The organism is Pandoraea iniqua (assembly GCF_902459685.1).
Classification (GTDB): domain Bacteria; phylum Pseudomonadota; class Gammaproteobacteria; order Burkholderiales; family Burkholderiaceae; genus Pandoraea; species Pandoraea iniqua.
This window is the reverse complement of record NZ_CABPSF010000004.1, coordinates 401198-449131: the sequence shown is the minus strand read 5'-3', so window position 1 is coordinate 449131 and position 47934 is coordinate 401198. Positions and strand designations below refer to the sequence as shown.

Annotated in this window: 44 protein-coding genes and 2 tRNA genes (1 of these 46 running past the window's edge); 16 read left to right on the top strand and 30 right to left on the bottom strand. The window is 63.4% G+C overall.

The window, feature by feature from the left end:
- The 5 genes from PIN31009_RS17715 to PIN31009_RS17695 all read right to left on the bottom strand — a co-directional run bounded on the left by PIN31009_RS17715 (position 1) and on the right by PIN31009_RS17695 (position 4787).
- Positions 1-73: transfer RNA gene (locus PIN31009_RS17715), tRNA-Glu, on the bottom strand.
- 174 nt (positions 74-247) lie between these two features.
- Positions 248-323 (bottom strand) — tRNA-Ala (locus PIN31009_RS17710).
- 215 nt (positions 324-538) lie between these two features.
- Entirely contained in the window at positions 539-2686 is a 2148-nt protein-coding gene (pnp, locus tag PIN31009_RS17705; RefSeq protein ID WP_058378143.1) for a polyribonucleotide nucleotidyltransferase, read from the bottom strand.
- 305 nt (positions 2687-2991) lie between these two features.
- Positions 2992-3261, bottom strand: coding sequence for a 30S ribosomal protein S15 (rpsO, locus tag PIN31009_RS17700; RefSeq protein ID WP_058378142.1), 270 nt, complete (start codon positions 3259-3261; stop codon positions 2992-2994).
- A 251-nt stretch (positions 3262-3512) separates the two neighbouring features.
- Positions 3513-4787: a branched-chain amino acid ABC transporter substrate-binding protein gene (locus tag PIN31009_RS17695; RefSeq protein WP_087687020.1), complete on the bottom strand. Its 1275-nt coding sequence runs from the start codon at positions 4785-4787 to the stop codon at positions 3513-3515.
- Between the two features lie 142 nt (positions 4788-4929).
- On the opposite strand from PIN31009_RS17695, the gene PIN31009_RS17690 reads away from it, so the two are divergent.
- The gene (locus PIN31009_RS17690; protein ID WP_150791139.1) at positions 4930-5445 is read left to right on the top strand and encodes a hypothetical protein; all 516 of its coding nucleotides are present in this window, start codon (positions 4930-4932) and stop codon (positions 5443-5445) included.
- Between the two features lie 9 nt (positions 5446-5454).
- On the opposite strand, the gene PIN31009_RS17685 is transcribed toward PIN31009_RS17690, so the two are convergent.
- The 8 genes from PIN31009_RS17685 to PIN31009_RS17650 form a co-directional block, all read right to left on the bottom strand.
- Positions 5455-6534, bottom strand: coding sequence for a MerR family transcriptional regulator (locus PIN31009_RS17685; protein WP_150791138.1), 1080 nt, complete (start codon positions 6532-6534; stop codon positions 5455-5457).
- 224 nt (positions 6535-6758) lie between these two features.
- Positions 6759-8303, bottom strand: coding sequence for a 2-isopropylmalate synthase (locus tag PIN31009_RS17680; protein ID WP_150684533.1), 1545 nt, complete (start codon positions 8301-8303; stop codon positions 6759-6761).
- A 215-nt stretch (positions 8304-8518) separates the two neighbouring features.
- Entirely contained in the window at positions 8519-9004 is a 486-nt protein-coding gene (gene lysM, locus PIN31009_RS17675; protein WP_150684534.1) for a peptidoglycan-binding protein LysM, read from the bottom strand.
- Between the two features lie 221 nt (positions 9005-9225).
- Complete coding sequence (locus PIN31009_RS17670; RefSeq protein WP_150684535.1) at positions 9226-10104, bottom strand: CDP-alcohol phosphatidyltransferase family protein; 879 nt, start codon at positions 10102-10104, stop codon at positions 9226-9228.
- Between the two features lie 181 nt (positions 10105-10285).
- Complete coding sequence (locus PIN31009_RS17665; protein WP_058378135.1) at positions 10286-10921, bottom strand: phosphatidylserine decarboxylase; 636 nt, start codon at positions 10919-10921, stop codon at positions 10286-10288.
- A gap of 222 nt (positions 10922-11143) precedes the next feature.
- Complete coding sequence (gene ilvC, locus PIN31009_RS17660) at positions 11144-12160, bottom strand: ketol-acid reductoisomerase (RefSeq protein ID WP_058378134.1); 1017 nt, start codon at positions 12158-12160, stop codon at positions 11144-11146.
- A gap of 79 nt (positions 12161-12239) precedes the next feature.
- Positions 12240-12731, bottom strand: coding sequence for an acetolactate synthase small subunit (gene ilvN, locus PIN31009_RS17655; protein WP_023595471.1), 492 nt, complete (start codon positions 12729-12731; stop codon positions 12240-12242).
- 87 nt (positions 12732-12818) lie between these two features.
- On the bottom strand, positions 12819-14588 hold the full coding sequence (locus PIN31009_RS17650; protein WP_058378133.1) for an acetolactate synthase 3 catalytic subunit: 1770 nt from the start codon (positions 14586-14588) through the stop codon (positions 12819-12821).
- Between the two features lie 447 nt (positions 14589-15035).
- Here PIN31009_RS17650 and PIN31009_RS17645 point away from each other — a divergent pair, with 447 nt between their 5' ends.
- The 11 genes from PIN31009_RS17645 to PIN31009_RS17595 all read left to right on the top strand — a co-directional run bounded on the left by PIN31009_RS17645 (position 15036) and on the right by PIN31009_RS17595 (position 23626).
- Positions 15036-15608, top strand: a complete 573-nt coding sequence (locus tag PIN31009_RS17645; RefSeq protein WP_150684536.1) for an RNA polymerase sigma factor — start codon at positions 15036-15038, stop codon at positions 15606-15608.
- A complete protein-coding gene (locus PIN31009_RS17640; RefSeq protein WP_150684537.1) occupies positions 15605-16036 on the top strand; it encodes a DUF3619 family protein in 432 nt (143 codons plus the stop codon). The genes PIN31009_RS17645 and PIN31009_RS17640 overlap by 4 nt, the downstream gene beginning before the upstream one ends.
- Before the next feature lie 22 nt (positions 16037-16058).
- Entirely contained in the window at positions 16059-16931 is an 873-nt protein-coding gene (locus PIN31009_RS17635) for a DUF3106 domain-containing protein (RefSeq protein ID WP_174997250.1), read from the top strand.
- 206 nt (positions 16932-17137) lie between these two features.
- Positions 17138-17752 carry an RDD family protein gene (locus tag PIN31009_RS17630; protein WP_150791136.1) on the top strand — a complete coding sequence of 205 codons (615 nt, stop codon included), beginning with the start codon at positions 17138-17140 and terminating at the stop codon, positions 17750-17752.
- A complete protein-coding gene (locus PIN31009_RS17625) occupies positions 17749-18771 on the top strand; it encodes an esterase/lipase family protein (protein ID WP_150791135.1) in 1023 nt (340 codons plus the stop codon). Before PIN31009_RS17630 ends, PIN31009_RS17625 begins: the two co-directional genes overlap by 4 nt.
- 117 nt (positions 18772-18888) lie before the next feature.
- The gene (locus PIN31009_RS17620; protein WP_425495495.1) at positions 18889-19845 is read left to right on the top strand and encodes a UDP-2,3-diacylglucosamine diphosphatase; all 957 of its coding nucleotides are present in this window, start codon (positions 18889-18891) and stop codon (positions 19843-19845) included.
- Positions 19846-19966: 121 nt separating this feature from the next.
- On the top strand, positions 19967-21004 hold the full coding sequence (locus PIN31009_RS17615; RefSeq protein WP_150684541.1) for a glycosyltransferase family 4 protein: 1038 nt from the start codon (positions 19967-19969) through the stop codon (positions 21002-21004).
- 38 nt (positions 21005-21042) lie between these two features.
- Positions 21043-21477 (top strand): diacylglycerol kinase, encoded by a 435-nt coding sequence (locus tag PIN31009_RS17610; RefSeq protein WP_150684542.1) that lies wholly within the window; start codon positions 21043-21045, stop codon positions 21475-21477.
- A 141-nt stretch (positions 21478-21618) separates the two neighbouring features.
- A complete protein-coding gene (locus PIN31009_RS17605) occupies positions 21619-22287 on the top strand; it encodes a TetR/AcrR family transcriptional regulator (protein WP_058378125.1) in 669 nt (222 codons plus the stop codon).
- A 3-nt stretch (positions 22288-22290) separates the two neighbouring features.
- On the top strand, positions 22291-22887 hold the full coding sequence (locus PIN31009_RS17600) for an LOG family protein (RefSeq protein ID WP_058378124.1): 597 nt from the start codon (positions 22291-22293) through the stop codon (positions 22885-22887).
- A 211-nt stretch (positions 22888-23098) separates the two neighbouring features.
- The gene (locus PIN31009_RS17595) at positions 23099-23626 is read left to right on the top strand and encodes a DUF2062 domain-containing protein (protein WP_150791134.1); all 528 of its coding nucleotides are present in this window, start codon (positions 23099-23101) and stop codon (positions 23624-23626) included.
- 45 nt (positions 23627-23671) lie between these two features.
- Here PIN31009_RS17595 and PIN31009_RS17590 read toward each other — a convergent pair whose 3' ends face one another.
- Both PIN31009_RS17590 and PIN31009_RS17585 read right to left on the bottom strand, forming a co-directional pair.
- Positions 23672-24298, bottom strand: a complete 627-nt coding sequence (locus tag PIN31009_RS17590; protein ID WP_246185729.1) for a DUF924 family protein — start codon at positions 24296-24298, stop codon at positions 23672-23674.
- Positions 24299-24341: 43 nt separating this feature from the next.
- On the bottom strand, positions 24342-25073 hold the full coding sequence (locus PIN31009_RS17585) for an alanyl-tRNA editing protein (protein WP_150791133.1): 732 nt from the start codon (positions 25071-25073) through the stop codon (positions 24342-24344).
- A 251-nt stretch (positions 25074-25324) separates the two neighbouring features.
- Here PIN31009_RS17585 and PIN31009_RS17580 point away from each other — a divergent pair, with 251 nt between their 5' ends.
- Both PIN31009_RS17580 and PIN31009_RS17575 read left to right on the top strand, forming a co-directional pair.
- Positions 25325-25768, top strand: coding sequence for a tetratricopeptide repeat protein (locus PIN31009_RS17580; protein WP_150791132.1), 444 nt, complete (start codon positions 25325-25327; stop codon positions 25766-25768).
- 25 nt (positions 25769-25793) lie between these two features.
- Positions 25794-26576, top strand: coding sequence for a hypothetical protein (locus PIN31009_RS17575; protein ID WP_150791131.1), 783 nt, complete (start codon positions 25794-25796; stop codon positions 26574-26576).
- Between the two features lie 33 nt (positions 26577-26609).
- Here the strand turns inward: PIN31009_RS17575 and PIN31009_RS17570 are convergent, their stop codons facing one another.
- From PIN31009_RS17570 to trxA, 14 genes are all read right to left on the bottom strand, one after another.
- Positions 26610-27056, bottom strand: a complete 447-nt coding sequence (locus PIN31009_RS17570) for a group II truncated hemoglobin (protein WP_150791130.1) — start codon at positions 27054-27056, stop codon at positions 26610-26612.
- A 35-nt stretch (positions 27057-27091) separates the two neighbouring features.
- Positions 27092-29641 (bottom strand): ABC transporter permease, encoded by a 2550-nt coding sequence (locus tag PIN31009_RS17565; protein WP_246185728.1) that lies wholly within the window; start codon positions 29639-29641, stop codon positions 27092-27094.
- Positions 29628-30224 carry a DUF4126 domain-containing protein gene (locus PIN31009_RS17560; RefSeq protein ID WP_058378117.1) on the bottom strand — a complete coding sequence of 199 codons (597 nt, stop codon included), beginning with the start codon at positions 30222-30224 and terminating at the stop codon, positions 29628-29630. Before PIN31009_RS17560 ends, PIN31009_RS17565 begins: the two co-directional genes overlap by 14 nt.
- A gap of 285 nt (positions 30225-30509) precedes the next feature.
- Positions 30510-30827, bottom strand: a complete 318-nt coding sequence (sugE, locus tag PIN31009_RS17555) for a quaternary ammonium compound efflux SMR transporter SugE (RefSeq protein ID WP_150791129.1) — start codon at positions 30825-30827, stop codon at positions 30510-30512.
- A 211-nt stretch (positions 30828-31038) separates the two neighbouring features.
- Complete coding sequence (kdpE, locus tag PIN31009_RS17550) at positions 31039-31749, bottom strand: two-component system response regulator KdpE (protein WP_087687006.1); 711 nt, start codon at positions 31747-31749, stop codon at positions 31039-31041.
- Positions 31742-34597, bottom strand: coding sequence for a sensor histidine kinase (locus PIN31009_RS17545; protein WP_150791154.1), 2856 nt, complete (start codon positions 34595-34597; stop codon positions 31742-31744). Before PIN31009_RS17545 ends, kdpE begins: the two co-directional genes overlap by 8 nt.
- Positions 34598-34814: 217 nt before the next feature.
- Positions 34815-35399: a potassium-transporting ATPase subunit KdpC gene (kdpC, locus tag PIN31009_RS17540; RefSeq protein ID WP_150791128.1), complete on the bottom strand. Its 585-nt coding sequence runs from the start codon at positions 35397-35399 to the stop codon at positions 34815-34817.
- A 54-nt stretch (positions 35400-35453) separates the two neighbouring features.
- The gene (gene kdpB / locus PIN31009_RS17535; protein WP_150791127.1) at positions 35454-37580 is read right to left on the bottom strand and encodes a potassium-transporting ATPase subunit KdpB; all 2127 of its coding nucleotides are present in this window, start codon (positions 37578-37580) and stop codon (positions 35454-35456) included.
- Positions 37581-37608: 28 nt separating this feature from the next.
- Positions 37609-39414 carry a potassium-transporting ATPase subunit KdpA gene (kdpA, locus tag PIN31009_RS17530; RefSeq protein WP_150684550.1) on the bottom strand — a complete coding sequence of 602 codons (1806 nt, stop codon included), beginning with the start codon at positions 39412-39414 and terminating at the stop codon, positions 37609-37611.
- The gene (gene kdpF, locus PIN31009_RS17525) at positions 39411-39503 is read right to left on the bottom strand and encodes a K(+)-transporting ATPase subunit F (protein ID WP_064675054.1); all 93 of its coding nucleotides are present in this window, start codon (positions 39501-39503) and stop codon (positions 39411-39413) included. The genes kdpA and kdpF overlap by 4 nt, the downstream gene beginning before the upstream one ends.
- 331 nt (positions 39504-39834) lie before the next feature.
- Entirely contained in the window at positions 39835-40809 is a 975-nt protein-coding gene (locus PIN31009_RS17520; protein ID WP_150791126.1) for an amino acid ABC transporter substrate-binding protein, read from the bottom strand.
- A gap of 99 nt (positions 40810-40908) precedes the next feature.
- On the bottom strand, positions 40909-42030 hold the full coding sequence (locus PIN31009_RS17515; RefSeq protein ID WP_174997248.1) for an amino acid ABC transporter substrate-binding protein: 1122 nt from the start codon (positions 42028-42030) through the stop codon (positions 40909-40911).
- Between the two features lie 112 nt (positions 42031-42142).
- On the bottom strand, positions 42143-42730 hold the full coding sequence (locus PIN31009_RS17510; protein WP_150684553.1) for a P-loop nucleotide/nucleoside kinase family protein: 588 nt from the start codon (positions 42728-42730) through the stop codon (positions 42143-42145).
- Positions 42731-42776: 46 nt separating this feature from the next.
- Positions 42777-43628: a thioredoxin gene (trxA, locus tag PIN31009_RS17505; protein WP_150791153.1), complete on the bottom strand. Its 852-nt coding sequence runs from the start codon at positions 43626-43628 to the stop codon at positions 42777-42779.
- A 265-nt stretch (positions 43629-43893) separates the two neighbouring features.
- On the opposite strand from trxA, the gene PIN31009_RS17500 reads away from it, so the two are divergent.
- On the top strand, positions 43894-46491 hold the full coding sequence (locus PIN31009_RS17500) for a cation:proton antiporter domain-containing protein (RefSeq protein ID WP_150791124.1): 2598 nt from the start codon (positions 43894-43896) through the stop codon (positions 46489-46491).
- Between the two features lie 83 nt (positions 46492-46574).
- On the opposite strand, the gene PIN31009_RS17495 is transcribed toward PIN31009_RS17500, so the two are convergent.
- Positions 46575-47492, bottom strand: coding sequence for a pirin family protein (locus tag PIN31009_RS17495; protein ID WP_150791123.1), 918 nt, complete (start codon positions 47490-47492; stop codon positions 46575-46577).
- 163 nt (positions 47493-47655) lie between these two features.
- Between PIN31009_RS17495 and greB the strand changes: the two genes are divergently transcribed.
- A protein-coding gene (gene greB / locus PIN31009_RS17490) for a transcription elongation factor GreB (RefSeq protein ID WP_058378107.1) crosses the window boundary here: on the top strand, positions 47656-47934 show its 5' end (the start). Its footprint extends 282 nt past the window's final position; the window shows 279 of its 561 coding nt (coding positions 1-279); its start codon is at positions 47656-47658; its stop codon lies off the right edge, out of view.

The following is a 47934-nucleotide window of genomic DNA, read 5'->3' as shown; positions in this document are numbered from 1 at the left end:
CGTCCCCTAGGGGATTCGAACCCCTGTACTCACCGTGAAAGGGTGATGTCCTAGGCCTCTAGACGAAGGGGACAAAATCGTCAAAACTTTGTCTGTTTCGCGCTTGCTTCTTGTTACTGCATTTCGCGAAGAACGCTATTCTAAACAACATTTCTTCGCTTGTGAAGCTTTATTTTCAAGTTTTTTGCATCGTTTTTGCAAGAATCTTGCTCTTTCGACGCGCCTGAAAATCAAGCTTCGGAATCCGTGGTGGAGGTAAGCGGGATCGAACCGCTGACCTCTTGCATGCCATGCAAGCGCTCTCCCAGCTGAGCTATACCCCCCGAACAGAGAAATGAGATTCTAATGACAAACCCATTTTCTGTAAATACCCCTCTCGCACTTTTTCCGCATTATTTTGCCGATTCGTGCGAAAAATGAAAAACGGCGACTCCGCAGAGTCGCCGCTCTCATTCAGCGCGGCAGCGTGCAAGCACGCCACCTCACCGAAACCACCAAAAAGCCGGGTTGATTTACTCAACAACCGGCCTCTCGTGGCTTATCCCTCGTGCTTGGTCACAACCGCTGCGCCAACGCGCTCTTCTTCGGTCAGTGCCTTGTGCGACAGACGCAGACGGCCCTTGTCGTCCTGTTGAATCACCTTCACACGCACCGACTGGCCTTCCTTCAGGTAGTCGTTGATGTTGTTGATGCGCTCGTTCAGGATTTCCGAGATGTGCAGCAGACCATCCTTGCCCGGCAGCACCGAGACGATCGCGCCGAACTCGAGCAGCTTGAGCACGGTGCCGTCGTAGACCTGACCCACTTCCACTTCCACGGTGATCAGCTCGATGCGGCGCTTGGCTTCAGCAATACCTTCAGCGCTCGGGCTGGCGATGGTGACCACGCCGTCGTCCGAGATGTCGATGCTGGTGCCCGTTTCTTCGGTCAGCGCGCGAATCACCGAACCACCCTTACCGATCACGTCACGGATCTTTTCCGGATTGATCTTGATGGTGACCATGCGCGGTGCGAATTCCGACAGCTCCGTACGCACGCCCGACTGGGCTTCGGTCATCTTTTCGAGAATATGCAGACGGCCTTCCTTGGCTTGCGCCAGTGCGACCTGCATGATTTCCTTCGTGATGCCCTGGATCTTGATGTCCATCTGGAGTGCGGTCACGCCGTTCGACGTACCTGCCACCTTGAAGTCCATGTCGCCGAGGTGATCTTCGTCGCCGAGAATGTCGGTCAGCACAGCAAACTTGTTGCCGTCGAGGATCAGGCCCATGGCGATACCGGCGACCGGCGAGGTCAGCGGCACACCGGCGTCCATCATGGCGAGGCTACCGCCGCACACCGATGCCATCGACGACGAACCGTTCGACTCGGTAATTTCCGACACCACACGCACGGTGTAGCCGAAATCGTCAGCGCCCGGCAGGCAAGCCACCAGAGCACGCTTGGCCAGACGGCCGTGACCGATTTCGCGACGCTTGGGCGAACCCACGCGACCCGTTTCGCCCGTCGAGAACGGCGGGAAGTTGTAGTGCAGCATGAAGCGGTCACGGTACTCGCCTTGCAGCGCGTCGATGATCTGCTCGTCGCTCTTGGTGCCCAGCGTGGCCACCACGAGTGCCTGCGTTTCGCCACGCGTGAACAGTGCCGAACCGTGCGCACGCGGCAGCACGCCGGTGCGAATCGAGATCGGACGCACGGTGCGCGTGTCGCGGCCGTCGATACGCGGCTCGCCTGCCAGAATCTGGCTACGCACGATCTTGGCTTCCAGATCGAACAGGATGTTGCCGACTTCGATCGCGTCCGGCGCCGCTTCGCCCTTGGCAGCAGCGGCTTCGCCCAGCTTGGCCAGCACATCGCTCGTCACGGTACGCAGTTCTTGCGTACGTGCTTGCTTTTCACGCGTTTGGTAAGCGGCGCGCAGCGAGGCGTCAGCCAGCTCGGTCACTTGTGCGATCAGGGCTTCGTTCTTGCCGGCCGGGGTCCAATCCCACTCGGCCTTGCCACCGTCACGCACCAGATCGTGAATCGCGTTGATGGCCGTTTGCAGTTGCTCGTGACCGAACACCACAGCGCCCAGCATCACGTCTTCCGGCAGTTCCTTAGCTTCCGATTCCACCATCAGCACGGCTTGTTCCGTACCGGCGACGACCAGATCCAGTTGCGACTTGGCGATCTGCTCACGCGACGGGTTCAGCACGTATTGGCTGTCGACGTAAGCAACGCGTGCGGCACCGACCGGGCCGTTGAACGGCAGACCCGAGATGGCCAGCGCTGCCGAAGCACCGATCAGGGCCGGGATATCGGCCGGCACTTCCGGGTTCAGCGAAACGACCTGCACCACCACCTGGACTTCGTTGTAGAAGCCTTCCGGGAACAGCGGGCGGATCGGACGATCGATCAGGCGCGACGTCAGCGTTTCGTTTTCCGACGGACGGCCTTCACGCTTGAAGAAGCCACCCGGGATCTTGCCGGCGGCGTAAGTCTTTTCAAGGTAATCAACGGTCAGCGGGAAGAAGTCCTGGCCTGCCTTGGCTTTCTTCGCGCCAACAACCGTTGCCAGAATGACGGTATCGTCCATGTCGACGAGCACAGCGCCCGACGCTTGACGAGCGATCTCACCCGTCTCCATGCGAACCGTGTTTTGGCCCCACTGGAAAGACTTGACGACTTTATTGAACATTTGCACTCCTTTATCGAATCGCGCGAATGCAGCAGCGGCGCGATATCGCTGCCGGGGTGGTCCCGACGCCGCACAGGGGGGAGTGTTATGCCATTCCAGCGTTGCTCGGCGCGTTGCCGTGCTGCTCTCTGATGCGACCCTGGAATGACACAAGCCCTGCTTGCCGACGAGGCCCCGTAACTCGGAAACCCGGTGCGAGGACCGGGCTGGCCACCAAAAAAACATCAAAATGATGCTCGTCTGGCGTCGCCCAAAAACAAAATGCCTGCATCAGCACGCTGATACAGGCATCTCGTCGTAATCGTAATCGCTTACTTACGCAGGCCCAGCTTCTCGATCAGGGCGCGGTAGCGGTCTGCATCCTTGCCCTTGAGGTAATCGAGCAGCTTACGACGACGGCTCACCATGCGCAGCAGACCGCGGCGGCTGTGGTGATCCTTCATGTGAGCCTTGAAGTGCGGCGTCAGTTCGTTGATGCGCGTGGTCAGCAGCGCAACTTGCACTTCGGGGGAACCGGTGTCATTGGCCGTGCGGGCGTATTGCGCCACGACGTCCGACTTCTTGATTTCTGCGTTCGACATTTGCTTTCCTTGGATACAAGCGGTCACGGAAGAATGGCCGTGCCGTGAACTTACAAAAACATGCGCGACATCGCCGCGCATAAACAAAAACTGCAAGTGCGCGATTATACGGGAATTGCCATCAGGCCGCCACAATTTTCCGTCCCCCGCCCCAGCGGGCGGGCCTGACGCCTAGATTTCGGTGCGAAAAATCCGGAAATCCTTCGGACAATCAGCCCAAAATCGGCCGATTGTCGCGAAAATTGCACCAATCAACGCTGGCGTGCCATCCGGCAGGTGCTGGGCAGCGCGACTTTGCTGGCCGGCAATTCCATCACCGTCTTGAAACCGTAGCCCGAGCCCTCGTTGTCGAACTTCACGCCCGGTTCCCCGGCACGGCGCATGACCGAGACATACAGCGGCTCGATCATCTGGTGATCGTTCGGGCGCATCCACGCGTCGGCGGGTGCCTCGCGAATCCGGCGATTCTCCAGCGCGCGGCCCACGGTCGTCACATCGGTGGTGCCCGCCTGCTCGAGCGCGGACGCGATCATGTCGACCATCACACTCATACGAAGCAGCGGGTAGTCGTCGCGCGCCTCCGGATAGCGGGCACGAAACGCCTTGTAGAACGCATCTGAGGCCTCGCCACCGACATTGGGGTGCCACTCGGCCACGGCATACACACGCCCGACCCCGGCGTCACCGAGCGCCGCAGGCGCGCCCAGTGCGTTGCCGTAGAACGTGTAGAACTTCAGTTCCATGCCCTGCTCGCGCGCGGCTTTGACCAACAGCGTGAGGTCGTTGCCCCAGCTACCGGTCACCACCGTATCGGCACCCGCCGCGCGAATGCGCGCGAGGTACGGCGTGAAATCCTTCACGCGGCCTACCGGACTGAACTGCTCACCCACAATCTGCACGTCGGGGCGCTTCGCCCCGATCATCTGGCGCGCCAGCCCGGCGACCTGCCGGCCAAAGCTGTAATCCTGATTGAGCAGATAAACCTTCTGGATGCTCGGATCTTCCTTGATCGCCTCGGTCAGCGCCTGCATGCGCATGGCGGCATTCGCGTCGAAGGCGAAATGCCAGAAGCTGCATTGCTCGTTGGTGAGCGCGGTATCGACCGCCGAGTAGTTGAAGAACAGCATGCGCTGGCCCGGCTCGCGGGCGTTGCGCTTGTTGATCGCGTCGATCAGTGCCGAGGCCACCGCCGAGCTGTTGCCCTGCAAGACGAAGGGAATGCCCAGATCGCCGGCCGCCTTGAGCTGCACCAGACTGTCTTCGACCGCGCCTTTGCTATCGAAAACGGTAAGTTCGAGCGGATGCGCGCCATCGCGCAATTTCACGCCGCCACGGGCGTTCACGCGCTCAATCGCGAAGCGCAGATTGCGCTCGACCATCGCGCCCGCATTGCCGAACGGCCCGCTCATGCCCTCGATGAGCGCGAGACGGATCGGCGGCGCAGCGTGCGCCAGTCCGGTGGCAGCCAGAAGGCCGACAGCGCATAGGCACGGCAACAAGCGCGCCAGCAAGACGTGAAGTTTCATCGAGGCCCCAGTAACTCTCTCGGCGCGAATCATAACTGCCCGGTCCGCACCCGGCAAGCCGAGGCACCCCACGATACGTCACACGGCGGTATGCTAACGGCATGCCGCTGTGCGGTAATTCCGCGTCAATGCGAGGCTATTCATGACCCTGATTTCCAGAGTGTGCGCAACCGTCGCAACCACCGCGCTGGCCCTGTCGCTCACCGCCTGCTACACCCCGGCATGGCAGACGTTGCCGCCCAATCTGTCGCAAGCCGACGTTCAGGCCCAGCTCGGCAAGCCGAAGGAGGTCTACCCGCTCGCCCCCGGCGTTACCCGCTGGCTCTACCCGACCAAGCCGTTCGGCGAAGAGACCATTGCCGTCGATTTCGATGCCCAAGGCCGCCTGCTGAAAACCACGCAGGTCCTGTCCACGCAGGAGTTCAACAAGGTGGAAGTCGACAAGTGGACCAAGACCGACGTGCTGCATCATTTCGGCGAGCCGGTCGAGACGTCGGCCTTTCCGTTGATGAAGCGTGAAGTCTGGACGTACCGCTTCAAGCAAGACGACGTGTGGTTCTCGATGATGAATTTCTACTTCGATGTGGATGGTGTGGTGAAGACCACGCAAATCAGCCCCGATCCGCTGCACGAGAAGCGCGACAACAACATGTTCTGAGGCACGGCCTCACACGGCGGGCGGGCGCCACGAGATCATGCCCTGCGTGCGCGCCCGCACGTCGACCGGCGCCAGACACGACGCGAGCGCTTCGTAGCCGCGCGCGCCGGGATAAGGTGCAACGCTGAATGGCGGCGCGTGATTGGCCGGGCACAGTATCAACAACTCGTTGGGCCCGACGGCGGACAGATCGAGGATGTGTACCGAGCGCGTCATCAAGATGAGCCGCTGCGACGACATTCCCGCGCGATGGCGCAGGAAGCGAATCAATGCCTCCTGCGTCGCCTGATTCAGCCCCTGCTCCACCACGTCGACAACGACGACCGTCGAGATGTGTTTCTCGTTGGCCTCGTCAACATCGAGCGCCATCAGCAGCGCACGCAAATCGGCGCTGGCCTCTCCGCCCTCTTCCAGAATCCATGCGGTAGCTCGCTCCACACGCGCCACGCGCGCAGCTTCGTCAGCCGAAGCCTGCGCCAACGCGAGGGCGCCTTCCGGTGCAACTCGATCCAGACCAACGAACGTGGCACCCGGTATCGATTCGGCGAGTTGCATCGCCAGCCGCGTCTTGCCGCTGCCCAACGGACCGGTGAGAAACGTGATCGCCGGCAAGTCCTTCAATTCGAACCATTCGCCGCCCCACGGCCAAGGCAGCACGAAGCCGACGTCCAGCGGCACCCTGCCCGGCGCATCGTGACGCTGATCGCGCAGCAGTTGTGCCAGCGCGCCGGCAGCTGGCATCCGTCCATCGCGAAGCTCGGCGCGCAGTTCACGCACCCGGGCGATCTGTTGCGCGCGTGCCGCCATATCGCGCAGCAGCATCTTCTCGTGCAACTCGAGCGCCCCTGCCAGCGCCTGCGCATCGCCGCCCAGCACCGCCTTCACCTGCGCCACGCTCAGCCCCAGTTTGCGCAGTGCCACGATCTCCCCGGCCCGGGCCATGTCGTTCGCTCCGTACTGGCGATACCCGGCAGCCGTGCGCCCCGGCGCCAGCAAGCCATGCTGCTCGTACAGGCGCAACGCCTTGCCGGAGACGCCAAGCTGCTGCGCCGCCTCGGACGCCGTGAGATTTCGATCGGAAGACACCATACATCGCTCCTTCATGGGCTGGGAATGCATCCATGTTCGGGGCGGCCCCGAGGGCCGGGTCAAGCGAATTGAATCACGCCGCCAGAGACGACAAAGCCGCCGCCCTCGTTGCAACGAAAGCGGCGGCTTTTACTATGGCCCGGAGGCGCAAGGCGCCGGATGAAACGACAGCCCATCAAGCCTGTCATTGCACCGCGGCCTCCCTTACCCGCTCACCGGCAACATTACGGCGTGAGTTGCGGGTTGAGCTTCTCGGCCTTCGAATACAGCTTGTTGAGCGCCGACAGGTAAGCCTTGGCGGACGCAGCCACGATATCCGGATCGGTACCGACGCCGTTCACGATACGGCCGCCCTTCGACAGACGCACGGTCACTTCGCCTTGCGACTGCGTGCCCGTGGTGATTGCGTTGACCGAGTACAGCAGTTGCTCGGCACCGCTCTGCACCTGCGATTCAATGGCATTGAGCACGGCATCGACCGGCCCGTTACCTTCGGACTCGCCCACCAGTTCCTTGCCCTGCGCCGTGAACACCACGCGCGCGCTCGGGCGCTCGCCGGTCTCAGAGTGCTGCGCCATCGACACCAGATAGAAGTGCTCGCCGCCCTCCGCCTGCGCTTCGTTCGAGACGATGGCCAGAATGTCTTCGTCGAAGATTTCCGACTTCTGATCGGCCAGTTCCTTGAAGCGGGCAAACGCGGCGTTCACGTCCTGCTCCGACTCCATCTCGATGCCCAGTTCCTGCAAGCGCTGCTTAAACGCATTACGGCCCGAGAGCTTGCCCAGCACGATCTTGTTCGCAGTCCAGCCCACATCTTCCGCGCGCATGATTTCGTAGGTGTCGCGCGCCTTGAGCACGCCGTCCTGATGGATGCCCGACGCGTGTGCAAACGCGTTGGCGCCGACCACGGCCTTGTTCGGCTGCACGTTGAAACCGGTGATCTGCGACACCAGCTTCGACGCCGGCACGATCTGCGTCGTGTCGATGCCCAGTTCCAGACCGAAGTAGTCCTTGCGCGTCTTGAGCGCCATGACCACTTCTTCGAGCGACGTATTGCCCGCGCGCTCGCCCAGACCGTTGATCGTGCACTCGATCTGACGCGCGCCGCCCAACTGCACGCCTGCCAGCGAGTTCGCCACGGCCATGCCCAAGTCGTTGTGGCAGTGCACCGACCAGACAGCCTTGTCCGAGTTCGGCACGCGCTCACGCAACGTACGCACGAGCTGACCGTAGAGTTCCGGCACGCCGTAGCCGACCGTGTCGGCCACGTTGATGGTCGTGGCGCCTTCGTCGATCACGGCTTCGAGCACGCGGCAAAGGAAGTCCAGATCCGAGCGGCTGCCGTCTTCCGGCGAGAATTCGATGTTGTCGGTGAACTGACGCGCAAAGCGCACGGCGAGCTTGGCCTGTTCGAACACCTGATCGGGCGTCATGCGCAGCTTCTTCTCCATGTGCAGCGGGGAAGTGGCGATGAACGTGTGAATACGCGAGGAGTTGGCCCCCTTGAGCGCCTCGGCGGCACGGGCGATGTCACGGTCGTTGGCGCGCGCCAGCGAGCACACCGTGCTGTCCTTGACGATACCGGCGATCGCCTTGATCGACTCGAAGTCGCCGTTCGAGCTGGCCGCGAAGCCAGCTTCGATGACGTCCACGCGCAGACGCTCCAGTTGACGGGCGATACGAATTTTCTCGTCGCGCGTCATCGAGGCGCCGGGCGACTGTTCGCCGTCGCGCAAGGTCGTGTCGAAAATGATCAGCTTGTCAGCCATGACTTACTCCTGTGGGGATCTCGTAGGGTTTGGTGTGTTCTTGGCGTCTTGTCGTCACGCTTGCCCGGGTGGCAAGCGGCGCGCGCGGGCGGGGCCGGTCGGGAGACGGCGGGCTGCGTGGCGATAGCGGTGCGAAATCATTGCCCAAAAAAACGGCCCGGTCAATTCACAATTGCCGGGCCGTTTTCTCTCAACAGGAGAGGAATACCACCGTGTCAGGCCGGTGGAATGCGCAGCACCTGCCCCGGATAGATCTTGTCCGGGCTGGAGAGCATCGGCTTGTTCGCCTCGAAGATGGCGTTGTACTTGTTGGCGTCGCCGTAGACCTTCTTCGAGATGGCCGACAGCGTGTCGCCCTTCTCGACGGTGTGATACGTCGCCTCGGCAGAGGCCGTCGACACCGACATCTTGTCGTCGACCTTGGCCACGCCCTGCACGTTGCCGCAGCAAAGCAGAATCTTTTCCTTGGTCGCCTGATCGGCCGCTACGCCGAAGACCGTCACGGTGCGCGATGCGCCGTCGAAGGTCACCGTCAGCCCCGTGGCGTCAAGGTTCTGCGTCTTGATGTAGTTCTCGATGGCCTCGGCGGCCGTCCGGTTGGCGGCGTCCGCATCGGGGCCCGGCGGGGGCGGCTCGGCGGCTTGCGCCTTGTTGCCCAACAGTGCCTGACCTGCTTCTTTCACGAAGTCCAGAATGCCCATGATTTCTCCTTCGTCACGTAGAACTACGGAAACGGCGCCGAAACCGGGCCCGGCCAAGACTGGCCGGGAGGTGTCCGCGCCGAGGGGGTACTTCGGAGCCTGCGTTCGCAAGACAACAGTTCACTAGACTACAGCATCGCCGCGTAGGTTCACCTGACAATACTGACAGGCAGATGTGACAAGGGGCGTCACTGGACGCCCCTTGTCATTGAACCCGCTGCTTACTCGTCCACCTCACCGAAGATCCGCTGGCGGCGGCCCTTCACGAAGCGGATGACCCACAGCACGTAGCCCGAAATGCTGTACAGGCAGAACATGCCGAACAGCACCAGCGGCGGGTCGGACGACACCAGAATGAAGCCGACCATGAACAGCAGCACCACGCCGAACGACACGCGCTGACGCACATCGAGCGCCTTGCCGCTATAGAACGGCGCGTTCGAGACCATCGACATCCCCGCGTAGATCGTCAGACCGAACGCCACCCAAGGCATCCAGAACACGTTCACGGGCAGTTTGTTGTCGATCGTGATCCAGACGAACCCGGCGATGAGCGCCGCCGCCGCCGGACTGGCCAACCCTTGGAAGAAGCGCTTGTCGACCACGCCGATGTTCGCGTTAAAGCGCGCCAGCCGCAGCGCCGCACCGGCCACATAGACGAAAGCGGCCAGCCAGCCCCACTTGCCGATCTCGTGGAGAATCCATTCGTACATGACCAGCGCCGGCGCCACGCCGAACGATGTCATGTCGGAAAGCGAATCGTATTGCTCGCCAAATGCGCTCTGGGTGTTGGTCATGCGGGCCACGCGCCCGTCCATGCCATCGAGCACCATGGCGAAAAAGATGGCGATGGCGGCCTGTTCGAACCGGTCGTTCATGGCCTGCACGATGGCAAAGAAGCCACAGAACAGCGCCGCCGTCGTAAAGGCGTTCGGCAGCAGATAAATGCCGCGGCTGCGCGGGCGTACCGGCAGCTCTTCGTCCACGGAATGGTCGTGGTCTTCGTTCATCGATGCGTCCGCGGAAGGGTTTTTATGACGGCCAAACGGCGAAAGGTGTCTGACATTGTTGCGCAAGCGGCCGCGATGGTTTTCCGGCATCTGAACCTCCTTGACGATGCTAAAGGCTGCGGACAAGGGCCTGTTCACCCTATTCCGCGACGGATCACCGCTATTGGAACGCGAGAAGCGAAAGCAGTTGCAGACCGCGGCAGGGTGACGCACCCCATTTCACACAAAGTAGCGTCGCTCTGCGCGGCCCGACTTGTTCAAACCGTGCCGATTACAGCTCGGCGAGGATCGTCGACGTCGCCGACACCTTGTCGCCGATGGCCACGCGCGGACGCGAGCCCAGCGGCAGGTAGACGTCGACACGCGAACCGAAACGGATGAAACCGTAACGCTGGCCGCGCGTGAGCGTCTCACCCGGCTTCACGTAGCAGAGAATGCGGCGCGCGATCAGGCCGGCGACCTGCACGCTCGTGACGATCTGACCGCCCACGTCGATCACCAGCGCGTTGCGCTCGTTCTCCAGCGATGCCTTGTCGAGATCGGCGTTGAAGAAACGCCCCGGGAAATATTCCACCTTGGTCACCGTGCCGTCAACCGGGGCACGATTCGAGTGAACGTTGAAAACGTTCATGAACACGCTGATCTTCAGCGCTTCACGGCCTGCATAGGGGTCCTGCGTGGTTTCGATGGCGACGATGCGGCCATCGGCCGGCGAAAGCACGGCGCCTGCCTGCTGCGGCACCTGACGCGGCGGATCGCGGAAGAATTGCAGCACGAACAGGGCGATCACCCAGAACGGCGCGGCCCACAACACGCCTGCCAGAAAGTGCACGACAAGCGCGACGGCGACGGCGATGCCCAGGAAGGGCCAGCCCTCGCGGGCGATGATCGGGTGAGGATAATTCATGCGATTGACTCGCGTCCTTGGGAAAACGGTTGAGTGAGCGGGTCGGCCTGCTTTGGGCCAAACCGTGGCGTGGCGGCATTGTAGCAATGCGCGGGACGAGACGACACTTTTTCGCCATCTGACACGCTCGCGTCACAAAAAAAACCGCCCGCCGGGCCGCGGCGGAGGCCACGGCACGGCGGACGGCTGATACTGCTTGAACCGTTACGTCGTGGTTCGTGCTTAGTTCTTCGACTGGTCGACCAGCTTGTTCTTGGCGATCCACGGCATCATTGCGCGCAGCTTGCCGCCAACTTGCTCGATCTGGTGCTCGGCCGTGATACGGCGACGCGAGATCAGGGTCGGGGCGCCAGCCTTGTTTTCCAGAATGAACGACTTGGCGTATTCGCCGGTCTGGATGTCCGTCAGGCACTGCTTCATCGCCTTCTTCGTCTCTTCCGTCACGACGCGCGGGCCGGTGACGTACTCGCCGTACTCGGCGTTGTTCGAGATCGAGTAGTTCATGTTGGCGATACCGCCTTCATAGATCAGGTCGACGATCAGCTTGAGTTCGTGCAGGCACTCGAAGTACGCCATTTCCGGCGCGTAGCCAGCTTCCACCAGCGTTTCGAAACCGGCCTTGATCAGCTCGACGGTACCGCCGCACAGCACGGCTTGTTCGCCGAACAGGTCGGTTTCCGTTTCTTCGCGGAAGTTCGTTTCGATGATACCGGCACGGCCACCGCCGTTAGCGGCTGCGTACGACAAAGCGATGTCGCGAGCGGCGCCCGACTTGTCTTGTGCGACGGCGATCAGGTGCGGCACGCCGCCACCTTGCGAGTACGTCGAGCGCACCGTGTGGCCCGGGGCCTTCGGGGCGATCATGATGACGTCCAGGTCAGCGCGCGGGATCACGCAGCCGTAGTGAACGTTGAAGCCGTGTGCGAAGGCCAGCGCGGCGCCTTGCTTGATGTTTTCGTGCACTTCGTTCTTGTACACGTCGCCGATTTGCTCATCCGGCAGCAGCATCATGACGATGTCGGCCGACTTCACGGCTTCTGCCACTTCTTGCGTGTTCAGGCCGGCGTTGACCGCCTTGTTCCACGAAGCGCCGTTCTTGCGCAGACCGACCGTCACGTTCACGCCGCTGTCCTTCAGGTTCTGTGCGTGGGCATGGCCTTGCGAGCCGTAACCGATGATCGTGACTTGCTTGCCCTTGATGAGGGAGAGGTCGGCGTCTTTGTCGTAGAAAACTTTCATTTTGAAATTGTCCCGTATTACTAAAATTAAACTGAAATCAGAATGGATCGAAATCCGCTTACCGCGTTGCCGTTACCGGTCAGACCTTCAGGATGCGCTCACCGCGACCAATTCCCGAGCCGCCGGTACGCACCGTCTCAAGAATCGCCGTGCGATCGAGCCCTTCGATGAACGCGTCGAGTTTCGACGAGTTGCCCGTGAGTTCGATCGTGTAGGTCTTTTCAGTTACGTCAATGATGCGGCCGCGGAAAATATCCGACATCCGCTTCATCTCTTCGCGCTCCTTGCCCACGGCGCGCACCTTGATGAGCATCAGCTCACGCTCGATATGTGCGCCTTCGGTCAGATCGACCACCTTCACCACTTCAATCAGCCGGTTCAGGTGTTTGGTGATCTGCTCGATGACATCGTCGGAGCCCGTCGTGACCACCGTCATACGCGAGAGCGAACGATCTTCGGTCGGCGCGACGGTCAAGGTCTCGATATTGTAGCCACGTGCGGAGAAGAGGCCGACAACGCGCGACAGCGCGCCCGGCTCGTTCTCGAGCAAAACAGAAATAATGTGCCTCATGGTGTATCCCGGATTGTCCAATTTTGTGGGTTCGCTGCGCCCGTGCACTGGCCTTGGCCGTTCGCACTGCGGCGCGCACGCGCCTTGTTACAGATCTTCCGAACCGAGCAGCATCTCGCTGATGCCCTTGCCGGCCTGAACCATCGGCCAGACGTTCTCGGTGGGATCCGTTTGGAAATCCATGAATACCGTGCGGTCCTTCAGGCGCAACGCTTCGCGCAGTGCCGGCTCGACGTCCGACGACTTCTCGATGCGCATGCCCACGTGACCGTAGGCCTCGGCGAGCTTCACGAAGTCAGGCAGCGCATCCATGTACGAACTGGAATAACGCTTGCTGTATTCGATCTGCTGCCACTGACGAACCATGCCCAGATAGCGGTTGTTGAGCGACAGGATCTTGATCGGCGTGCGGTATTGCAGGCACGTCGAGAGCTCCTGAATGCACATCTGGATCGAGCCTTCGCCGGTAATACAGGCGACTTCGGCATCCGGATGGGCCATCTTCACGCCCATGGCGGCCGGCAGGCCGAAGCCCATCGTGCCCAGACCACCGGAGTTGATCCAGCGGCGCGGCTTGTTGAACCGGTAGTACTGCGCGGCCCACATCTGGTGCTGACCCACGTCCGAGCACACGAAGGCGTCGCCTTCGGTGAGCTTCCAGTAGGTTTCGACCACATGCTGCGGCTTGATGATTTCGCTCTCGCGATCGAACGCGAGGCAGTCGCGCGAGCGCCACTCCTCGATCTGCTTCCACCAGTCGGCCAAGGCCCCGGTGTCCGGGCCATGTTCGGCCGTTTGCAGGTTTTCGATCATTTCGCGCAGCACTTCCTTCACGTCGCCGACGATCGGGATGTCGACCTTCACCCGCTTCGAAATCGACGACGGGTCGATATCGATGTGAATGATCTTGCGTGCCGTCGAGGTGAAGTGTTCCGGGTTACCGATCACGCGGTCGTCGAAGCGCGCACCGATGGCGATGAGCACGTCGCAGTGCTGCATGGCCATGTTGGCTTCGTACGTGCCGTGCATACCCAGCATGCCGAGGAACTTGGGATCGCTTGCGCGATACCCGCCAAGGCCCATGAGCGTGTTGGTCACCGGGTAGCCGAGCAGGTCGCAGAACTGGTTCAGTTCCTTCGATGCATCGGCCAGAATGATGCCGCCGCCGGTATAGATATAGGGACGCTTGGCCGAGAGCAGCAGGCTCATCGCCTTGCGGATCTGGCCCGAGTGACCCTTCGTGACCGGGTTGTACGAGCGCAGCGACACCGACTTCGGATACTCGAAGCGGCAGCGTGCCTTCGACACGTCCTTCGGAATATCGATCAGCACCGGGCCGGGACGGCCGGTCTTGGCGATATAGAAGGCTTTCTTGATGGTGGCGGCGAGGTCGCGCACGTCCTTCACGAGGAAGTTGTGCTTGACGCACGGACGGGTAATACCGACCGTGTCGCATTCCTGAAAGGCGTCCAGACCGATGGCGGCCGTGGGCACCTGCCCGGTAATGATCACGAGCGGGATCGAATCCATGTACGCCGTGGCAATACCGGTGACCGCATTGGTCACGCCGGGGCCAGACGTCACGAGGCACACGCCGACTTTGTCGGTGGAACGCGAATAAGCGTCGGCCGCATGCACGGCAGCTTGCTCATGGCGAACCAGAATGTGCTGGATCTTGTCCTGCTTGTAGAGTTCGTCGTAGATGTAGAGCACCGAACCACCGGGGTAACCCCACAGATGTTCGACACCCTCTTCCTGAAGCGAGCGCACGAGAATCTCGGCGCCAATCATGTCTTCGGAAGTGTTTTGATGGCGAGTTGCTTCCGCCTCGGAGAATTCCGCGCTTGGCATGTTCATTGTCGACCTTTCAAAGTTTCGGCAAAAATTTTGATCGGGTGCTCTCCCCGCGAACTTATGGTCCGGGCTCAAGCTGCGCGTCTGAATGATGGACACACCTTTTAAGCGTGCCGATATTGAGACAATCACAGATATTGCGAACTGGCAAATTTACTGGTTTGCAGCAAAATGGTCAAGCAGGTTTATGCATTTGCAGCATGATTGCGAAGTCAGCTTCGCAACATTCCCACACGATGCGCTATTGCGCCCCATGCTGGTGCACAATCCTTACACGATAGGAAGCCTTTCTGATCATTACGTGTGGCAATGAAGCACACGCGGTGAAAAGCGGTTACATAGGCGCGCGTTTTTGGTAGCATCCGCACCGACTACGCGATCTTTACGTAATCTTTACGCTTACACGGCATTTCAAAGGCGCAGCGGGCAACGCTGCGTGCACCCCACCGGATGGCATCTGACAAGGAACTGGCGGATTTTCTCGCGGGCATCGAACGGCGCGCCTTCAAGCAGGCCGTCTATGCCGTTCGCGACGACGAGGCCGCCCTCGATATCGTTCAGGATGCGATGATCCGCCTCGCCGAGAAGTACGGCGACAAGCCGCCGGCCGATCTGCCGCTGCTCTTCACGCGCATTCTGCAAAACACGATTCACGACTATTTCCGGCGTCAAAAGGTGCGCAACACCTGGGTGACGCTATTCTCGAATCTTGGCGGCGCCAGTGACGACGACCGCGACGATTACGATCCGCTGGAAACCTTGCTATCGCAGGATGGGTCAGTACAGACCGAGAGCAGCGAGGACCAGGTTTCACGCGCGGAAATCCTCTCCATTATTGAATCCGAGATACAGAAGCTACCTGCACGTCAACGAGAAGCCTTCCTCATGCGTTACTGGGAGGACATGGACGTTGCCGAGACCGCTGCCACGATGGGGTGCTCGGAAGGCAGCGTCAAGACGCACTGCTCACGCGCGACTCACGCGCTGGCGGCAGCGTTGAAGGCAAAAGGGATCAGGTTATGAGTCACGATCTGGAAACGAGGGAAATTCGCTTCGCACATCGCGTGCGACTGCTGCTTGACGAAGCGTCCGACGCACCGTCGCCGAATATTGCGGCCCGGTTGGCGGCTGCACGCCAGGAGGCGCTTGCGCGCAAGAAACCCGAACCGGTGGCCGTTGTGCAACCGGCGCTGGTGCTCGCAGGTGTCGGTGCCGTGGGAGGTACGCCGGAAATCGGCGGGCCGCGCCGCGCATTCGACAAATTGGGCCGTCTGGGCTTGCTCTGGCCGCTCGCCGCCTTGGTGGTCGGTCTGGCGGGTATCGCCTACTGGGAACATCAGCAACACATTCAGGACCTCGCGGACATCGATGCCGCAGTACTTAGCGACGAACTGCCGCTGTCGGCTTATGCCGATCACGGTTTCAACGCCTATCTGAAGCGTGCCCAGTAGTCCCACCCTCCAAGACCGCCCTGTGACGCGACGCAACGTACTTTTTCTGGTCGCCGCGCTTATCGTGGCCGCGCTCGCCGGCACGGCAGCGCTGCGCCGCTCGCAAGCCCCCGAGCCGATCTCCGACGCACCGCCGGTCATCGCCGCTACCGGCGCCTCAGGCGCATCGGCAGCGGCGGGCGCGCCCGGTGTCGCCAGTGTCGCCGTGGGCAGCCTCTCCGGCGCCACTGCCAGCACCCCGGCAGCCGCGCTGCCCTCGCCCGGTGGCTATTGGGCCAAACTCACCCCCGCGCAACGCGAAGCCCTGTCGCCGCTCGCACAGGACTGGAATCGCATGAGCGAGCGCCAGCGCGAGAAGTGGGTCGAGATCGCCAAACGCTTCGATACGCTTTCGCCCGAAGGCCGCAAGCGCCTGCACGACCGCATGGCCGACTGGGTTCGCCTGACGCCCGAGCAGCGCCAGCTGGCGCGCGAAAGCTATCAGAACGCCAAGACCTTGCCACCGGACCGTAAGGCGCAGGTCTGGCAGCAATATCAGCAACTCACCGACGATCAGAAGAAGCGTCTGGCCGCGGACGACAAGAAGCAGTCCAACCGTCCCAACGTGGTAAGCGCGCCGCCGTCGGGCCGCACGGGCGTGAAGAATCCGTACTCGGCCGTGCACCGCAAGGATGCAGGCACCGCGGGCAAGAACGGCGCCCTGCCGGTACCGTCCCCGGCGCCCGCACCGGGTGGCGCATCCGCTCCCGCTGCCGCACCCGCCACGGGCCAGAGCGCTTCGGCGGCCGCAGCAGGTGGCACCGCCGCCGCGGCCAGCGCAGCGACCGCCAACGGCAATTCGGTCAACGATCGCGGCGACGCCGTCTTCAACTCGGATCTGTACCACCACAATTGATCGCGTGGCCTTGCCAACGCGTCGCCAGACGGCCGCCTCCGGGCGGCCGTTTTGCATTGGGGCGCCCCGCGACATCGCTGGACCGGCCGACTGGCTGGCCCATCGCCGCAATCTTCCGCATAATGGGCGACGCATTGCCCGGCGCGGGCGCGCCTTGACCGGTGCACCTGAGCGCCCCCGACAATAAGACCTCAGACCACGCTGCGATGACCGACTCCGCCACCACTCGCGATCCTTCGTCCGCCTCAACCGCATCAACCGCATCACACGGCGCATCCGCCCCACTCGCCGCGGCCCAGTCACGCTCCGGGGCCGCCACGTCCGCGCCCGATGGCGGCAGCTACGCCGTGCCGACGCTGCGCCGACGCCTGTTGTCGATGGTCTACGAGTCGCTGCTGCTCTTCGGCGTGCTGTTTCTCGCCGGCTACCTGTTCAGCGCACTGACCCAGCAGCACAGCGGGCTGATGTATCGCCATGCGATGCAGGCGTGGTTGTTCCTCGTGCTGGGGGCTTACTTCGTATGGTTCTGGACGCATGGCGGGCAGACGCTCGCCATGAAGACGTGGAAGATTCGCGTGGTCGATGCGCATGGTCAGCCACTCGGCTTCGGCCGCGCCATTGCACGCTACGTGCTCGCGTGGCTCTGGGTCTTGCCGGCGATGGCGCTCGACTGGACGCTGGGGCTGACCGGGTGGAACAGCGTTGCGCTGCTCAGTGGCTGGATCGTGATCTGGGCACTCGCCATGCGCGTCATGCCCGATCACCAGTTCGTGCACGACCGCCTCGCGGGCACGCGCCTCGTGAGCGTACTGGGCAAATGAGTCCACCGCGCGACCCCGGCACCCCGGGCACCCCCGACAACCCCGACACCCCGGGCACGCCCGCTCAGCCCGGTACCGCTGCGGCAGTCCGCCCCTCTCGCGCATCGCGCCCGCACGTCATCTTCGGCGGCGTCGAGATTCTGCTCTCGCTCGTCGTCGCCGCCGCCACATGGGCCACGTGGCACAGCCCGTGGACCACATTGCTGTGGACGCTGCTCTGGCTGCCGGTGTCGCACGCCGTCGGGCTCGCCGCCGGCTTCACCATGGCGGCCAATGCCGACCCCACCCCCGAACGGCGCACCAGCGGCGGCACGAACATCGCTATCTGGGCCTATGAGTGTGCGGCCTCGATCCTGCTGCTCGATGTCTACCAGCCTTGGCGCAGCACCGCACCCACGGCGGCGCCCACCGGCCCGGCGCGTCCGGTGGCCGTGCTGCTACTGCACGGCTACGGCTGCAATCGCGCGTTCTGGCTGCGCTTTTCGCACCATCTGGCCGACGCGGGATATCACAACGACGCGATCAATCTCGGGCCGATGTTCGGCGATATCGACGCGTACGCCGAGACCATCGCCAACGCCACCCAAGCCTTGGCCGAACGCACCCGCCTGCCGGTTGTGCTGATCGGGCACAGCATGGGCGGTATTGCCGCGCGCGCCTGCCTGCGCCGCTTTCCGACGCTGCCCGTCATCCATACCGTCACGCTCGGCTCGCCGCATTTCGGCACGCTGCACGCGCGTCACGGCATCGGGCGCAACGTGCACCAGATGGGCCTCGGCAGCGAATGGCTGGTGGCCCTTGCGAACGGCGAAAGCGACGCGGAGCGCACACGCATCACGTCGATTTACACGTATCACGACAATGTCGTGTATCCCGTGCGCACTTCCGTACTACCGGGCGCGCGCAATATCGCACTCGACGGGCTCGGCCATGTGTCCCTCGGCACGCATCCGCGGGCGCGGGCGCTGGTTCTGGAAACCCTCGAACGTGTCGCGCAAGGCTTACGCCACGGGGCGTGACGCTGTCGCATCGCCGCCACGGTTCAAGACACATTCAAGACACGTCCGTGACTGTCATCGTGCCTTCACGAAGGCACGGCGTAATGCTCGCATGTTCAACGCGACGTGCGAGCCGCTATGACGACGACACCCACCTTTGAGCTGCCGATCACTCCCCCTGCGGCTCGCGCCGGACGCTTCGCCGACGCCCCACCGGGACGCCCCACCGCCCCGCCCGCTACGCCCCCCGCCGCCCCGCCCTCCACGATCGATCTGCCGCCCGACACCCCCGATCCGCTCGATCCGCCGCCCGAAGGCATCACGCGCTATCGCACCATCTGGCTCTCGGACATCCATCTGGGCACGCAGGGCTGTCAGGCGGAGTACCTGCTCGACTTTCTGCGCCATCACGAGTCGGACTACCTCTATCTCGTGGGCGACATCATCGACGGGTGGCACCTGCGCAAGGGCTGGCACTGGCCGCAAGCGCACAACGACGTCGTGCAGAAGATGCTGCGCCGGGCGCGCAAGGGTACGCAGGTGATTTATGTGCCGGGCAATCACGACGAAGCGGCGCGGCAGTTCTGCGGCCTCGCGTTCGGAGACATCGCGGTGCGCGACGAAGCCTTCCACACCACGCTCACGGGAAAGCGCCTCTGGATCACGCACGGCGACCTGTTCGACGGTGTGATTCAGCACGCCAAGTGGCTCGCGTATCTGGGCGACTCGCTCTACACGCTCACGCTGCTGCTCAACCGCTGGTTCAACCGAGTGCGCACGCGCTTCGGTTTCCCGTACTGGTCGCTCTCGCAGTATTTGAAGCATCAGGTGAAGAACGCCGTGAACTTCATCTCGGCGTTCGAGAACGTCATGGCCGACGAAGCGCGCCGCCGCGGTTGCGACGGCGTGGTGTGCGGCCATATTCATAAACCGGAGATTCGCGAGATCGACGGCCTGCTGTACTGCAACGACGGCGACTGGGTCGAGAGCCTTTCGGCGCTGGTCGAAACCACCGAAGGCGAGTTACGCATCATCTACTGGACGCAAAAACGTGGCGTTCCCGCCACTGCCAAGAGCACGCCGGTCAGCGCTTAAGTGCTTAAGTGCTTAGGTGCGTAGGTGCATAAGCGCGTAATTGCCTACGTGCACCAACGCGTCAGTGCTGACCCCGATGACTTCACCTATGACTCGCGCCATGTGCGCGAAGGAGCGCCCGATGAAAATCATGATCGTCACCGACGCCTGGGATCCGCAGATTAACGGTGTGGTTCGCACGCTGAAGAACACGCGCGCTCAACTGGAGGCCGCCGGCCATCGCGTCGAGCTGCTCACGCCGCAGGAATTCCGCACGGTGCCGTGCCCCACCTACCCCGAGATTCGACTGGCCTTTTTCGTCGGGGGGCAGGTGAAACGCCGCATCGAAGAGTTCGCGCCCGATGCGCTGCACATCGCCACGGAAGGCCCGCTCGGCATGGCCGCGCGCAAATGGGCCAAGCGCAACGATTTTCCGTTCACCACGGCGTATCACACGCGTTTCCCCGAGTACGTGCAGGCGCGTTTCGGCCTGCCGCTGGCCACCACGTACCGCTTTCTGCGTTGGTTCCACAAGCCATCGCGCGCCGTGATGGCGCCCACGCCCGTGGTCAAGCGCGATCTCGAAGCCAACGGCTTCAACAACGTGGTGCTGTGGACCCGCGGCGTCGATCTCGACATCTTCCGCCCGCAGGAATCGCATGTGTTAAATTCAGCCCATCCGATCTTCCTCTACGTAGGACGCGTTGCCGTGGAGAAGAACATTGAGGCATTTCTGAAGCTTGACCTGCCGGGCTCGAAATGGGTCGCCGGTGAAGGGCCGCAACTGGCGGAGCTTCGCTCGCGTTATCCCGATGTGAATTATCTCGGCATGCTCTCGCAGCCCGAGCTTGCGAAGGTGTACGCGTCGGCCGACGTGTTCGTCTTCCCGAGCCGCACCGACACGTTCGGACTGGTGCTGCTCGAAGCGATGGCCTGCGGCCTGCCCGTGGCGGCGTACCCGGTCACCGGCCCCATCGACGTGATGCACGGGTGCCCGGAAGGCGATGCGGGGGCCCTGCGTGAAGACCTGCGCGAAGCGTGTCTCGATGCGCTCAAGGTCTCGCGCGAAAGTGCACGGGCATGGGCGGAACGTTTCTCGTGGCAGGCTGCCTCAGAAGAGTTTGTTTCGCACCTGCACCCGCGCACGCCCGAGTCGTCATCGCTCGCGCCTGCCCTCTGATCTCCCTCTCAAGCCCGTTGCGGCGAGGAACCTGACGCTTGTTCATCGACCATCCGCCGCCACGCGACAAAACGCCGAATCCGTACAAGGGCAACCGGGGCGTCATGCGCGCCTGGCGTGCATTGAAGTACTCCTTGTCCGGATTCAAGTTTGCCGTGTTCGAAGAGAGCGCTTTCCGGCAGGAGCTGGCGCTTGCCGCCATCTTGCTGCCGGCCGCGATCTTCCTGCCGGTCACCGCCGTCGAGCGCGTACTGCTCATCGGATCGATCCTGCTCGTGCTGATCATCGAGCTGGTCAATTCGAGCATCGAAGCGGCCATTGACCGTATTTCCCTTGAACGGCACGAACTCTCCAAACGTGCCAAGGATTTCGGCAGCGCCGCCGTGCTCATTGCACTCGGCCTGTGCTTGCTCACCTGGGCGTCTCTGGCTGGCCCCGTCATCGTCGAACTCGTTCGCTCCGCGTTTTTCTAAGATCGCTCACGGCGCACCTTCCCACGCTTGGCAGCGCCCCGCTGCCGGGTATAATCGGCGCCGTACCAAGTGATACTTATTTCATAAACGCAAGCGGAGAAACTCCTTCGCCGAGCTTGCCGCCAACCGGGGCCGACAGACATGGAAGCAAAGCCGCCACGCCGAACCCGCGAACGAATTCTTGAAGTGTCGCTTCGACTCTTCAACGAAATCGGCGAACCCAACGTTACGACCACCACGATTGCCGAGGAGATGAAAATCAGCCCCGGCAATCTGTACTATCACTTCCGCAACAAAGACGACATCATCAACAGCATCTTTGCGCAGTTCGAGCAGGAAATCGAACGGCGACTGCGGCTGCCCGACGATCACAAACCGACGCTCGATGAAGTCTGGACGTATCTGCAATACATGTCCGAGTTTCTGTGGCGCTTCCGCTTCCTGTACCGCGATCTGAACGATCTGCTCGCCCGTAACCGTACGCTCGAGACGCACTTCAAACAGATCGTCGGCCACAAGAAGCGCTTCGCGCGCGAGATGTGCGACATGCTCGTCGCCGACGGCGAAATGGAAATCACGTCGGAGCAGATCGAAGTGGTCACCACCAACATGGTGGTGCTCTCCACGTACTGGTTGTCTTATCAATTCGTGATGAATCCGCGTAAGTACAACGATCCGGAGGAGATCGGCGCGGGCCTGCATCAGGCGAGCTATCACATCCTCTCGCAAATGGCGCCGTATCTGAAAGGCAGCTCACGCGCGATGTACGACCGGATGGCTCACGAATCATCGTCCAAAGGAGTGCAGTAAGGCATGACCCCGGAAGTCAAATCCATTTGTATTTATTGCGGCGCCGCGACCGGCGTGCGCCCGGCCTATGCCGAAGCGGCACGTGAGCTGGGCCGTCATATGGCCGAAGCCGGTATCCGGCTCGTGTACGGCGGAGGCAAAGTCGGCCTGATGGGCATCATTGCGGATGCCGTGCTCGCGCATGGCGGTCAGGTCATCGGCATTATTCCGAAAGCGTTGATGGAGAAGGAAGTCGGCCATACCGGGCTGACCGAATTGCATGTGGTCGAGAACATGCACCAGCGCAAGCAGATGATGGCCGATCTGTCGGACGCGTTCATCGCCATGCCGGGCGGTATCGGCACGTGCGAAGAGCTGTTCGAAGTGTTCACGTGGTTGCAGATCGGTTACCACGCCAAGCCGATCGGCCTGCTGAACGTCGAGCAGTATTACGATCCGCTGCTCGTGTTCCTGAAGTCGATGGTCACCGAGCAATTCCTCAAGGGCCCGCAACTCGATCAGTTGCAGGTGGCGGCATCGCCCGAAGCGTTGCTCGAAACCGTGCGCCACTTCAAGCCGTCGCAAATCAATCGCTGGTCGGACCAGCGCACGCAAATCTAAGGGCTCAGCACCCTGCCGCGCGGTCAGTGTGATGGCCGCGCGGGATTATCCTCGCCTCACCTTCCCACGCGTCCCCACACTTCGCTTGGCGCCGTTGCTGCAAGCGTTCGCCCATGCCGGGCTTGCCGTTGAACTCTTGTGACGCACACAACTCAGACATCAGTTGCCCCGTGCCCGCCCGGGTTTCCCTTCCTCGACGAGCGACCTACCCATGATGTTAAAGATGCTTCGCCCGATGCGGCTCTTGCGCTCTCGCTGGCTGCGCCCGCATGCGGGTCTGTTGCTGCGTCGCAGCTTGTGGAAAGCGACTCCGCGCGGTGTGGCGATCGGGCTGGCGTGCGGGGTGTTCTTCGGCATTCTGTTCCCGGTGGGACAGATTCTCGTGGCGCTGCTGGCGGCGGCATTCCTGCGCGGCAATTTGTTCATCGCCGCGGCGGGCACGTTCATTACCAACCCGTTGACGGTGCCGTTCGTGTATCTGGGGGCGCACCGTCTGGGGCGTTGGATGCTGGAATGGTCGCCCCGGGAAGAGATCGAGGCGAGCGTTGCGGCCGCTACACGCGCCAGTGAAAGCCTGTGGACGCAGGTGACGAATTTCGATTTCGGCGCGGCAACGCTGCATCTGGCCACCGGCCTTGCCACCAGCGCCTGCGTGAGCGCCGCGCTGGCTTACATCATCGGCTTCTTTGCGATCCGCTGGCATCAGCAGCGCAAGGCGGTGGCGGCAGCACGGCAATAGCCGCTCGCCTGCCACCCACCGTCACAAATCGTCACCAACCGGCCGTCAGAACGACGAACCCGGCTCCTTCAGAAACGCGATTTCCTCGGGCGTCGATGTGCGTCCCAAGGCCGCATTCCGATGCGGATAGCGCCCGAAACGCTCGATGATTACCGCGTGGCGGCGCGCGTAATCGAGGTTATCGACCATCCCATGTGACTTGGCGAGTTGCTCGTACAACTCAAGCGAGACGTGCTGACTCTCGAGCGATTCGTCGTGCTCGAACGGCAGATAGACGAACACGCGGTGTTGCGGCGTCGGCAGACGCTGATCGTCGCCCGCCTCCACCAACCGTCGCGCTACCGCCAGCGCCCGTGCGTCACCGGCAAATGCCCCCGCCTCGCCCCGGAACAGATTGCGCGAGAACTGATCGAGCATCACGATCAGGGCGCACGCGCCCAATGGCGTGTTCGCCCAGTCATCGAGTTCGCCAGCAAGCGCTTGCGCGTAGCTTGCACCGAAACGTGTGCGAATTTCCTCATCGAACGCGTCCGACTTGCGGAACCACTCCGGCCGGGCCAGCCCGTAGACCTCAGCGTCCGGCGTGCCGAACCAGAAATCGAGGACTGCCTGCCACGGCGCGTCGCCTGTCACGTTCGTCGAGGGTGCAGTTGCGGGGGAGTGGTTCGACATGGTGCCTCTCATCTTGGGACGGGAAGCCCGCATGATGCCAGACTCATGCAAACGCCAGCACGACACGACGCGTACGCGACGTCTTCTTCTCGATCTTGCTCACGCGCAACGCGCCGATTTCGGCCGTGTTGGCCACATGCGTGCCGCCGCAAGGCTGAAGATCGATCCCTTCGATGCTCACCAGACGCACGCGGCCGAGCCCCATCGGCGGCTTCACGCTCATCGTGCGCACCAGTTCCGGGCGCGCCGCCATCTCTTCATCGCTGATGCTGTCAATACGCACCGCTCGCGCCGCTGCGACCAGTGCAGCCAGCCCTGCTTCGACGGCCTCGCGCTCGATGGGGTCGTTGGTCACGAAGTCGAGCCGCGCGTATTCCGGCGTGATGCTGCAACCGTCCACCGGATGCGGCAACACGGCGCACATCAGATGCGACGCGGTGTGAAAGCGCATATGACGAAAACGCCGCTCCCAATCGATCTCTGCTTGCACGACGTCACCGACCTTCAGAACGGCAAGCGCCTCGGCCTGTCCTTCGGCGGGCACGTGGACGGCGTCGTCAGGCGTCGCGCCTTCCTGCTTCGATTTGCGGGTGTCGGCAATCGCGAGGCGCGTACCGTCGGCCAGCACGAATGCGCCCGCATCGCCGGCCTGTCCGCCGCCAAGCGGGTAGAACACCGTGCGATCGAGCATGATGCCGTTCTCGTCGATATGGGTGATGCGCGCCTCGCATTGGCGCAGATAGGCGTCTTGTCGGAACAGCGCTTCTGTGGACATGGTGTCTCCTTCTGGAATTGGACATAGTCGCGCGGTTTCGGCTGCCATGACAAGGGCCAATCCCTCGCTTTCGGACCAGTACGGTGCACGGCGCAAGGCATCACCCGAGTTCCCGGCATCCGGCCAAAGTCGCGTCGAACGAGTCACGGCGCATAAAGAACCGGTCAGCGATTCCCAAACGATCTGACATTCGTCTCGCAAACCAAAGCAATGTCTTGCCGCAACAGAACGGGGCGGGAGGGCCACTTAGGATGATTCCGAGTGCCGCAGTCGATGTGGCACGTCAACAGAAAGGAATCGAGATGAGACCAGAAGCCCCCCACAGCGATCCGGAGGATCGGGCGGCATTCCTGCATGCCTGTGCCCGCTATGACGCTGGCGATCATGAAAGCGCGGCCACCCACCTGACGGCGCTCCTGCGCAAACGCCCGTTGCATCTGGGTGCGCTCAAGCTGTTGGGTTATGCACTTTATGAACGGGAGGCCTATGCGCTGGCCGCGAGCCCGCTGATCACCGCGGCCATGCTCGATTCGGAAGACCCCGAGCCCGCCTACGTCGCCGCCTGTTGCCTGATCAAGACGCAAGACGTCGAACTGGCGCGCAGTGTCTTACAAGCCGTGGCGGAAATCAGCCGCCGCATTCCGCTGCATGCCGAGTTCGGCCTCCGGGCCCGGCAACTGCTCGCCACCCTCTGAACACCCCTCCCCCGAAGGAAGTCCTATGAATCTGAGCTTCAGCACACATCCCGCCTTCCTCGACCCGGCAACCCACGCCGGCCACCCCGCCGCCAACGAGGCGGGCGCCGCCTCGGCAGGTACCGGCAACACCCTGACGCAGTTACGCGATGGATTCACCGACCGGGTCCGCCATTTCGCGTCGAAAGTGGCGAACTTGCAGCTACTCGACCCCGCGCCGGAACGCCGGGAATGTCAGCATGCGATTGCGAAAGGGATGCTCAGCACGGCGGCACGGATCATGAGCGTCGCCGTGCCATTTACGGACATGATGGAAGCGGAGTTCGAGAGCGAAGAGGAGAGTTACCGCGAGTGGGTACGCGTCGATGTCGCACTGGCGATCGGTGTTTCCGGCGTACTCAACACGCTCGCGCAGATCGACCATTACCGGACACACCCCGACGCCAAAGCCAGCGACATCGGCGGTATGACATGGATGCATTGGCTGGCGGACAAGCGCGGGCACTCCGAGGCCGCGCAAAAGCGTCTGGACAACTTAGAGCACGTTATCGGTATCGCCGTTACCGGGGGTTTGGCCATTGCGTCGCAGGCCCACGCCCACCACTCGACCAAGGAGCGCACGGATACGGCAGAGACGTTCGATAGGGATCTCGGTATCGCTGCCACCGTGTCGATGATGACCGGCGCCGCCGGTGCGGCCATCTACGACAACAGTCGCAGCCTGCTGAATGCGCTTCCCGAGTGGGCGGCCGACCTCAAGCGCAGGTTATCCGGCGAGGACAACCCGGGGGCGCACACGCAAGTCTGACGTCAAGCGACGCAAGCCACGCAGAATGAAGCGTCAACCTGCCCGGTTGCGCATCCAGTCCGCCGTGCCGTAGAACGCCTGCATGAGCCGTTCCTGAAGCGAGGCTTCGACGCCGATGTCCTGCATGGCCAGTGCGATGCAGCGCAGCCACTGGTCGCGCTCACTGCTGGCAATCGGGAACGGCAGATGGCGGGCGCGCAGCATCGGATGGCCGAACCGCTCGATGTAGTGGTTCGGGCCGCCGAGCCACCCGCACAGGAACCAGAACAGCTTGTCGCGCGAGCCATCCATCGACTCGGGGTGCAGGCTGCGGATACCGGCGAATTCCGGCTCCAGGTCCATCAAATCGTAGAACCGGTCGACGAGTTCGCGTACGCGCGCTTCGCCACCGAGCAAAGAGAACGCGGTCGGCTGCGCAGGCGTGTCCTGCGCGTCGTCGTCCGCGATCAGGGAAGTTTGGGAGGAGTTTTCGGTCGTCATGGCCGCTATTGTGCCCGAGCGCTGGAACAAACGCCTTACACCTCGCGCAGCGTGCGCAGCGCCGACTGGCGCAACACCGCCCGCAGGCCGCTCCACCCACCGGCCAGCGCGCACAGCACGCCCGCCCCGATGCCCAGCAACGGCAGCCAAGGGTTGAACGTCAGCGAGAACTCGAATACATAGCGCGCGAGTGCCCAACCTAACGCCCCGGCACCGAACGCTGCCAGCAAACCAGCCAGCGCCCCCACCGTCACCAATTCCGCCAGATGCACGTCGCGCAACTGTCGCGACGACGCACCCAACGCACGCAAGATGCCACTCTCGCGCATGCGTTCGTCACGCGTGCCCGCAAGCGCCGCGTAAAGCACCAGCACCCCCGCCGCGAGCGTGAACAGGAACAGCGCCTGCACGGCATCGATGACCTGCGACAGAATCTGCTGAATCTGCGCGAGCAATGCGCCGGTATCGATCACCGTCACGTTGGGGAACTGGCGTACGAGCGCATCGGCCACGCCCTGCTGGGGCGGGTCGAGATGGAACGACGTGATCCACGTCATCGGGAAGTCGCGCAGTGCCGCCGGGGGCATGACCACGAAGAAATTCACCCGCATCGATCCCCAGTCGAGCTTGCGCAGACTGGTGATCGGCGCATCGATGGTCTGTCCGGTCACTTCGAAACGCAGCGTGTCGCCGAGCTTCAGCCCCAGCGTCTTCGCAATGCCCTCTTCCATCGAAATCTGCGGTGTCGTTGCGTCGCCATACCACTGGCCCGCCGTCACGCGATTGCCGTCGGGCAGCGCCGTCGTGTACGACAGATTGAATTCCCGCTCCGCCAGTCTTCGCGCACGTTCCTCCGTATAGCGGTCGCCGGTCACGGGCTGGCCGTTGATCGCCGTCATCCGCGCGCGGATCATCGGGGAGAGCTGCACGTCGGGCAAACCGGCCGCGCGCAGTTGCGCCAGCACCGGGGCATCCTGACCCGGCTGGATATCGATAACGAAGCGGTTGGGCGCATCGACCGGGCTCGACTGACGCCAGCCCGCGACCAGATCGTTACGCGTGACGGCGAGCAACAGCAACGCCATCAACCCCAGCCCCAGCGCGACCACCTGCAAGGCACTGCCCAGTCCACGGCGACGCAGGCCGGCCAGCGCATACCGCCAGCCGATGCCTCCCATCGCGCCGCCCGCCGGACCGCTGCGACGCGCCCATGCGGCCAGCCCGCGAATTGCCAGCCACGCGAGCGCCGCGAACACGATCGCGCCCGCCACGAAGCCCCCCGCCACCATCGCCCCGAGGCGCAGGTCACGGGCAGCGAAGAGCAGCAACGCCGCAAACGCCAGCGCACTCGCCCCATACGCGAGCCAGCCCTGACGGCGCGCGCCACCAACGACATCGCGACGCAGCACATGCAGCGGTGCCACTTCCGACAGGGGCAACAACGGCGGCAAGGCAAAGCCGAGCAGCATCACGAGCGCACTGGCGAGACCGAATGCCGCCGGACGCCACGTCGGCGCAGGCAGCCCCGCCGGAATCACATTCCCCAGTTGGGCGAGCAGCGCCCAATGGGCGGCATAACCCAGCGCAACGCCCAACGCGCCGCCGATCAGCGCAAGGCCCACGAATTCGAGCGTCACCATGCCGCGCAACGAACCCCGCGACACGCCGAGGCAGCGCATGACGGCACACGCGTCGAGGTGCCGCTCGCTATACCGGCGCGCGGCAATACCGACGGCAACCGCGGCCAACACGGCCGCCAGCAGCGCCACGAGCGAGAGGAAGCGCTCAGCCCGGTCGAGCGTCTGGCGCACTTGCGGCTGACCTTCTTCGAGCGATTCGAGATGCACGCCACGGGCTTGCTCGGCCGCCGGGCCGGCCCATGTACGGAATTGTCTGACCTGCGCATCGGTCCCGGCGACGAGCAACCGGTAGGTGATGCGGCTGCCGAACTGCACGAGACCGGTCGACTGGAGTTCATCGAACCGCATCATGACGCGCGGTGCGAGCGACCCGAAGCCGTAGCCGCGGTCCATTTCACGCGTGATGACGGCGGCGATGCGCAGCGACCGGTTGCCCACGCGAACGTTATCGCCGGGTTTGACGTGCAGTGCGTCGAGCAGCGCGGCGTCGACCCAGATCGTACCGGGCGCCGGAATATCGGCGGCGGGGGCGTCCGGCGTGTTGGCAGCGGCGTCGGGCGCCGTGCGCACACGTCCGCGCAACGGGTAGCCGTCGCTCACGGCCTTGAGGGAGGACAACCGGCTGGCGCCCGCCTGACCGTTCTCGCCGATGGCGCTGGCCATGCTGGGAAAGTTGGCGACAACCGCGGTGGCCAGCCCGTCGGCGTGGGCCTGCCGGGAGAAATCGGGGGCTAAGGGAGCGTCGCTGCGAACGACGAGATCGGCGGCGAGCATCTGGCGCGCATCGCGCTCAAGCCCGCCCTGCATACGATCGGAGAGAAAACCGACGCTGGAGAGGGCGCCGACGGCCAACAGCAGTGCCACGAGCAACAGGTGCAGCTCGCCTGCACGCCAGTCACGCAGGAACATCCGCCACGACTGGCGGGCAACATCAGTGAACCCCATCGTTCCTCAATCCTTTGACCCGGGCCAGCACGGAGCGCCAGCCACGCCAGACACGCGGCAGCCACCACCACGCCAATACGACGAAAACCAGCAACATCAAGAGAAAGACCGCCGGCAGGAAGAATGCGAGCGCGAGACCGCCCACCGTAGACACATCTTCGCCGGCTGAGGCCGCCACATTGGAGAAAGGTTCCGGCGACGTGTTGATGAGCGCCCGGCTACCGGCCTTGGCCAGATGCGCCGTACTCGCCAATGCGCCCCCGGCCAGTCCGGCCAGCACGGTCACGGTCGGGTCCATCTGGCCGAGCGCCGCGGCGCCCAGCACGATGCCCGCCGGAATGCGGATGAACGTATGCACCGCATCCCACGCGCTGTCGACAAAGGGGATCTTGTCGGCGAAGAACTCGATCGCGGCCAGTACACCGGCCGCCGCCAACACCCACGTGGACGCCAGCACCGCCAGCGACGGCGGCAGATGCAACCACCCGAGACGCGCCGCCAGCCCTGCGCAGAACACCGTCAGGTATAACCGCAGGCCGCTGCCCCACGACAGCCCTGCGCCAAGCGCAATCGATTCCAGCATGGTGACCCTCGCTGCCGCCGGTATGGCGGCGTCGTGCGATCACGCGCCTCGCACTGCCGACGCGGTAACGGTGTTCAAGGTCGATGTCACCGGCATTTCGGATATTGCCGAGTTTGCCGACATCACCGGCATCATCGTTACGGCGTCATTATGCCGCGCGTTGCGGCAACGCACCACCGGTGACATTTCGGGGGGTCCGCGCGGGTGCCGTTCCGGCCGGAAATGGCCGCGCTGGAGCGCCCCGGCGCGCCCTGCGTTCGCGTTAGTGTTCGGGTTCGGGTTCGTTTATGCGGCGGTGAGCTTCAGGCCGACCAGCCCAGCCAGAATCAACGTCACGCTGGCAATGCGTGCCGCCGAGGCCGATTCGCCGAACAGGATGATGCCGAGAATGAAGGCGCCCACCGCACCGATACCGGTCCAGATGGCGTACGCCGTGCCCAACGGCAGCGCACGAACGGCCAGCGCCAGCAACCACACGCTGCCGACCATCGAGACGATGGTGAAAACAGACGGCACCAGCCGCGAAAAGCCTTGCGTGTACTTCAGACCGACGGCCCAAGCCACTTCCAGCAATCCCGCAAAGACGAGAAGGATCCAGGCCATGAATGACTCCGATGAATGGACAGATCGGGGTCGTCCCCGGAAGAAAAGTGAATCCGTGCACCGGGTCGTCCCGGCACAACGGGTTCCATCGGAAACCGAATCAAATTCGGATCATTGCCGCATGGGGCGGTCGACGGAACCCCCGGATTTTAGCAAAGCAGGCGCCCTTCCGTAGGACGCCCTACCGGTGACATGGAATTGATGCGGGGCGCTACGCCGTCGTATCGACTTCCAGCCGGTACCCGACGCCCGTCTCGGTCAGGATGTGTTTGGGCTGTGCCGGGTCTGCCTCCAGCTTCTGCCGCAGGTGGCCCATGTAAATGCGCAGATAGTGATTGCTCTCGACGTGCGACGGCCCCCACACCTCCTTAAGCAACTGCCGGTGCGTGAGCACGCGTCCGGCATGGCGCACGAGGGTGACGAGCAAGCGGTATTCGATGGGCGTCAGATGCACGGCCTCACCGGCCCGCGTCACTTTTCGCCGTGCCAAGTCGATGCTGATGTCGCCAAAGGCGAAGGCTTCGCCCAGCGTCTCGGAATTCCCGCCGCGATGATGGCGGCGCAACTGGGCACGAATGCGCGCCAGCAGCTCCGACACCCCGAACGGTTTCGTCAGATAGTCGTCGGCCCCCACGTCGAGCGCGACCACTTTCTCCGATTCTTCGTTGCGGGCAGACAGCACGATGATCGGCATATCCGTCCAGCCGCGCACTTCGCGAATGACTTCCACGCCATCGATGTCGGGCAGCCCAAGATCGACGATCAGCAGGTCGGGCTTGCGCGTGGCCGCTTCGACCATGCCTTGGCGCCCGGCTTCCGCTTCGTGCACCACCATGCCCTCGGCTTCCAGCGATGTGCGCAGAAACCGGCGGATCTGGCGTTCGTCTTCAATCACCACGATGGTGATGGTCGGTTCACTCATAACTTTTTGTGACCTTGGCGTCAGGCGAGGCTGGCGGTTCAGGTGATTCAGGTGATTCCGCTGATTCAGGTAACTCGGAAAGATCGCTGTTCAATCCGGCGTCCCCCGACGACTCATTCATATCGGGCACTTCCGGCTCAACGGGAGGCGTTTCCACCGGCAGCGTGAAACTGAAACGCGCACCGTGACCCTGCGGCACGTTGGCGGCCTCGATTCTACCGCCGTGCGCTTCCACGATGGCTCGGCAGATCGCGAGCCCCAAGCCAATCCCCGGCTTGGCCGACTCTTTCTCGCCGCGCATGAATTTCTCGAAAATGCGTCCCTCCATCCCGACCGGCAGCCCCGGCCCGTCGTCGCTCACGCTGACTTCCACTTCATCGCCGAGCGTGCGGGCAGCAATCTCGATGTGCGAGCCCGAGGGCGAATATTTGGCCGCGTTTTCCAGCAAATTGGTAAAGAGCCGCTCCAGCAATACGGCGTCAAAGCGCAGCAGCGGCAGATCTGGCGGCAACCGGGTACTGACTTCGTGCCCGGCCAACACCCGGCGACATGCACGCAACGACGTCCCGACCACTTCTTCGAGCATCTGCCACTGACGATTGAGCTGTACCCCGCCCGCCTGCAACTTCGCCATATCGAGCAGATTCGTCACGAGCCCGGTCATGCGCTGCGCTTCCTCGTGAATCGCATCGACCAGTTCGGTGCGCAGCGGTCCCGGCGTCTCGGCATTGCGGCTGAGCATGCTCGCAAAGCCGACGATGGACGTGAGCGGCGTGCGCAGATCGTGCGAAATCGCCGACAGCAGCGAGTTGCGCAGCCGCTCGGACTCCATGGTCACCAGCGCATCCTGCGCAATCTCGACGTAATGCACGCGCTCGAGGGCCAGTGCGATTTGCGCAGCGAAGGTATCCAGCAAACGCAGTTGCTCCGGCGTCGCAATCGCCCCCGTCGCCGGATTGTCCGGTGCCACCACCAGCACCCCGCGCGTGCGCATCGGCGCGCGCAGCGGCAGGTAATAGGCGTCCGACGCGGGCAACGTGTCGGTGCCCTGCCCGGCGGCCTGCTGCCGGTCGTAGACCCATTGCGCGACATCCGTATCGATATGCGCCGGCATAGTCTCGGCCTGTGCGTTCTCCACCGGCTGCCGCACACTTCCCTGACTGTCGGGCAGCAACAGTGCCACGCGTGCCTGAAACACTTCCCGCACGTGGCGCGAACCGATCTCGATGATCTGCGGCGTGGTCAGCGCCGCCGCGAGTTCTCGCGCCATTGCGTAGACCGCGCCCGTCCGCCGCTCGCGCCAAGTCGCCAAGCGCGCCTGAAAACGCAGGCTCGTCGTCAGATGGCTGATGACAAGGGCCACCGTCAGCATGACCGCAAAGGTGAGAAGGTACTGCGTGTCAGAGACCGACAGCGACATCTTCGGCGGCACGAAGAAGAAGTCGAACGCAACCACCGACAGGAATGACGCCAGCACGCCCGGCCCACGCCCCAGCCGCATGGCCGCGATGATCACGCCCAGCAGGTAGAGCATGGCGATATTGGCGAGATCGAGAAACCGCGTCAGTTCCGCCGCCGCAAGCGATACCACCCCGCAAATGCCGACCGCCCACGCGTAAGCACGCCACGGTCCGCCCACCAGTCCGAGTTCCGGTGCGGTGTCGAACCAGTCGCGCCAGTCGCCCCGCACCACGCGCTTGTCGGCCGTTGCATCGCCCGCTGCCGGGCCGATCAGTACCACGTCCACGCCTCGCGCGAGCCGTATCAATGCCTCATGCAACGGCGTGCGTGCGGTCCACCACCGCCGCGCCCCGCTCGCCCCCACGACAATCTTCGACACGTTGCGCATCTGCGCATAGGCGAGCAACGTCGGCGCGGCATCCGCACCGTCGAGCGTCAGCGTCTCCGCGCCCAACTCCTGCGCCAGCTTGAGCGTGGCGTACGTGCCTTCACGCCTCACCTGCGACTGCCGCAGGATCGCCGGCGTTTCGACATGCACCGCCAGCCAGTCGGCCCGCAGGCTCGCTGCCAGCCGCGCCGCCGCGCGCACAAGTGCCACGCCTTCTGGGCCCGGCCCGATCGCGACCAGCAGACGTTCGCGCGCCTGCCAGATATGACTGATCGACTGATCGGCGCGGTACTCGCGCATCTGCGCATCGACCCGATCGGCCGTGCGGCGCAGCGCCAGTTCACGCAACGCAATCAGATTGCCCTTGCGGAAGAAGTTGCGCACCGCCCGCTCGGCTTGCGCGGGCATGTACACCTTGCCCTCACGCATCCGTTCGAGCAGTTCATCGGGCGGCAGGTCGACGAGTTTGACTTCGTCCGCCAGATCGAACACCCGGTCAGGCAACGTCTCCCAGACACGAATCCCCGTAATCTGGCCGACTACGTCGTTGAGCCGCTCCAGATGCTGCACGTTGAGCGTGGTGTACACGTCGATGCCGGCAACCAGCAACTCTTCGACGTCCTGCCAGCGCTTCATGTGGCGCTCGCCGGGCACGTTTGCGTGGGCCAGTTCGTCCACCAGTGCGACGGCCGGTTTGCGCGCCAGCATGCCGTCGAGATCGAACTCGCGCAGCAACCGCCCGCGATACTCCACCGACTTCTGCGGCAGGACTTCCAGCCCTTCGAGCATTTGCGCCGTCTCTTCGCGGCCATGCGTCTCCAGTACCCCGACCACCACGTCGGTGCCTTCTTCGCGCAGCTTTCGCGCCGCTTGCAGCATGGCAAACGTCTTGCCGACCCCTGCCGACGCGCCAAAGAAAATCTTCAGCCGGCCGCGCTGCTCGCGCGCTTCGTCGCGTTGCAGTTTGTCGAGCAGTTCATCGGGATTCGGGCGTTCAATGCCAGCCATCGGATCAATCCATCAGGAAGACGCGCGCCATCTCGGGAGTCCGCGAGACATACGCAAAAATCGGTTCACATGCCGTGCGCATTTCCTGCGCATCCGGTACATCGGGCAAAGCAAAAACGGCACGCGTCGAGGGCGTGCCGCCAATCTACCGCACGCTGCCAGACAAGACCAGCGATTCGCCAGCCCGCCCGGCAGCGTTACCGGTTTTTCAGACGCTACCGGATGCCAGCCCATCCAACGCGAGGTTGAGCTTCAGAACATTCACCCGCGGCTCTCCGAAAATTCCCCATTGGCGCCCCTGCGTGTAGCGGGCGACGAGGGCTTGCACGGCATCCGGCGTCAGGCCACGTGCCTTAGCGACACGGCTGACCTGATAAGCCGCTGCCGCCGGGCTGATCTCAGGGTCGAGACCGCTGGCCGAAGCCGTCACCAGATCGGCCGGCACCGGCAGGGCTGCCGTCGGGTCGACTTCGCGCAGCGCCGCGATACGGCCCTTCACGGCGTCGGCGAGTGCGGGGTTGAGGGGACCGAAGTTCGAGCCCCCGGATGCGAGCGCGTTGTCCGGCATCGGCGCCGTGGCCGACAGACGGCCCCAGAAGTACTTCGGCTCGTCGAAGTTCTGCCCGATCAGCGCCGAACCTACCGGCTTGCCGTCCTTGTAGATCAGGCTGCCCGAGGCTTCGCGTGAGAACGCGACCCGGCCGATGCCGGTCACGACCAGCGGATACACCAGGCCCGTAATGACCGAGAGCACGACGAACAGGCTCAGCATCGGGCGTAACAGGGTTTTCATGACGTCTATTCCTTTGAGTTCTGCAATGACCAAGTGGGCAACAGCGCCGGCCGATCAGGCCCAGCCCATCGCGGCGATGATCATGTCGATCGCCTTGATGCCCACGAACGGCACGAGAATGCCGCCCAGCCCGTAAATCACGAGGTTGCGGCGCAACAGCGTTGCCGCACCGAGCGGGCGATACTTCACCCCCTTGAGTGCCAGCGGAATCAGCACCACGATGATCAGCGCGTTGAAGATCACGGCCGACAGAATGGCCGACGACGGGCTGGCAAGGCGCATCACGTTCAACTGATCCAGTTGGGGATACGTGGTCGCAAACGCCGCCGGAATGATCGCGAAGTACTTCGCCACGTCGTTCGCAATCGAGAACGTAGTGAGACTGCCGCGCGTCATCAGCATCTGCTTGCCGATCTCGACGATCTCGATGAGCTTGGTCGGGTTCGAGTCCAGATCGACCATGTTGCCGGCCTCTTTCGCGGCCTGCGTGCCCGTGTTCATTGCCACGGCCACGTCGGCCTGCGCAAGCGCCGGTGCGTCGTTGGTGCCGTCGCCGGTCATCGCCACCAGCTTGCCTTCCGCCTGATACTTGCGGATGGTCGCGAGCTTGGCTTCCGGCGTGGCTTCGGCGAGGAAGTCGTCGACACCGGCTTCCGCCGCAATGGCTGCGGCCGTCAGGCGGTTGTCGCCCGTGACCATCAGCGTGGTAATGCCCATCTGGCGAAGTTCGGCAAAGCGTTCTTTGATGCCGCCCTTGACCACGTCCTTCAACTCGATCACACCCAGCGCACGCGTGCCCTGCCTGTCTTGCTCGGCGACCACCAGCGGCGTGCTGCCGCGACGCGAAATCTCGTCGACCGACGTCGCCAGCGCCGCCGGCCACACACCCCCGGCCGACTCCACGTAACGCTTGACGGCTTCGGCAGCGCCCTTACGAATCTGCTTGTCGGCCAGATCGACACCGCTCATGCGGGTCTGCGCCGAGAACGGGAGAAACACGGCATGCAGGCCGGCCATCTCGCGCTCACGCAGATTGAAGCGTTGCTTGGCGAGCACCGTAATGCTGCGGCCTTCCGGCGTTTCGTCGGCCAGCGACGAGAGTTGTGCGGCATCGGCCAGCGTGCGCTCGTCCACACCCGGGGCGGGCACGAACTGCGAGGCCTGACGATTGCCCAGCGTGATAGTGCCGGTCTTGTCGAGCAGCAGCACGTCGACGTCGCCCGCAGCTTCCACGGCACGGCCGGACGTGGCGATCACGTTGGCCTGCATCATGCGGCTCATGCCGGCCACACCAATGGCGGAAAGCAAGCCGCCGATGGTCGTCGGAATCAGACACACGAGCAGCGCGACGAGCACGGTAATCGTGACCGGATGCCCTGCCTGCGTGACCAGCACGCTGTAGATCGAATACGGCAGCAGCGTGGCCGTGGCGAGCAGAAGCACCAGCGTCAGGGCGACGAGCAGAATCGTCAGCGCGATTTCGTTCGGCGTCTTCTGGCGCTTGGCGCCTTCCACCATCGCAATCATGCGATCGAGAAACGCCTCGCCCGGATTAACCGTCACTTTCATGACGATCCAGTCGGACAGCACACGCGTGCCGCCCGTGACCGCGGTGAAGTCGCCGCCCGATTCGCGAATCACGGGCGCCGATTCCCCCGTAATGGCCGACTCGTCGACCGACGCCACGCCTTCGACCACTTCGCCGTCGGCGGGCACGACGTCACCCGCCTCCACCAGCACGAAGTCGCCACGACGCAAGCTGGCGCTGTCGATGACCAGACATTCGGCATCACGCGCCGCCGCGCGGAGTTGCTTGGCGGGCACGTTCTTCTTGGCCTGACGCAGCGATGCGGCCTGCGCCTTGCTGCGCCCTTCGGCCAGTGCTTCGGCGAAGTTTGCGAACAGCACCGTGAACCACAGCCACAACGTAATGGCGAGGATGAACGGCGCACTGGCTTCGGCATGCCCCGCGAGGGCCATGCCGAACAGCACCGTGGTGAGAATGCTGCCGACGTACACCACGAACATCACCGGGTTCTTCGCTTGCGTGAGCGGGTGAAGTTTGCGGAACGAGTCGACAATGGCCGGCTTCACGATCGCGGGGTCGAACATCGACTTCACAGCCGATGCGTGACCCTCGGCGGCCGGCCGGGTGACGGTATTACCTGCAGATTGATTCATGAGTGCCTCGAATGCCTCATTTCATTGTTCAATGCGCGCCGATCATCGCCAGATGCTCGGCGATCGGGCCCAGCGCGAGCGCCGGCACATAGGTGAGTGCGCCCACCAGCAGCACGGTGCCGAGCAACAGCACGACAAAGAGCGGCCCATGCGTGGGCAACGTGCCCGACGTGGCGGCAATGCGCTTCTTCGCGGCCAAACCACCGGCAATCGCCAGCACCGGCACGATTACCCAGAAGCGGCCGAACCACATCGCAATGGCCAGCGTGTTGTTGTAGAACGGCGTGTTCGCCGAGAGCCCCGCAAAGGCGCTGCCGTTGTTGTTCGCGGCCGAACTGAAGGCGTAGAGAATTTCAGAGAACCCGTGTGTCGCCGGGTTGGCCACCCCCACCTGACCGGCTTGCACCATCACGGCGAGCGCTGTGCCGAGCAGCACCAGCAGCGGCGTCATGAGCACGGCCACGGCAACCATCTTCATCTCGAACGCTTCGATCTTCTTGCCCAGATATTCCGGCGTGCGGCCGATCATCAGCCCCGCCACGAACACCGCGAGCATCGCGAAGACGAGCATGCCGTACAGGCCTGAACCCACCCCGCCGAAGACCACTTCACCCAACTGCATCAACAGCATCGGCACCATGCCGCCCAGCGGCGTGAGCGAGTCGTGCATGGCGTTGACCGCACCGCACGACGCGGCCGTCGTCACCGTCGCAAAGATGCCCGACGCCACGATGCCGAAGCGCGTCTCCTTGCCTTCCATGTTGCCGCCCGACTGCGTCGCGCTGACCTGCTGATCGACCCCGAGCGTAGTGAGCACCGGGTTGCCGGCCTGCTCCGCCGAGACCGTGGCCACCGCCGCAATCGAGAACGCAATCGTCATGGCTGCAAGAATCGCAACGCCCTGACGACGGTCGCCGACCATGCGGCCGAACGTGAAGCACAGCGCCGCCGGGATCAGGAAGATCGCCAGAATTTGCAGGAAGTTCGACAGCGGCGTCGGGTTTTCATACGGGTGCGCCGAGTTGGCGTTGAAGAAACCGCCGCCGTTCGTGCCGAGCATCTTGATCGCTTCTTGCGAGGCGACCGGACCCATCGGCAACGTCTGCGTGGACGTCACGGCCGGTTGCGTCACCGGCTTGCCTGCGGCGTCCATCTTCGGCTGACCGTCCGGACCGAGGACCGGATTGTCGTAGTGCGTAGCCTGCACCGTCGCGACGTCCTTGTAGGCGTCGAAGTTCTGAATCACGCCTTGGCTCATGAACGCGGCGGCAAACAACACCGATAGCGGAATCAGCACATAGAACGTGATGCGGGTCATGTCGACCCAGAAGTTGCCGATCGTCTTCGCCGTATGACGCGCGAAGCCGCGAATGAGCGCCACCACCACAGCGATGCCGGTGGCTGCGGACAGGAAGTTCTGTACCGCGAGGCCAAGCATCTGCGTGAGATAGCTCATCGTCGACTCGCCCGAATACCCCTGCCAGTTCGTGTTGGCCACGAAGCTGACGGCAGTGTTCATCGACGAATCGGGCGAGACCGCGCCGAACGCCTGCGGGTTGAACGGCAGCCAGACTTGCCAGCGTTGCAGCGCGTAGACCGCAAACGCCCCCACGGCGTTGAAGCCGATCAGGGCAATCGCGTAGGCGCGCCAGTGCATTTCCTTTTCGGGGTCGATACCGCACAAGCGATAGAGGCCGCGCTCGACCGGGGCAAACCACCGGTTCACACGCGACTCGCCGGCGAGCACGTTGGCCATGAAGCGGCCAAGCGGGCGCGCCAGCACCAGTAGCACGACGAGAAATACGCCGAGCTGAATCCAGGCATTGAGTGTCATGCGAGATCCTCCGGCTTGAAGAGCGCGTAGACGAGATAAACGAGCAGCGCGAGCGTGAGTCCGCCGCTCAGCCAGTACATGGCTGTCATTGCTGCCCCCCTACCGACGCGCAAAACGCGACAAAGCCGACGGTCGCAGCGGTAAACACTGCCATCACGCCGAGATATAACCAATCCATGACAACTCCCTATCGTGTGGCGGCCGGCACACCACGGACGCGACGCGCCCTCGCATGCGCATGCCAGCCGTGATCTGAAAGATACGGATCGGCGCGTAAAGACGGGGACAAAAGGGGTAAAGACGGTGTAAACAACGTGTAAACGACAACGCCCGCCGATATCGCTATCGGCGGGCGTTGTCGTTTGTTCTTGCGGGTCTTCGGGCAGTGGCGCAGTCAGGTTGCCTGCGACACCCCGGCGATCACTCCGTGACCTGCGAGCCTTCGCGCCAGACCTCGATCACTTCCTTGCTCGGTTCGAGATTCAGGTTGACGTTGCGCGGCGGAATCGGCTGCTGGAACCACTTGTGCTGAATGCGGCGGATCTCGCCCGAGCTGAACACATGAGCCAGCGTCGTATCGACAAACTTCTTGAATTGCGGGTCGTCGCGACGCAGCATCAGCGCGTTCAATTCGGTTTCGAGCGGCGCACCCACGATGGCGAAATCACCCGGTTCGCGGGCCGTGGCGCGCAGGCCGGCGAGCAGCACGTCGTCGAGGGCGAACGCCTTGGCGCGGCCGGTCTCGAGCGTCATCATCGACTCGCCATGGTCACGCGCCGGAATCACGCGAAAACCACCCTTATCCGCCTGAATACGTGCCAGACGCTCGCCGGTCGAACCGGCCGAGGCCACGAGGTTCTGGCCCTTCAGATCTTCCAGACCGCGAATGTTGTCTTTCTTGTTGACCAGCAGACGCACTTCCGACACGTAGTACGGATGGCTGAAGCCCACTTGTTCCGCACGCTCCGGCGTGATGGTGTTCGGCGCGCAGTCCAGATCGACCGTGCCGTTCTTCACCAGCGGAATGCGGTTCTGCGGCGTGATCGACATCTCACGCACTTTCAGGCTCGGCATGTTGAGCGCCGACTTGACCGCGTCGACCACGGCGTAGCACAGGTCCATGGTGTAACCCACGGGCTTGCCCTTGTCGTTCACATAGGCAAACGGAATCGCGGCTTCGCGATAGCCGAGGGTAATCAGACCCGTGTCGTGGATTTTCTTGAGGGTGCCCGTCAGATCGCCATTGATCTTCGGCAGGGCGACCACCGCGACGTCGGACTTGGCAGCCTTTGCAGGCGCAGCGACCGCCGTGGAGATGCCCGAGAGGGTACCCAGCGCGGCAACGCTCACCGACAGACTCAGGGCGACGCGTCGGGCGACGACTTTCCAATTCATTTCATGCCAACCGTTCACAGCAAATTCCTATCGCATTAACAGCACGATAGCAATTTACAGAATTGCGCCGCCCGGCGCAAAGCCACTTTTGTCATTAGCTTATTCTTGGCGTGATTCTTGGTGCGCTTCTTGGTGCGACTCTCGCCGTGAGGCCTGCGGTGACGCCTGTCCTCCTGCCTCCCACAGCGCCTGCACCTCGGGCGACGGCAGCATGTGCAGATTCACGCCGTACGGGGGGGTTGGGTTCTGGAACCAGCGGCCTTGCAGACGCGCCATTTCGCCACTGCGGAACAGTTCGACCAGTGCCGCGTCGACCACTGCCTTGAAGGCCGGGTCGTCTTTACGCAGCACGAGCGCGTAGTACTCGGGGGTATCCGCCAGCGGTGGCCCGACGACACGGAACGCATCGGGCGTCTTGGTCGTCGTGCGCAACCCCTGAAGCAGCACGTCGTCGAGTGCGAGCGCCTGTCCGCGTCGTTCGCGCAATAAATGAAACGCCTCGTCGTAGTCACGCGCCATCAGCAACTGAAACCCGATCTCCGCCTGACGTGCCCGCACCAGACGCTCTGCCGTCGTGCCCTGCACCACCACCAGCCGCAGGCCACGCATGGCATCGATCGAGCCGATGCCACTGCCGCGCCGGACCATCAGGCGCACATGCGCCGCGTAGTAAGGCAGGCTGAACGCGACCTGTTCGGCGCGCTCGGGCGTCACTGTCGAGGGCGCACAGTCGATATCGATGGCATCCCCTTTGACCAGCGGCGCACGCATCTGCTCGATCACCCGCACCGGCACGCGCGAAAGATGCGGCAGCCCCAGTTCGCGCTGAATCGCCGGCACGATCTTCTGACACAACGCCCACGCCAGCCCCTGCGGTTGCTCGTGCTTGTCGGCAAAGGAGAACGGCACGGCAGACTGCCGATAGCCAAGCTCGATGCGTCCGCGCTGGCGAATGCGTTCCAGCGTGGGCGAGGCGGTTGTGAGGGTGTCCCCGGCGTCAGCCTCCGCCGGTGCAGGCGCAGAGTTAGGTGCCAGTGCAGGCGCCGTCAATTCGGGTGCGGGGGCCATCGGCGCGCCTATCTGGGCCGCGCCGGCGGGCACAACGCAGGCGAGACCCACGGTGGCGGCGAGCAGATGACGAAGGACTTGGCGAATCGGGGCGTGCTGCCCCGCCATGAGCAAGTGCAAGGGCCGGAATACCCGGCAAAAGAAGAGAGTCATGGCGGCGTGCTCAAGATGAGGAAACTCGCACCTTAGCAATGCCTCGGGCCCGCGCCTACGGCTCATCCCGCGTTTTCGGACTATTCCCCTTGCGCTATTTTCACAAGCACGCTCAACGTGTCTGCGCTAGCAACGTCATCAGCAACTGCGCGTCGTCCTCGGCTGTCGGTGCCGTATTGTCGAAGCGCAGCAGACCGGGAAAAGCGGCAGCCGGTGGCAAGATGCGGCGCACGCGGTACTCGTCCCAGTGCGCGAGCTTGTAGGCATCGTTGGGATTGGCCCGGTTGACGATGCGCGCTTTGGCGCTCGCCTCGTCGAGATCGACCCAGACGACATGCACGCTCACGTCGTCTTCTACCTGAAGCCAGCCGCGATCGAACAGCAATCCTTCCCGCAATTCGCGTGAAAGCGGCGCGACCACCAGCACGTTCACCCCGAGCCGCAAATTTTCGCGCGCCGTCTCCAGCAGCCCGGCGTACTCGGGCTCGCGCAGCGTCTGCAAGTACATGGGGCTGTCGCGGTCATTCGGATTGCCCGTGAGCGCCCCCATCACGGAGGCACTGAACTCGCCATAGAGCGTGTCTTTGTCCAGCAGGCAGAAGGCCTCGCCGCTGCGCTCGATGAGCGGGCGAATCAGCCGTTTGGCGAGCGTCGTCTTACCCGCCCCGGCGTGGCCGCAGAAGAAAACGAGGCGCGTCATAGCGTCACCCTGCGATTGAGCATCACGAAGTCCATGCGCACGGCCATCAGTTCAGCGCGGCGCTGAGCTTGCGGCGCCATGTCGCCACCGTGGCAGGATCGGCGCTGCTCAGCGCATCGAACACGGCGAGCATCGATTTGCGGCCTACGTCGTCGCCGAACGTCCGATCGCGCTGCACGATGCCCAACAGCGTTTCGAGCGCCTGTTCGTACGCATGATCGGCGAGATAGCGATTGGCAAGATCGAGCTGCGCCTGAAGATTGTCCGGCTCGGCCTGCACCCGTTGCAGCAATTGCGCGGCGGGCGGCAGGTGGCTCGCTTGCTCGGCGGCGGCCAGACGCGTTTCCAGCGCCGCGATACGCACATTGCCACCGGCGGCGGTGCGCGGCGAGATCAGCGCCAGTTCAGTGCGTGCGCCCGCAAGATCCCCCATTTCGATCAACACGTCGACCAGATCGAGACGAATCTCGTCGTGTGCGGGGTCGAGCGCCAGCGCGGCTTGCAGCGCATCGCGCGCCACTTCCGGCCGGCCTTCGGTGATGGCTTCACGCGCCACACGCCGCGCCATGTCCGCCGGGTTCGGCACGACACGTTCGATGAACGCGCGAAGCTGGCCCTCGGGCAATGCGCCGACAAACTGGTCGACAGGCTCGCCATCGACAAAAGCCACCACCGTCGGCAGGCTGCGCACGCCGTAGTCGGCACACAGCTGGGCGTTCTCATCGGCGTTGATCTTGACGAGGCGCAGACGCCCCTGCGCCTCGGCTTCGAGCTTTTCCAGCAACGGCCCGAGGGCGTTGCACGGGCCGCACCACGGCGCCCAGAAATCGGCAAGCACGGGCACTTGATGCGAGACGGCCAGCACGTCGTCGTCGAAACTGGCGAGGTTGGTGTCGATCATATGACCTATAGAGCGTGGTAAATTGCGTGAACGGTGGCCGCTAATCTGTGATGAATCCTTCATCGATTCGACATGAAGTCGACATTAACGGCCGCTTGCAGGATGCATGACTTGTTTGATGCATGAATAACGCATGGTAATCGCAAAACTGGGCATATCGGTACGGACGCGCGCGAGCGCGCCGGGTTCCCGTCCCGGCCGTCATCGCCGTCGAGCGCCACACTGAGCGCTGCGCGCCGTCGCATGAATAGCTGGGAGGCACATGCACGCAGGCCACGGCACGGCGATCTTCTTTACACAACTGCTTTTGCTGGTACTCGTCGGGCGCTTGCTCGGCGAGGTCATGCAGCGGCTGCGGCAGCCCGCCGTGATGGGCCAGTTGCTCGCAGGCGTGCTCCTTGGCCCCTCGGTCTTCGGCGCCCTGCTGCCCGCTTGGCAGCACGCCGTTTTCCCCGACAACGAAACGCAGAAGAAGATGCTCGACGCGGTATCCGAGCTCGGCGTGTTGCTGCTTCTGCTATCCACCGGGCTGGAAACCGATCTGGGGCTCGTGCGGCGCATGAAGCGCATGGCGATCTTCGCGTCCGCCGGCGGCATGATCATCCCGTTTGCCTGCGGCTTCGCCCTCGGCTGGCATCTCCCCGACAATCTGCTCCCGCACCCCGAAGCCCGGCTGGTGACGTCGCTGTTCATCGGCACGGCGCTGTCGATCTCGTCGGTGAAAGTGGTGGCCATGGTGATTCGCGAGGTCGATTATCTGCGCCGCAACATCGGCCAGATCATCCTCGCGGCAGCCATTCTCGACGACACCACCGGGTGGATCATCATCGCGGCCATCGCTGGGCTGGGCGCCAGCGGTTCGATCGATATCGGCCATCTGTCGTTCAGTCTGGGCGGCACGCTGCTGTTCATCGTGCTGTGCTTCACCGTCGGCAAGCGTGCGGTCGCGGTGGCCATTCGCTGGACCAACGACCGCTTCACCAGCGAGATGCCGGTGCTGAGCGCCATTCTGGTGATTACCTTCGTGCTGGCACTCGCCACCGACAAGCTCGGCGTGCATACCGCGCTGGGTGCGTTTATGGCGGGGGTGATGATCGGGCAATCGCCGATTCTCACCGAGCAGATCGAAGCGCAGTTGCGGGGCTTGATCGTCGCCCTCTTCGCGCCGGTGTTCTTCGGCGTGGCGGGGCTGTCGGTCGATCTGACCATTCTGTTCGACTGGCGGATGCTCGGGCTGGTGGCGGGTCTCATTCTGATTGCCAGCATCGGCAAATTCACCGGGTGCTTTCTGGGCGGGCGTCTCGGCGGGATGTCGTCTGCCGAAGCGCTCGCGCTCGCCACCGGGATGAATGCGCGCGGCTCGACCGAGATCATCGTGGCGAGCATCGGGTTGTCGCTGGGTGTGCTGAGCAAAGACCTGTTCACGATGGTCGTGATCATGGCGCTGATCACCACGCTCGTCATGCCGCCCGTGCTGCGGCGCGCGTTGGTGCGCATTCCGCTCTCAGCCGAAGAGAAGGCCCGGCTCGAGAAGGAAGCCGCCGAGGAAAAGGATTTCCTGCCGAATGTCGAGCGCATTCTCGCAGCGGTGGACCGTAGCGCCAACGGCCGCTTCGCCGCATGGATCGCAGGGCTGACGGCCGGTGTGCGCGGCACGCTGACGACCGTGCTGGCGCCCGCACCGGACGACGGCGACGATGGCGACGCTCCGCCGGACGGATCGACGAACAAGAGCGCCGAAAAGAGCATCAAAAAGAGCGCCGAAGCCACCGAATCAGCCGACGAGGAAGGTGCCGGGCGCCACGCCTATGACATTGCCCTGAGCGCCGCGATGCTTGCCATTCCCCGTGCGCCCGGGACGCCGGGTGTCGACGACAAAGCCAAGGATCGCAAGGACGCCGCCAAAGAAGAAAAACACCCGGACGACGCGGCGAAAGTCCTGCGGCGCGAAGCCGAGCGGCTGGTGCTGCGCGAGCGCACGGGCAAAGCGCCGCAGAAGACGCCCGAATTGCCGCACGGTCCGGTCGATGACGACGCCGGCGAGTCGAACGGCGCAGCCGCCGCCTCATCGTCCGACGATGATCGTCAACGCGACGCCGACGCTGCCCCCAAACATGAACCCGTCGGCGAAGCGCACGACGACAAGCGCGTCAGCGACGCAACCGAAGACGGCGAGTTCGTCGCGAGCGATCCTTCCGACGCAGCACGCGAGCAGGAAGCGAAACAAGCCGATACCAGCCACGAAGCCACGCGCATTTCAGACGAAATCGGCAAGGGCTATGGCTTCGTGATCGCCGGCTTCGACGCCCCCGGTGAAGAGTCCGACTCCGACGTGCCACCCCTGCCCCTGCCCACCGGCGTGCTGCCGCTCACGAAGGCATTCGACGGGGCAATCGCAATCGTCCTTGCCCACGGCGACCACGCACGCACGCCCGACGCGCCGCTCGATATCCTCGTGCCGGTGTCGGGCACGGACTACTCCCGTCACGCCGCCGAGCTTGCCATCACGCTCGCACGCGCCACCAATGCCCCCGTGACTGCCCTGCACGTCTCGGCACGTATGGCACCGGGGATGATGCACAAGCGCTGGCGCCCACGGTCGCTCCAGCCCGACGCGGCGGAAGCCGCCATGCTGGAGAACCTGCAAGCGCTGGCAGAACGCAATGGTGTGACGCTGCGCACGCGCCTGCTCGCCGGCGGCAAGGTCGACGAAGCGGTGCTGCATCAGATCCATCACGGCAAACACAACCTGCTCGTGCTCGGCGTGCAACCGCGCTTCGGTGACCGTCTCAACTTCGGCGCGATCTCACATCGCTTGTTGGAGGAACGCCGCTGCTCCGTGATCGTGCTGAGTGCGTAGCCGCGTCATCCACGTGATTGGCGAGCATAAAAAAGCCCGCTGCCGGGCGATCCGGCGGCGGGCTTTTTTAACTGCAAACGAACTTACTTTGCCGCAGGCTTACGTTCGGGGATCGGAATCCATTCCGTCTCGCCGGGCACGTGGCCCATTTTCTGCGCGGTCCAGTCGGCCTTGGCCTGTTCGATACGCTCGCGGCTCGACGACACGAAATTCCAGAAGATGAAGCGGTCGCCATCGAGCGGCGCGCCGCCCAACAGCATCAGACGCGCGGGTCGATCGCCCGCCACGATGCTCACATCGCTGCCCGGTGCGAGCACGCCCATGCGTTGCTCGTCGAGCGTTTCGCCGTTCACCGTAACCTCGCCTTGCACCGTGTAGATGGCGCGCTCCGCGTACTCCGGCGGCAGCACGAATGCCGCGCACGGCTCCATTTCCACCGCGAGATAGAAGATCGGCGAGAACACCTTCACCGGCGACGTCTCGCCGAAGGCTTCCCCGAGAATCAGGCGCATATGCACGCCCGGCGCAAAGATGTCGGGCAGCGACGACGCCTCGTGATGCGAGAACGACGGCTCGGTCTCCTCATCGGCTTGCGGCAATGCCACCCACGTCTGAATGCCGTGCACGTCGCCGCCACGCTCACGCACGTCTTGCGGGGTGCGCTCGGAGTGCACGATGCCGCGACCGGCCGTCATCCAGTTCACGGCCCCCGGCGTGATGCGTTGATCGCTGCCGAGGCTGTCGCGGTGATTGATTTCCCCGTCGAACAGATACGTGACCGTCGCCAGACCGATATGCGGGTGCGGGCGCACATCCATGCCCTGCCCCGGCGCAAGCGTGGCCGGCCCCATATGGTCGAAGAAGATGAACGGCCCGACCGTTTTGAACGGCAGGCTCGGCAGACTGCGCTGCACGGTGAACGCGCCGATGTCGCTCGTATGCGGCTTGAGGACGGCAAGAAAGGGACCCGTAGGACTCGTGGGACTGGAGGAACCGGTCATGACGCGAAGCTCCTGAATGGCTGTGGGGGAACGATGATCGATTGTAGAGGACATTGCGCGGCGGTTCCATGACGTATCCGTCGCGATGGTGCGCCGCAACGCTCCTATAATGCAGACATCCCGAAACGCTTTTATTGCGCGCCATTGCGGTGCGCTCAGGCTCATGAACAAAGCATTCGTCAAAGAAGACAGCGGCGACGACGATGATGATCTCGACGCCGGCGCCCCCGAAATTCCTGCGGGCACGAAAAACTACATCACCCCGGCCGGCTACCGGCGGCTCAAGGACGAACTGCTCGATCTGATCGACAATCAGCGTCCCGAAGTGGTGAAAATCGTGTCGTGGGCGGCCTCGAACGGCGACCGCTCGGAGAATGGCGACTACATCTACGGCAAGCGCCGCCTGCGCGAAATCGACCGCCGCATCCGCTTTCTCACCAAA

Bases quoted from the DNA above. Each gene is read 5' to 3' on its own strand.
- rpsO (WP_058378142.1), bottom strand. From the start codon at position 3,261: ATGTCGAACGCAGAAATCAAGAAGTCGGACGTCGTGGCGCAATACGCC.
- PIN31009_RS17695 (WP_087687020.1), bottom strand. From the start codon at position 4,787: ATGAAACTTCACGTCTTGCTGGCGCGCTTGTTGCCGTGCCTATGCGCT.
- PIN31009_RS17690 (WP_150791139.1), top strand. From the start codon at position 4,930: ATGACCCTGATTTCCAGAGTGTGCGCAACCGTCGCAACCACCGCGCTG.
- PIN31009_RS17685 (WP_150791138.1), bottom strand. From the start codon at position 6,534: ATGGTGTCTTCCGATCGAAATCTCACGGCGTCCGAGGCGGCGCAGCAG.
- PIN31009_RS17680 (WP_150684533.1), bottom strand. From the start codon at position 8,303: ATGGCTGACAAGCTGATCATTTTCGACACGACCTTGCGCGACGGCGAA.
- lysM (WP_150684534.1), bottom strand. From the start codon at position 9,004: ATGGGCATTCTGGACTTCGTGAAAGAAGCAGGTCAGGCACTGTTGGGC.
- PIN31009_RS17670 (WP_150684535.1), bottom strand. From the start codon at position 10,104: ATGCCGGAAAACCATCGCGGCCGCTTGCGCAACAATGTCAGACACCTT.
- PIN31009_RS17665 (WP_058378135.1), bottom strand. From the start codon at position 10,921: ATGAATTATCCTCACCCGATCATCGCCCGCGAGGGCTGGCCCTTCCTG.
- ilvC (WP_058378134.1), bottom strand. From the start codon at position 12,160: ATGAAAGTTTTCTACGACAAAGACGCCGACCTCTCCCTCATCAAGGGC.
- ilvN (WP_023595471.1), bottom strand. From the start codon at position 12,731: ATGAGGCACATTATTTCTGTTTTGCTCGAGAACGAGCCGGGCGCGCTG.
- PIN31009_RS17650 (WP_058378133.1), bottom strand. From the start codon at position 14,588: ATGAACATGCCAAGCGCGGAATTCTCCGAGGCGGAAGCAACTCGCCAT.
- PIN31009_RS17645 (WP_150684536.1), top strand. From the start codon at position 15,036: ATGGCATCTGACAAGGAACTGGCGGATTTTCTCGCGGGCATCGAACGG.
- PIN31009_RS17640 (WP_150684537.1), top strand. From the start codon at position 15,605: ATGAGTCACGATCTGGAAACGAGGGAAATTCGCTTCGCACATCGCGTG.
- PIN31009_RS17630 (WP_150791136.1), top strand. From the start codon at position 17,138: ATGACCGACTCCGCCACCACTCGCGATCCTTCGTCCGCCTCAACCGCA.
- PIN31009_RS17625 (WP_150791135.1), top strand. From the start codon at position 17,749: ATGAGTCCACCGCGCGACCCCGGCACCCCGGGCACCCCCGACAACCCC.
- PIN31009_RS17620 (WP_425495495.1), top strand. From the start codon at position 18,889: ATGACGACGACACCCACCTTTGAGCTGCCGATCACTCCCCCTGCGGCT.
- PIN31009_RS17615 (WP_150684541.1), top strand. From the start codon at position 19,967: ATGAAAATCATGATCGTCACCGACGCCTGGGATCCGCAGATTAACGGT.
- PIN31009_RS17605 (WP_058378125.1), top strand. From the start codon at position 21,619: ATGGAAGCAAAGCCGCCACGCCGAACCCGCGAACGAATTCTTGAAGTG.
- PIN31009_RS17600 (WP_058378124.1), top strand. From the start codon at position 22,291: ATGACCCCGGAAGTCAAATCCATTTGTATTTATTGCGGCGCCGCGACC.
- PIN31009_RS17595 (WP_150791134.1), top strand. From the start codon at position 23,099: ATGATGTTAAAGATGCTTCGCCCGATGCGGCTCTTGCGCTCTCGCTGG.
- PIN31009_RS17590 (WP_246185729.1), bottom strand. From the start codon at position 24,298: ATGTCGAACCACTCCCCCGCAACTGCACCCTCGACGAACGTGACAGGC.
- PIN31009_RS17585 (WP_150791133.1), bottom strand. From the start codon at position 25,073: ATGTCCACAGAAGCGCTGTTCCGACAAGACGCCTATCTGCGCCAATGC.
- PIN31009_RS17580 (WP_150791132.1), top strand. From the start codon at position 25,325: ATGATTCCGAGTGCCGCAGTCGATGTGGCACGTCAACAGAAAGGAATC.
- PIN31009_RS17575 (WP_150791131.1), top strand. From the start codon at position 25,794: ATGAATCTGAGCTTCAGCACACATCCCGCCTTCCTCGACCCGGCAACC.
- PIN31009_RS17570 (WP_150791130.1), bottom strand. From the start codon at position 27,056: ATGACGACCGAAAACTCCTCCCAAACTTCCCTGATCGCGGACGACGAC.
- PIN31009_RS17565 (WP_246185728.1), bottom strand. From the start codon at position 29,641: ATGGGGTTCACTGATGTTGCCCGCCAGTCGTGGCGGATGTTCCTGCGT.
- PIN31009_RS17560 (WP_058378117.1), bottom strand. From the start codon at position 30,224: ATGCTGGAATCGATTGCGCTTGGCGCAGGGCTGTCGTGGGGCAGCGGC.
- sugE (WP_150791129.1), bottom strand. From the start codon at position 30,827: ATGGCCTGGATCCTTCTCGTCTTTGCGGGATTGCTGGAAGTGGCTTGG.
- kdpE (WP_087687006.1), bottom strand. From the start codon at position 31,749: ATGAGTGAACCGACCATCACCATCGTGGTGATTGAAGACGAACGCCAG.
- kdpC (WP_150791128.1), bottom strand. From the start codon at position 35,399: ATGAAAACCCTGTTACGCCCGATGCTGAGCCTGTTCGTCGTGCTCTCG.
- kdpB (WP_150791127.1), bottom strand. From the start codon at position 37,580: ATGAATCAATCTGCAGGTAATACCGTCACCCGGCCGGCCGCCGAGGGT.
- kdpA (WP_150684550.1), bottom strand. From the start codon at position 39,414: ATGACACTCAATGCCTGGATTCAGCTCGGCGTATTTCTCGTCGTGCTA.
- kdpF (WP_064675054.1), bottom strand. From the start codon at position 39,503: ATGACAGCCATGTACTGGCTGAGCGGCGGACTCACGCTCGCGCTGCTC.
- PIN31009_RS17520 (WP_150791126.1), bottom strand. From the start codon at position 40,809: ATGAATTGGAAAGTCGTCGCCCGACGCGTCGCCCTGAGTCTGTCGGTG.
- PIN31009_RS17515 (WP_174997248.1), bottom strand. From the start codon at position 42,030: ATGACTCTCTTCTTTTGCCGGGTATTCCGGCCCTTGCACTTGCTCATG.
- PIN31009_RS17510 (WP_150684553.1), bottom strand. From the start codon at position 42,730: ATGACGCGCCTCGTTTTCTTCTGCGGCCACGCCGGGGCGGGTAAGACG.
- PIN31009_RS17500 (WP_150791124.1), top strand. From the start codon at position 43,894: ATGCACGCAGGCCACGGCACGGCGATCTTCTTTACACAACTGCTTTTG.
- PIN31009_RS17495 (WP_150791123.1), bottom strand. From the start codon at position 47,492: ATGACCGGTTCCTCCAGTCCCACGAGTCCTACGGGTCCCTTTCTTGCC.